This is a genomic window from Jannaschia formosa, from assembly GCF_003340555.1.
In the GTDB taxonomy this organism is placed as follows: Bacteria; Pseudomonadota; Alphaproteobacteria; order Rhodobacterales; family Rhodobacteraceae; genus Jannaschia; species Jannaschia formosa.
The window spans coordinates 217,356-272,243 of sequence record NZ_QPLJ01000001.1 but is presented as its reverse complement, the minus strand read 5'-3'; the positions used below and the strand labels follow the sequence as shown (position 1 = coordinate 272,243).

53 protein-coding genes (1 of these 53 cut by a window edge) are annotated in these 54,888 nt (G+C 70.7%); 29 read left to right on the top strand and 24 right to left on the bottom strand.

Annotation, left to right across the window (positions count from 1 at the left end; translation table 11 throughout):
• Positions 1–159: 159 nt before the first annotated feature.
• On the bottom strand, positions 160–2,355 hold the full coding sequence (locus DR046_RS01390) for a primosomal protein N' (RefSeq protein WP_370815459.1): 2,196 nt from the start codon (positions 2,353–2,355) through the stop codon (positions 160–162).
• 79 nt (positions 2,356–2,434) lie between these two features.
• The gene (locus DR046_RS01385) at positions 2,435–3,061 is read right to left on the bottom strand and encodes a LysE family translocator (protein WP_115379193.1); all 627 of its coding nucleotides are present in this window, start codon (positions 3,059–3,061) and stop codon (positions 2,435–2,437) included.
• Positions 3,062–3,127: 66 nt separating this feature from the next.
• Here DR046_RS01385 and fsa point away from each other — a divergent pair, with 66 nt between their 5' ends.
• From fsa to DR046_RS01375, 3 genes are all read left to right on the top strand, one after another.
• Entirely contained in the window at positions 3,128–3,781 is a 654-nt protein-coding gene (gene fsa / locus DR046_RS01380) for a fructose-6-phosphate aldolase (protein WP_115379191.1), read from the top strand.
• Positions 3,782–3,908: 127 nt separating this feature from the next.
• The gene (locus tag DR046_RS24075; RefSeq protein ID WP_245190751.1) at positions 3,909–4,610 is read left to right on the top strand and encodes a DUF484 family protein; all 702 of its coding nucleotides are present in this window, start codon (positions 3,909–3,911) and stop codon (positions 4,608–4,610) included.
• Positions 4,607–5,533, top strand: coding sequence for a tyrosine recombinase XerC (locus tag DR046_RS01375; protein WP_245190750.1), 927 nt, complete (start codon positions 4,607–4,609; stop codon positions 5,531–5,533). The genes DR046_RS24075 and DR046_RS01375 overlap by 4 nt, the downstream gene beginning before the upstream one ends.
• A gap of 136 nt (positions 5,534–5,669) precedes the next feature.
• Here the strand turns inward: DR046_RS01375 and DR046_RS01370 are convergent, their stop codons facing one another.
• Positions 5,670–7,139 (bottom strand): DUF2125 domain-containing protein, encoded by a 1,470-nt coding sequence (locus tag DR046_RS01370; protein ID WP_115379189.1) that lies wholly within the window; start codon positions 7,137–7,139, stop codon positions 5,670–5,672.
• 73 nt (positions 7,140–7,212) lie between these two features.
• On the opposite strand from DR046_RS01370, the gene DR046_RS01365 reads away from it, so the two are divergent.
• Both DR046_RS01365 and DR046_RS01360 read left to right on the top strand, forming a co-directional pair.
• Entirely contained in the window at positions 7,213–7,965 is a 753-nt protein-coding gene (locus tag DR046_RS01365; RefSeq protein ID WP_115379187.1) for an SDR family oxidoreductase, read from the top strand.
• Positions 7,962–8,558: an enoyl-CoA hydratase/isomerase family protein gene (locus DR046_RS01360; RefSeq protein WP_115379185.1), complete on the top strand. Its 597-nt coding sequence runs from the start codon at positions 7,962–7,964 to the stop codon at positions 8,556–8,558. The genes DR046_RS01365 and DR046_RS01360 overlap by 4 nt, the downstream gene beginning before the upstream one ends.
• Before the next feature lie 121 nt (positions 8,559–8,679).
• Here the strand turns inward: DR046_RS01360 and DR046_RS01355 are convergent, their stop codons facing one another.
• Positions 8,680–9,276: a LolA family protein gene (locus tag DR046_RS01355; protein WP_115379183.1), complete on the bottom strand. Its 597-nt coding sequence runs from the start codon at positions 9,274–9,276 to the stop codon at positions 8,680–8,682.
• A 305-nt stretch (positions 9,277–9,581) separates the two neighbouring features.
• Between DR046_RS01355 and DR046_RS01350 the strand changes: the two genes are divergently transcribed.
• From DR046_RS01350 to DR046_RS01330, 5 genes are all read left to right on the top strand, one after another.
• On the top strand, positions 9,582–10,370 hold the full coding sequence (locus DR046_RS01350) for an exodeoxyribonuclease III (RefSeq protein ID WP_115379181.1): 789 nt from the start codon (positions 9,582–9,584) through the stop codon (positions 10,368–10,370).
• Between the two features lie 134 nt (positions 10,371–10,504).
• Positions 10,505–12,535 carry a hypothetical protein gene (locus tag DR046_RS01345; RefSeq protein WP_135227237.1) on the top strand — a complete coding sequence of 677 codons (2,031 nt, stop codon included), beginning with the start codon at positions 10,505–10,507 and terminating at the stop codon, positions 12,533–12,535.
• A 106-nt stretch (positions 12,536–12,641) separates the two neighbouring features.
• The gene (locus DR046_RS01340) at positions 12,642–13,550 is read left to right on the top strand and encodes a tetratricopeptide repeat protein (protein WP_115379177.1); all 909 of its coding nucleotides are present in this window, start codon (positions 12,642–12,644) and stop codon (positions 13,548–13,550) included.
• A gap of 64 nt (positions 13,551–13,614) precedes the next feature.
• Entirely contained in the window at positions 13,615–14,259 is a 645-nt protein-coding gene (locus DR046_RS01335; RefSeq protein ID WP_115379176.1) for an LON peptidase substrate-binding domain-containing protein, read from the top strand.
• Entirely contained in the window at positions 14,256–14,438 is a 183-nt protein-coding gene (locus tag DR046_RS01330; RefSeq protein ID WP_115379174.1) for a Trm112 family protein, read from the top strand. The genes DR046_RS01335 and DR046_RS01330 overlap by 4 nt, the downstream gene beginning before the upstream one ends.
• 311 nt (positions 14,439–14,749) lie before the next feature.
• Here DR046_RS01330 and DR046_RS01325 read toward each other — a convergent pair whose 3' ends face one another.
• A complete protein-coding gene (locus DR046_RS01325) occupies positions 14,750–15,958 on the bottom strand; it encodes an FAD-dependent monooxygenase (protein WP_115379172.1) in 1,209 nt (402 codons plus the stop codon).
• 80 nt (positions 15,959–16,038) lie between these two features.
• Between DR046_RS01325 and DR046_RS01320 the strand changes: the two genes are divergently transcribed.
• The 4 genes from DR046_RS01320 (at position 16,039) to DR046_RS01305 (ending at position 23,420) form a co-directional block, all read left to right on the top strand.
• A complete protein-coding gene (locus DR046_RS01320) occupies positions 16,039–17,364 on the top strand; it encodes an amidase (RefSeq protein WP_115379170.1) in 1,326 nt (441 codons plus the stop codon).
• 146 nt (positions 17,365–17,510) lie between these two features.
• Complete coding sequence (locus DR046_RS01315) at positions 17,511–18,701, top strand: aminotransferase class I/II-fold pyridoxal phosphate-dependent enzyme (RefSeq protein WP_115379168.1); 1,191 nt, start codon at positions 17,511–17,513, stop codon at positions 18,699–18,701.
• A 10-nt stretch (positions 18,702–18,711) separates the two neighbouring features.
• Positions 18,712–21,495, top strand: a complete 2,784-nt coding sequence (locus DR046_RS01310; RefSeq protein WP_115379166.1) for a DNA translocase FtsK — start codon at positions 18,712–18,714, stop codon at positions 21,493–21,495.
• Between the two features lie 125 nt (positions 21,496–21,620).
• Positions 21,621–23,420 (top strand): NAD(P)/FAD-dependent oxidoreductase, encoded by a 1,800-nt coding sequence (locus DR046_RS01305; RefSeq protein WP_115379164.1) that lies wholly within the window; start codon positions 21,621–21,623, stop codon positions 23,418–23,420.
• Here DR046_RS01305 and DR046_RS01300 read toward each other — a convergent pair.
• A complete protein-coding gene (locus tag DR046_RS01300) occupies positions 23,408–24,676 on the bottom strand; it encodes an MFS transporter (protein ID WP_167766833.1) in 1,269 nt (422 codons plus the stop codon). The two genes, DR046_RS01305 and DR046_RS01300, sit on opposite strands and share 13 nt — an antisense overlap.
• A 199-nt stretch (positions 24,677–24,875) precedes the next feature.
• Here DR046_RS01300 and DR046_RS01295 point away from each other — a divergent pair, with 199 nt between their 5' ends.
• Entirely contained in the window at positions 24,876–25,364 is a 489-nt protein-coding gene (locus DR046_RS01295) for a peptidase associated/transthyretin-like domain-containing protein (protein ID WP_115379160.1), read from the top strand.
• 26 nt (positions 25,365–25,390) lie between these two features.
• Complete coding sequence (locus DR046_RS01290) at positions 25,391–25,978, top strand: ferric reductase-like transmembrane domain-containing protein (protein ID WP_245190749.1); 588 nt, start codon at positions 25,391–25,393, stop codon at positions 25,976–25,978.
• Here DR046_RS01290 and DR046_RS01285 read toward each other — a convergent pair.
• Both DR046_RS01285 and DR046_RS01280 read right to left on the bottom strand, forming a co-directional pair.
• On the bottom strand, positions 25,943–27,133 hold the full coding sequence (locus tag DR046_RS01285) for an MFS transporter (RefSeq protein ID WP_245190748.1): 1,191 nt from the start codon (positions 27,131–27,133) through the stop codon (positions 25,943–25,945). The genes DR046_RS01290 and DR046_RS01285 overlap by 36 nt on opposite strands.
• Entirely contained in the window at positions 27,130–27,789 is a 660-nt protein-coding gene (locus DR046_RS01280) for a DUF2461 domain-containing protein (RefSeq protein ID WP_167766831.1), read from the bottom strand. The genes DR046_RS01285 and DR046_RS01280 overlap by 4 nt, the downstream gene beginning before the upstream one ends.
• A gap of 217 nt (positions 27,790–28,006) precedes the next feature.
• On the opposite strand from DR046_RS01280, the gene DR046_RS01275 reads away from it, so the two are divergent.
• Positions 28,007–29,233: an MFS transporter gene (locus DR046_RS01275; RefSeq protein ID WP_245190747.1), complete on the top strand. Its 1,227-nt coding sequence runs from the start codon at positions 28,007–28,009 to the stop codon at positions 29,231–29,233.
• 252 nt (positions 29,234–29,485) lie between these two features.
• On the opposite strand, the gene DR046_RS01270 is transcribed toward DR046_RS01275, so the two are convergent.
• Positions 29,486–30,172: a response regulator transcription factor gene (locus tag DR046_RS01270; RefSeq protein WP_115379152.1), complete on the bottom strand. Its 687-nt coding sequence runs from the start codon at positions 30,170–30,172 to the stop codon at positions 29,486–29,488.
• A gap of 186 nt (positions 30,173–30,358) precedes the next feature.
• On the opposite strand from DR046_RS01270, the gene ribA reads away from it, so the two are divergent.
• Positions 30,359–31,396, top strand: a complete 1,038-nt coding sequence (ribA, locus tag DR046_RS01265) for a GTP cyclohydrolase II (RefSeq protein WP_115379150.1) — start codon at positions 30,359–30,361, stop codon at positions 31,394–31,396.
• Positions 31,397–31,482: 86 nt separating this feature from the next.
• The gene (locus DR046_RS01260; protein WP_115379148.1) at positions 31,483–31,983 is read left to right on the top strand and encodes a L,D-transpeptidase family protein; all 501 of its coding nucleotides are present in this window, start codon (positions 31,483–31,485) and stop codon (positions 31,981–31,983) included.
• A 7-nt stretch (positions 31,984–31,990) separates the two neighbouring features.
• Here the strand turns inward: DR046_RS01260 and DR046_RS01255 are convergent, their stop codons facing one another.
• Positions 31,991–32,647 carry a YggS family pyridoxal phosphate-dependent enzyme gene (locus tag DR046_RS01255; RefSeq protein WP_115379146.1) on the bottom strand — a complete coding sequence of 219 codons (657 nt, stop codon included), beginning with the start codon at positions 32,645–32,647 and terminating at the stop codon, positions 31,991–31,993.
• An 89-nt stretch (positions 32,648–32,736) separates the two neighbouring features.
• Positions 32,737–33,702 (bottom strand): porin, encoded by a 966-nt coding sequence (locus DR046_RS01250; protein ID WP_115379144.1) that lies wholly within the window; start codon positions 33,700–33,702, stop codon positions 32,737–32,739.
• Positions 33,703–34,001: 299 nt separating this feature from the next.
• Between DR046_RS01250 and DR046_RS01245 the strand changes: the two genes are divergently transcribed.
• Genes DR046_RS01245 through holA form a run of 4 tightly spaced genes read left to right on the top strand, consistent with a single transcriptional unit; the run spans position 34,002 to position 38,609 of the window.
• The gene (locus tag DR046_RS01245; protein WP_115379142.1) at positions 34,002–34,535 is read left to right on the top strand and encodes a DUF3576 domain-containing protein; all 534 of its coding nucleotides are present in this window, start codon (positions 34,002–34,004) and stop codon (positions 34,533–34,535) included.
• A 58-nt stretch (positions 34,536–34,593) separates the two neighbouring features.
• Positions 34,594–37,137, top strand: a complete 2,544-nt coding sequence (leuS, locus tag DR046_RS01240) for a leucine--tRNA ligase (RefSeq protein WP_115379140.1) — start codon at positions 34,594–34,596, stop codon at positions 37,135–37,137.
• Complete coding sequence (locus tag DR046_RS01235) at positions 37,124–37,600, top strand: hypothetical protein (RefSeq protein ID WP_115379138.1); 477 nt, start codon at positions 37,124–37,126, stop codon at positions 37,598–37,600. The genes leuS and DR046_RS01235 overlap by 14 nt, the downstream gene beginning before the upstream one ends.
• A gap of 10 nt (positions 37,601–37,610) precedes the next feature.
• Entirely contained in the window at positions 37,611–38,609 is a 999-nt protein-coding gene (holA, locus tag DR046_RS01230) for a DNA polymerase III subunit delta (RefSeq protein WP_115379136.1), read from the top strand.
• A gap of 132 nt (positions 38,610–38,741) precedes the next feature.
• On the opposite strand, the gene DR046_RS01225 is transcribed toward holA, so the two are convergent.
• The 6 genes from DR046_RS01225 to DR046_RS01200 all read right to left on the bottom strand — a co-directional run bounded on the left by DR046_RS01225 (position 38,742) and on the right by DR046_RS01200 (position 43,748).
• On the bottom strand, positions 38,742–39,680 hold the full coding sequence (locus DR046_RS01225) for a 2-hydroxyacid dehydrogenase (protein WP_115379134.1): 939 nt from the start codon (positions 39,678–39,680) through the stop codon (positions 38,742–38,744).
• Between the two features lie 40 nt (positions 39,681–39,720).
• On the bottom strand, positions 39,721–40,194 hold the full coding sequence (locus DR046_RS01220) for a methylated-DNA--[protein]-cysteine S-methyltransferase (protein ID WP_115379132.1): 474 nt from the start codon (positions 40,192–40,194) through the stop codon (positions 39,721–39,723).
• Positions 40,191–41,132, bottom strand: a complete 942-nt coding sequence (locus DR046_RS01215) for a 2-hydroxyacid dehydrogenase (RefSeq protein WP_115379130.1) — start codon at positions 41,130–41,132, stop codon at positions 40,191–40,193. Before DR046_RS01215 ends, DR046_RS01220 begins: the two co-directional genes overlap by 4 nt.
• Positions 41,129–41,461, bottom strand: a complete 333-nt coding sequence (locus DR046_RS01210; protein WP_115379128.1) for a tRNA-binding protein — start codon at positions 41,459–41,461, stop codon at positions 41,129–41,131. Before DR046_RS01210 ends, DR046_RS01215 begins: the two co-directional genes overlap by 4 nt.
• Positions 41,458–42,249, bottom strand: coding sequence for a pyrroline-5-carboxylate reductase (gene proC / locus DR046_RS01205; RefSeq protein ID WP_115379126.1), 792 nt, complete (start codon positions 42,247–42,249; stop codon positions 41,458–41,460). Before proC ends, DR046_RS01210 begins: the two co-directional genes overlap by 4 nt.
• Before the next feature lie 329 nt (positions 42,250–42,578).
• Positions 42,579–43,748, bottom strand: a complete 1,170-nt coding sequence (locus DR046_RS01200; protein WP_115379124.1) for a TIGR03862 family flavoprotein — start codon at positions 43,746–43,748, stop codon at positions 42,579–42,581.
• 10 nt (positions 43,749–43,758) lie between these two features.
• Between DR046_RS01200 and DR046_RS01195 the strand changes: the two genes are divergently transcribed.
• Positions 43,759–44,079 (top strand): HNH endonuclease, encoded by a 321-nt coding sequence (locus DR046_RS01195; protein WP_115379122.1) that lies wholly within the window; start codon positions 43,759–43,761, stop codon positions 44,077–44,079.
• 6 nt (positions 44,080–44,085) lie between these two features.
• Here DR046_RS01195 and msrA read toward each other — a convergent pair whose 3' ends face one another.
• Positions 44,086–44,715, bottom strand: coding sequence for a peptide-methionine (S)-S-oxide reductase MsrA (gene msrA / locus DR046_RS01190; RefSeq protein WP_115379120.1), 630 nt, complete (start codon positions 44,713–44,715; stop codon positions 44,086–44,088).
• Between the two features lie 202 nt (positions 44,716–44,917).
• On the opposite strand from msrA, the gene DR046_RS01185 reads away from it, so the two are divergent.
• Complete coding sequence (locus tag DR046_RS01185; protein WP_115379118.1) at positions 44,918–45,424, top strand: fasciclin domain-containing protein; 507 nt, start codon at positions 44,918–44,920, stop codon at positions 45,422–45,424.
• Between the two features lie 31 nt (positions 45,425–45,455).
• On the opposite strand, the gene DR046_RS01180 is transcribed toward DR046_RS01185, so the two are convergent.
• The 3 genes from DR046_RS01180 to DR046_RS23465 form a co-directional block, all read right to left on the bottom strand.
• Positions 45,456–46,475: an AbrB family transcriptional regulator gene (locus tag DR046_RS01180; protein WP_115379116.1), complete on the bottom strand. Its 1,020-nt coding sequence runs from the start codon at positions 46,473–46,475 to the stop codon at positions 45,456–45,458.
• 73 nt (positions 46,476–46,548) lie between these two features.
• Positions 46,549–47,772: an argininosuccinate synthase gene (locus DR046_RS01175; RefSeq protein ID WP_115379114.1), complete on the bottom strand. Its 1,224-nt coding sequence runs from the start codon at positions 47,770–47,772 to the stop codon at positions 46,549–46,551.
• A gap of 74 nt (positions 47,773–47,846) precedes the next feature.
• Positions 47,847–48,311 (bottom strand): PRC-barrel domain-containing protein, encoded by a 465-nt coding sequence (locus DR046_RS23465; protein ID WP_167766830.1) that lies wholly within the window; start codon positions 48,309–48,311, stop codon positions 47,847–47,849.
• 165 nt (positions 48,312–48,476) lie between these two features.
• Here DR046_RS23465 and DR046_RS23460 point away from each other — a divergent pair, with 165 nt between their 5' ends.
• Together DR046_RS23460 and ilvA are read left to right on the top strand one after the other, a co-directional pair.
• A complete protein-coding gene (locus DR046_RS23460; RefSeq protein WP_167766828.1) occupies positions 48,477–49,232 on the top strand; it encodes a hypothetical protein in 756 nt (251 codons plus the stop codon).
• A complete protein-coding gene (gene ilvA / locus DR046_RS01160) occupies positions 49,225–50,457 on the top strand; it encodes a threonine ammonia-lyase IlvA (RefSeq protein ID WP_280652817.1) in 1,233 nt (410 codons plus the stop codon). Before DR046_RS23460 ends, ilvA begins: the two co-directional genes overlap by 8 nt.
• Positions 50,458–50,472: 15 nt before the next feature.
• Here ilvA and DR046_RS01155 read toward each other — a convergent pair whose 3' ends face one another.
• The gene (locus DR046_RS01155; RefSeq protein WP_167766826.1) at positions 50,473–50,739 is read right to left on the bottom strand and encodes a hypothetical protein; all 267 of its coding nucleotides are present in this window, start codon (positions 50,737–50,739) and stop codon (positions 50,473–50,475) included.
• Positions 50,740–50,964: 225 nt separating this feature from the next.
• Here DR046_RS01155 and DR046_RS01150 point away from each other — a divergent pair, with 225 nt between their 5' ends.
• The gene (locus DR046_RS01150; RefSeq protein WP_167766824.1) at positions 50,965–52,254 is read left to right on the top strand and encodes a PP2C family protein-serine/threonine phosphatase; all 1,290 of its coding nucleotides are present in this window, start codon (positions 50,965–50,967) and stop codon (positions 52,252–52,254) included.
• Between the two features lie 406 nt (positions 52,255–52,660).
• Here DR046_RS01150 and DR046_RS01145 read toward each other — a convergent pair whose 3' ends face one another.
• Together DR046_RS01145 and DR046_RS01140 are read right to left on the bottom strand one after the other, a co-directional pair.
• On the bottom strand, positions 52,661–53,059 hold the full coding sequence (locus tag DR046_RS01145; protein ID WP_115379103.1) for a DUF4864 domain-containing protein: 399 nt from the start codon (positions 53,057–53,059) through the stop codon (positions 52,661–52,663).
• 56 nt (positions 53,060–53,115) lie between these two features.
• A complete protein-coding gene (locus tag DR046_RS01140; RefSeq protein ID WP_115379101.1) occupies positions 53,116–54,696 on the bottom strand; it encodes a lysine--tRNA ligase in 1,581 nt (526 codons plus the stop codon).
• Positions 54,697–54,784: 88 nt separating this feature from the next.
• Between DR046_RS01140 and DR046_RS01135 the strand changes: the two genes are divergently transcribed.
• A protein-coding gene (locus DR046_RS01135) for a tellurite resistance TerB family protein (protein WP_115379099.1) crosses the window boundary here: on the top strand, positions 54,785–54,888 show its 5' end (the start). Its footprint extends 313 nt past the window's final position; the window shows 104 of its 417 coding nt (coding positions 1–104); its start codon is at positions 54,785–54,787; its stop codon lies off the right edge, out of view.

The following is a 54,888-nucleotide window of genomic DNA, read 5'->3' as shown; positions in this document are numbered from 1 at the left end:
TGTGGCCGAGGCCAATGGCGCGCGATGCCCCGGCCGCCGCCCCGGCGGAAAGGCCAGGGTCCAGGTCCCGGAGAACCCGCGCGGACAGCCGCCCGGTCCCTCCTTCCTGTGGCCGGAAATACTCCGGGGGGTCCGGGGGGCTGGCCCCCCGGCCCGCCCTCAGAGGAAGCTCTGCGGGTCGATGTCGATGCTCAGCCGCGACGACCGTGGCACCTCCACCGACGCCACCCAGCGCGCCAGCGCCGCCTGGATGGGCGACTGGCGCGGCGCCTTGACCAGCAGCCGGACGCGGTGGCGGCCGCGGATGCGCGCGATCGGGGCGGGGGCGGGGCCGTAGACCTCGGCGCCCGCGCTCTCCATCACCTCGGCCCGGCGCGCCAGCGCCTCGCCCAGGCCGAAGGCGGTCCGCTGGTCGGGGTCGGAAATCACGATCCCCGCCATCCGCCCGTAGGGCGGCACGCCCGCGGCGCGGCGCTGCGCCGCCTCCTCGGCCCAGAAGCCTTCCTCGTCGCCCGACAGGATCGCGCGGATCACCGGATGCTCCGGCTGGTAGGTCTGCAGCAGCGCGACCCCCGGCCGGTCCGCCCGCCCCGCGCGGCCCGAGACCTGCCGCATCAGCTGGAACGTCCGTTCCGCCGCCCTCAGGTCCGAGCCCTGAAGCCCCAGATCCGCGTCGATCACGCCGACCAGCGTCAGCTTCGGGAAGTTGTGGCCCTTCGCCACCAGCTGCGTGCCCACGACGATGTCGGCCCCGCCGGCGGCGATCTCCTCCACCCGGGCCTTCAGCGCGCGGGCGGAGCCGAAGAGGTCCGAGGACAGGATCGCCATGCGCGCCTCGGGGAAGAGCGCGGCGACCTCCTCGCCCATCCGCTCCACCCCCGGCCCGGCGGCGGCCATCTTGCCCTCGACCCCGCAGGAGGGGCAGGCCTCGGGGATCGGCGCCGTCTCGCCGCACTGGTGGCACATCAGCCGCTTCTGGAACCGGTGCTCGACCATGCGCGCGTCGCATTGGTGACAGCCGACCTGTTGCCCGCAGGCCCGGCACAGCGTCACCGGCGCATAGCCCCGGCGGTTGAGGAAGATCAGCGACTGTTCGCCGTCGATCAGCCGCTGCTCCATCGCGGCCTTCAGCGTGGGCGAGATCCAGCGCCCGCCGGGAACCTCCTCGCCGCGCATGTCGATGGCCCGCAGCGCAGGCATCCGCGCTTCGCCGAAGCGCGAGACGAGGTCGAGCCGCGCGTATTTCCCCGATTCCGCATTGGCCCAGCTTTCGAGCGACGGCGTGGCTGAGGCCAGCACCACCTGCGCCCCCTCGCAGGAGGCGCGCAGCACCGCCATGTCGCGCGCGGAATAGAGCACCCCGTCCTCCTGCTTGTAGGAAGTGTCGTGCTCCTCGTCGACGACGATGAGGCCGAGGTCGCGGAAGGGCAGGTAGAGCGACGACCGCGCGCCGACGACCAGCCGCGCCTGCCCCTCGGCAGCCTTGCGCCAGGTCCGCCGCCGCTCGGCCTGGGTGACGCCGGAATGCCACTCGGCCGGGCGCGCGCCGAAGCGCGCCTCGACCCGGGTCAGGAACTCGGCCGTCAGCGCGATCTCGGGCAGCAGCACCAGCGCCTGCCGCCCCCGGGCGAGGCATTCGGCGACGGCCTCCAGATAGACCTCGGTCTTGCCCGATCCCGTCACGCCCTTCAGCAGCGTCGTACCGTATCCGCCCTTGTGGACCGCGTCGCGCAAGATCCCGGCCGCCTCCGCCTGGTCGGGGGCCAATGCCTTGCCCGGCCGCGACGGGTCGAGCGGCGGGAAGTCGGCATCGCGCGCCTGCGCCTGTTCCAGCACAGCGCCCGAGGCGACCAGCCCCTTGACCACCCCCGCCGAGACGCCCGCCGCCTCGGCCAGCTCGGTCGCGCCGAACACGTCCGTCGGGCGGTCGCGCAGCACGGCCAGCACCTTGTCGCGCGCCTCGGTCCGCCGGTCGGCCTCTCCGGTCCCCAGCGCATAGACCTTGCGCTTGCCCGGCGGCTCGCCCAGCCCCGGCGCGCGCATGGCCAGCCGCAGCATCGCGACCATGGGAGTCAGCGTGTAGGCGCCCGCCCGCTCCAGGAAGTCGCGAAAGGCCGGGGCCATCGGCGGCACGTCCAGCACGGCCTGGATCGGCCGCAGCTTCTCGATCGGCCAGCCGCCCTCGGCCGGGCCCCAGACCACGCCCAGCACGGTGCGGGGGCCCAGCGGCACGCGCACGAAATCCCCCTCCGCCACGCCGCCCTCGGGCGCGCGGTAATCCAGCGCGCGGTCCAGCGGCTGCGTGGTCAGGACGGCGACGGGAGCGCCTGCGGGATAATGGGCCATCCGTCCCATATCGGCGTTCCGTCGGCGGCAGGAAAGGCCTCCGGTCGACCGGAGGCCAGCCGCGGGTCGGCCCGCGGCGTCCCCGGCCTCAGGCGCTGCGCCGGGTGAACGCCGTCAGGACGCCCATCCCCATCAGCGCCGCGCCCCCCGCGCGTCCCATCGCCCGCAGGACCGAGGGCCGCCGCAGCCCGTCGCGCAACCGCGACGCCAGCAGCGCGTAGATCAGCACGTTGACCACCGCCAGCGTCACGAAGGTCACGATCAGAACCGCGAACTGCGGCCCGAGCGGCGCGCCCGCATCCACGAACTGCGGCACGAAGGCGATGAAGAACACGATGCTCTTGGGGTTGAGCGCCGTGACGACAGCGGCGTGCCAGAACACCGCGCGCCCGCCGACCTGCGCCGGGTCCACGTCGCCCAGGGCCAGCCCCCCGGCGGAGCGCCAGAGCTTCCACCCCATCCAGATCAGATACCCCGCGCCGACCCATTTCAGCACCGTGAACAGCGTGGCCGAGGCCAGCACCAGCGCCCCCAGCCCGGCGAGCGAGGCGGTCATCGCCACCGCATCGCCCAGTGCCACCCCGGCGGCCGAGGCGACCGCGACCCGGCGGCCCTGGCTCAGCGCATAGCTCATCACCAGCAGGATCGTCGGACCCGGGATGGCGAGCAGGGCGGCCGAGGCGGCGACGAAGGCGAGCCAGAGGGGAAGGTCCATATCGGTTTGTCCTGCGGGTCCGTTAGCGCTAGACAGCGAGCAGATCGCATCAGCCCCGAGGACGCCATGAAATTCTTCGTAGACACCGCCGATATCGACGCCATCCGCGAGTTGAACGACCTCGGCATGGTCGATGGCGTGACCACGAATCCTTCGCTCATCCTGAAGTCGGGTCGCGACATCCTCGAGGCCACGAAGGAGATCTGCGATCTCGTCGACGGGCCGGTCAGCGCCGAGGTCGTCGCCATCGACTTCGACCAGATGCTCAAGGAAGGCGAGCACCTCGCCAGCATCGCCGACAATGTCTGCGTCAAGGTCCCGATGACCTGGGCCGGGCTGCGCGTGTGCAAGCTTCTGTCGGACGCGGGCACGGCGGTGAACGTGACGCTGTGCTTTTCCGCCAACCAGGCGCTGCTCGCGGCGAAGGCCGGGGCGAGCTATGTCTCGCCCTTCATCGGGCGGCTCGACGACATCAATGTCGACGGCATGGACCTGATCCGCGACATCCGCGAGATCTACGACAACTACGACATCCAGACCGAGATCCTGGCCGCCTCGATCCGCTCGGCCAACCACATGAAGGAAGCCGCGCTGATCGGCGCCGACGTGGCCACCGCCCCGCCGAAGGTCATCCAGGACATGATCAAGCACCCGCTGACGCAGGCGGGGCTGGACCAGTTCGTCAAGGACGCCCAGCAGGCCGGCATCAGGATCGTCTGAGGCCGGCGGGCGGATCGCTTCGCCACACCCGCCCGACAATCTCCGCCCGCGCCCCGGTTTTCGCCTTCCGGGGGCGGGCGGTCATGCTACCCCGCTTTCAATCGGCAAAAGACCGGAAGGGGCAGCGATGACACAGACCACCGCACGCGCGGAGGTGCAGGATTGGCGTGACCGGATCCTGACCGACCCGGAGATGATCCTCGACGACCGCGACCTGATGCGGGCCCTGATCGCCGCCAACGAACGCGCGATGGGCAAGAACATCGTCGATCTGCGCGGCATCGCGATGGAGCGGCTGGAGGCGCGGCTCGACCGGCTGGAGGACACCCACCGCTCGGTCATCGCCGCCGCCTACGAGAACCTGGCCGGCACCAACCAGATCAACCGCTGCGTGCTGCTGCTGCTGGAATGCGACACCTTCGCCGAGATCCTCGACCTGCTCGATGGCCAGCTGCGCGACATCCTGCGGGTCGCCTGCATCCGCCTCGTGCTCGAGGCGGACGACGAAGCCGACCCGGCGCCGCACGCGGCCGTCTCGGTCGCGCCGCGCGGCTTCGTGAAGGGCTACGTCGCCCATGGCCGCGACGTGCCGCTGCGCACCGTGACGCTGCGCCAGTGCCACGACGCCGCGCCCGAGGTCTTCGGCGAGGCCGCCGACTGGATCCGCTCCGAGGCGCTGCTCCGGCTCGACCTCGGCACCGGGGGCCTCGGCGCGATGCTCGCCTTCGGCTCCGAGGACCCGCACCAGTTCCGCGCCAACCAGGGCACCGAGCTCACCGCCTTCCTCTGCGGCGTGTTCGAGCGGCTGGCCCGCCGCCACCTGGCGTGACCGTCGAGATCAGCCCCGGCGCCCGCGACGCGCTGCAGGCCTGGCTCGACCACCTGCGCGCGCTCGACGGGGCGGCCCCGGCCACCTGCACCGCCTACGGGCATGACGTGACCGCCTTCCTCGCCTTCCAGGCCGGCCATCGCGGCGGCCCGATGGGCCTGGCCGAGATCGGACGGATCGGCACGCCCGAGATGCGGTCGTGGATGGCCGCCGAGCGGATGCGCGGCACCGGCGCCCGCTCGGTCGCGCGCCGCCTCTCGGCGGTGAAAAGCTTCATCCGCTGGCTCTGCGAGCGCGAGGGCTTCGATCCGACGGCCATCCTCTCCGCCCGCCCGCCGCGGTTCCGCAAGCCGCTGCCGCGCCCGCTGGCCGCGCCTGCCGCCAAGGACCTGATCGAGACCGTCGCGCTGCAGCATCAGACCCCCTGGGTCGCCGCGCGCGACGTCGCCGTCGTCACGGTTCTCTACGGCTGCGGGCTGCGCATTTCCGAGGGGCTGGGGCTGACGGGGCGCGAGGCGCCCCTGCCCGAGATGCTGCGCATCCGCGGCAAGGGCGGGAAGGAGCGGCTGGTCCCCGTGCTGCCCGCCGCCCGGAAGGCGGTGGACCGCTACGTCGCGCTCTGTCCCTTCGACCTGTCGCCCGAGGCGCCGCTCTTCCGCGGCGTGCGCGGCGGCGCGCTCAACCCCGGCATCGTGGCAGAGACGGTGGCGCGGGCGCGAATGCAGCTGGGCCTGCCCTCGACGGCCACGCCCCACGCCCTGCGGCACAGCTTCGCCACCCATCTGCTGGAAGCCGGCGGCGACCTCCGCGCCATCCAGGAGCTTCTGGGCCATGCCTCGCTGTCCACGACCCAGGCCTACACGGCGGTCGACGCGGTCCACCTTATGGAGGCCTATGCCAAGGCGCACCCGCACGGGCGCTGAAGCCGCCGGCTCCTCCTCTCGCCGCACCCGCCCCGGTGGGGGGAAGCGGCGTCTCGGGACCGGTCCTGCAGACCGATCCCGCCTGAAGCGGGCGAAGCCCCGCGACCCGAGCGGGGGGCAGAGCGCCCCCCAACGCCTATTGCAGCGGCACGCCGTTCGCGGTGATCCCGCCGCCCTCGGTGAACTCGATGACCGAGCGCAGCTGGTCCTCGCCGACGGTCTCGGCCACCATGCCGACCATGCCCTTGGCCATCGCCGCCTGCTGCGGCGGCACGAAGCCCAGCGCCACCAGCCGGTCGATCAGCGCGAGCCCGCCGCTCAGCGCCAGCGTGACCTGGCCCACCGGCTGCGGCACGACGCCCGGATTGGGGAAGGTCACTGCGCCCTCGCCGGTCAGCTCCGCCCCCGCCAGCGCGACGCGCAGGGTCGTCAGGTCGAGGCTCCGCAGCTCTCCCGGGGGGCCGGACAGCGTCGCCATCGCCTCAGGGTCGCCGAAGATGTCGGCCCGCATCAGCGCCGTGCCGGACAGGTCCAGCAGCAGCGTCGCCGGATCGCGCGGCAACTGACCCGTCGGGTCGAACAGCGACCAGAGCGCGTCGTCCAGCACGAGGTCGCGCAGCGACAGCGTCAGGCCGAAGGGCTTCGGCTCCTCCGAGGCGCCGACGGGCAGGCGGAAGCCCGCTCCGAACTCCTCCAGCGATCCGGTGATCGGGACCGGGAAGGCCGCCAGCTGCACCGCCATCTTCGCCGCGGTCGAGGACAGGTCGTAGGTCAGGCTGTCGGCGCCGAGCGCGAAGCCGATGCGCCCGCTCTCGGAGCTGCCGGTCAGCGAGAAGGGCCCCGACTCCGAGGAGGAGACGGTCAGCGTCGTCGCGCTGCCCCCATGGGTCGCACTGCCGTCGAACATGAGCCCCATCTGCGACAGCGACGCCGTCTCGGGCGCGGCCGTCAGGTCGACGGTGCCCGAGGATTCCGACTGCACGTCCGTCAGCGCATAGGTCATGTCGAACGGGTCCGGCCCGGCGCCCGCGATCGACAGGAGCACCGTCGCCGCCGAGAGATCCTGGTCGAGCTGCACGGTCTGGCCCTCGCCGGTGCTGTTCAGGGTGCTGTCGAAGCCGGTGATCGTCGCGCTGCCGGTGACCGGCACCTCCTCGCTGTCGTCCGAGAAGCTGTAGACGACCTCCTCGGCGTCGAAATCGTAGACCCGGCCCGCGCCTTCCTCGCGCGCGATGACCTCCAGCCCCTCGGACTCCATGACGATGGTCTGGGTCTGGGGCAACGGCTCGCCCGCAGCCGTGGTCTCGGTCACGATCTCCAGCCGGGCGGGGATCTCGATGGCGAGGGTTCCGTCCTCCCGCTCGACCAGGGCGATGTCGCCGTAGCGCGTGCTGGTCTCGATCCCGCCAAAGGACGCGGCGGTCGAGAGCCCGGTCAGCGTCAGCCGCCCGTCCGCATAGGTCTCGCTCGCCGCCGTGAGCGTGCTGCCCATCGCGGCATAGACCTCCTGCCAGTCGGCCCAGACCTGCTCGGCCGACAAATCGGCCGCTGCGGGTCCGGCGGCGAGGGCAAGCGCCGCCCCGGCCGCAATCGCATGTTTCGGCATGGTGAACCTTTCTGTATCGAATGCTTGAACCCACCATCCCCGGCCCCGCATCCGGGGTCAACCGGAGGCAATCATGACCGACCTCACGTCCAAGACCGTGCTCGTCACCGGCGCCTCGCGCGGCATCGGCGCCGCCGCCGCCCGCGCCTTCGCCGGGGCGGGCGCGAATGTCGTGCTGCTGGCCCGCTCCACACTGGAAATCGCCGACATCGCCGGCGAGATCGGCAAGCGGGCGCTGGCCATCCCCTGCGACGTCGCCGGCTGGACCGAGATGTCCCGGGCCGTGCAGGTCACGCTCGACACCTATGGCTCGCTCGACGTGCTCATCAACAATGCCGGGATGATCGACCCGATCGGCGGCCTGGCCGAGACCGATCCCGCCGCCTGGACGCGGCTGATCGACGTGAACCTGAAGGGGGTCTACCACGGCATGCGCGCTGCGATCCCGGTGATGGCGGAGCAGGGCGGCGGGACGATCATCACCATCTCGTCGGGCGCCGCGCATCGGGCGCTGGCGGGCTGGTCGGCCTATTGCACCTCGAAGGCGGGCGCGAAGATGCTGACCGAGGCGGCCCATGCCGAATACGGCGAGACGCTGCGCATAATGGGCCTCTCGCCCGGCACGGTCGCCACCCAGATGCAGCGCGAGATCAAGGCCTCCGGCGTCGGCCCCGTCGCCCAGCTGGAGTGGGAGGATCACATCCCCGCCGACTGGCCCGCGAAGGCGCTGGTCTGGATGTGCTCGCCCGAGGCCGACGACCTGCGCGGCACCGAGCTCAGCCTGCGCGACGAGGCGCTGCGCGCCCGGATCGGGCTCGCCGCGTGATCCGGGCCGAGCGGGACGGCGCCACCCTGGTCCTGACCATCGACCGCCCGGACAAGGCCAACTCGCTGACCGCCGCCATGCTGGAGACCCTGGGCGACCACGTCCTGGGCCTTGGCCCAGAGACGGGCCTGCTGATCCTGACCGGCGCCGGCGGGAAGGTGTTCAGCGCCGGCGCCGACCTCGCGGAGGCGAAGGCCGGCCTCGCCACCTCCCCTCTCTGGGAACGGCTGTCCGGCGCCATCGCGGCGCGGCCCTGCCTGACCGTCGCGGCGCTCAACGGGACGCTCGCGGGCGGGGCCTTCGGCATGGCGCTGGCCTGCGACCTGCGCCTGTCGGTCCCCCAGGCCCATTTCTTCTACCCGGTCGCGAAGCTCGGCTACCTGCCGCAGCCCTCGGACCCGGCCCGCCTCGCCGCGCTGGTCGGCCCGGCCCGCGCCAAGCTGATCCTCGCCGCGGGCGCCCGGCTCGATGCCTCCGAGGCGCTGGCCTTCGGCCTCGTCGACCGCATCGTCCCCGATCCGCTGGAGGCAGCGCGCCAGCTGGCAGTCGGGCAGCCCGATCAAGTCGCGGCGATCAAGGCGATGGTGCCCTGACAGGGCGGGCGGTCCGGCCGGCCCGGCGGCCTGCCCTTCGATGCTCCGCAAATATGCCGGGGGGGCGAGCGAAGCGAGCGGGGGCAGAGCCCCCTCCGCCCCCGCCCAAAGGCGCCGTGCGTCAGTTCGACAGACCGCGCCGCTGCATCTCCAGCGGGATGTTGAACAGCCCGCTGCCCAGCGAGGCACCGGCCTGCATGTCGCCGAGGATGACGGTCGTCTGCGACCCGGTGTCGTCGGTGATCACCCATTGCCGCAGGGTCGTGGGCGAGGGGGTGAAGACCAGCTGGATGTTGCCGTATTGCGGGTTCTGCGGGTCCTGCAGCGTGATCGAGGTCTGCGTCGCATCCCCGCCATGGCCCACGACCATGCCGGAGTTCAGGTTGACACTGTCCGCGAGGATCAGCGACAGCGGCGTCTGCGACAGCGGGTACTGCTCGGGCGGGGTGTTCGACACAGGATCGAACACCGCGACCTGTCCGCCGCCGGCGATGACGAGCGACTTGTTGGGCGCGTCGTAGTCGAACCGCGCCCGCCCGGGACGGCGCAGCGACAGGTCCCCGGTCGAGATCGTGCCGTCCGGGTTCACCTGCGTGAACTCCGCCTTGGCGGTCCGGAAGCTGTTGAGGTAGCGGCCGATCTCGCTGATGGAGATCTCGGCCTGCGCGGGCAGGGCCAGCGTGGTGAGGGCGAAGGCGAGAATGGCGAAGGTGCGCATGGAAGCTCCTGACGTCGTGTCCGGGGGATATAAGGGCCGGGATGCGCGAAGTCTCGTCGTCATGCGATGACGTGCCGTCGTCAGGCGGCGACAGCCGTAGGACCTCGGACCCGCCCGCGGCGGGGAGGGGGCTCCGCCCCCGTCGCCTGCGGCGACTCCCCCGGAGTATTTTCGGCCACAGGAAGGCCGGGACAATTTTATGCGAATGCCGTCCATCGCGGCCCGTTCACGAGCAGACCCGACGGCGAGGGTGGTCCCCGCGCCCCCGGCCTGCCAGAAGCGGGACAGTCAAGCCGGAGCCGCCGATGCCCTTCACTCTCGCCACATGGAACATCAACTCCGTCCGCCTGCGCGAGGCGCTGGTCCATCGCCTGCTGACCGACGAGGGGCCGGACGTGCTCTGCCTTCAGGAATGCAAGGCCCCGGTCGAGCTGATCCCCCGCGCGGCCTTCGAGGCGCTGGGCTACCGCCACATGGTCGCGCGCGGGCAGAAGGGCTACAACGGCGTCGCCATCCTGTCGAAGCTGCCCCTGCGCGAGGTCGGGGCCCATGACCACGCCGCGCTCGGCCATGCCCGCCACGTCGCGGCGCAGCTCGAGGACGGGACCGTGATCCACAACTTCTACGTCCCCGCCGGCGGCGACGTGCCCGACCGGGAGGTCAACGAGAAGTTCGGGCAGAAGCTCGACTACCTCGCCTCGATGCGCGACGGCTTCCGGGCCGAGGCCCCGCGCCGCGCGATCCTCGTCGGCGACCTCAACATCGCGCCGCGCGAGGACGACGTCTGGTCGCACAAGCAGATGCTGAAGGTCGTCTCCCATACGCCGGTCGAGGTCGCGGCCCTGGGCGAGACGCAGGAGGCCGGCGCCTGGGTCGACGTGACCCGGCAGGACCTCCCGGAGGGCAACCTGTATTCCTGGTGGTCCTACCGCGCCAGGGACTGGTCCGCCGCTGACAGGGGCCGCCGGCTGGACCATATCTGGGCCACGCCCGACATCGCGAACGCGGCCCATTCCTCGCGCATCCTCCGCGACGCGCGCGGCTGGGACAGGCCGTCGGACCACGTCCCGGTGATGGCGACGTTCGACCTCTGACCGCGAAGCCCGGGAAGGGCGCCGCCGCGGTCGCTGTCTCGACGTCCGGGGTGGACACGTACTCAGCCGGGTCTCATAACCTCCTAACTTTGATGGGTTAATCTCTTGTAACCTATTTAGAGAAAGGACCTGCGATGACATCTCCCACCGTGGCGAACGCCCCCAATCCCCGTGACGACGGCAACCCGTCCCTGACCGCGCTGTCGGACGGGCGCATCGCCATCGGCTACCAGTCCCGCCGTCCGGACGGCGCGTTCGACGTGGTCCTGCGCATTCGCGAGGCCGACGGATCCCTTGGGCCGGAATATCGCCCGGAGGGAGACTGGAGCCGGGCTCGCGATACCGAAGCGGCGGAGCTGAGCGACGGGTCGCTGATGATGACCTGGCTCGCCGAGACGCGCGATGCGAATGGTCGCCGGATCGACAACATCATGGGGCAGCGCCTCTCCGATTCGGGGACTGCACTTTCCCCCGTGGTGGCGCTGGATTCGCGTCCAGCCTCGCAGGGCCGATACGAGGATAACTCGATCGGGACTTCCTCTAGCGGCTTCAGCGTGACTGCGGTCGCGAGCGGCCAGAAATTCCATACACGCTTCGACACGAACGATGTCCTGGTCCCGGGGGGGAACTCGTCATTCGAGACATCGGCAGTGGTCCAGTTCGGATTTCTGCCCCCCGACTACGCGACGCGGTACTATGGCGCGGAATACCCTCTCGATATCCGTCTCCGCGATTACGAAATCACGCGGCTTGCGGATGGGGACATGATCGCGACGGTGCTGCAGGCCCCTTCGGGGGCTCCTTACGGAGGAGGCGTGAAAAGGTACTGGAACCCGCCCGAGTACGCGCCGCTCCACCTCAGCTTCGCCAGCGACCCCGATGCCGTAGCCATCCCGGTGGTGGAGGACAGCCGCACGATGGGTATCGGTGACTTCGCGGTTGTCGCCCTGCCGGACGGCGGCTTCGTCGTGACCTGGGCTGTGGGTGGCGGCGTTCACGCGCAGCTCTTCGACGAGGACGGCGGGCATCGCGGCGACAATTTCAGGGTCGCCACGACCGATCTTCCAGCACCGCGCGTCGCCGTCGTCGCTGTCTCCGAAGACGAGATCATGTTTGCCTGGCCAGACAGCCCCGCGGGGAACAGGGACGTCTTCTTCCGCACCGTCCCCGTCGAGACATTGGACGAAGGCATCTTCACCCAGCAGGAGCTTCCGTTCCTGGAGGCCAAGGGCGAGATCACTGGAGATCCGCTCGAAGGGGCTACCCTGCGTCTATCCGGCAGCGTCGAGTCGAACTACGCCATCGAGAGCACGAGCCTGCAGTGGTTCCGCAGCAAAGAGGGAGGCGGGTCCGAGGCGATCGAGGGCGCCACGGGCCTGCGCTTCACCCCGGGCGCCGAGGAAGTCGGCAAGAGGATCTCCGTCGCTGCGACCATCGAGATCGCGACCGGGCAAACCCGCACCGAGTGGGTCTCCCTGCGCGACCAGGACGACCCGTGGGGCTCGGCCGCGACGATCGAGAACGTGCCTGATCCCGCCGAAGGCAGTATTCTGATCGCTGGTCTGCCCTATGTCGGTCGCGCCCTGACGGCCCGCCCCGAGATCACCGACAAGGACGGCATCCCCGAAGACGCGTTCCTCTACCAGTGGTTCCGCGGAGAGCAGCCGATCGCGGGCGCGTTCATGCCCCGCTACCGCGCCACGGCGGAGGATCTCGGCAACGAACTTTCGGTGCGGGTCAGCTTCGTCGACGCCCAGGGCGCGCTGGAGCGCATAGGGTCGCAGCCCATCTCCGTCGTTACCGGTCCAACCGAGGGCGACGACGTCCTGATCGGTGGCGCCGGGGATGGCCGGATCACCGGGCTTGGCGGCGACGACCGGCTCGATGGTGGCATTGGGAACGACGTGCTCACCGGGGGCGAGGGGGCGGATATCTTCGTTTTCACCAAGGGCCACGAGATGGACAGGATCGCCGACTTCACGCCGGGCCAGGACCGCGTCGAGTTCGGCTTCGACGGGATCGGCGGCGCCGGCCAACTGCTGCGCGAGGCGCAGGTCCGTCAGGCCGGCCCGGACGTCGTGATCGACTTCGGCGAGGGCGACGTGCTGACCCTGATCGATATCCAGCGCGGTGACCTTTCGGCCTCCGACGCGATCTTCGCTTGATATCCCGGGGCGCGGCTCGCTTGCGGCGAGCGCGCGTCCCCCCTAGATCACCCGTGGATCACCCATCGATCATACGTCCTTTCCTACCGACCGCGGAGCCCGCCCCATGCTCGAACTCGGACAGCCCCAAGCCCAAGCCTCCGACCTCGTCTTCGACGTCGAGGAGAGGACCTTCATGCAGGACGTCGTCGAGACCTCCCGCACGGTCCCGGTCATCGTCGACTTCTGGGCGCCCTGGTGCGGGCCCTGCAAGACGCTCGGGCCGCAACTCGAGGCGGCCGTGCAGGCGCAGGGCGGCAAGGTGAAGATGGCCAAGGTCGATGTCGACAGGAATCAGCAGATCGCGGCGCAGCTGCGCATCCAGTCGATCCCGACGGTCTATGCCTTCTGGCAGGGCCAGCCTGTCGATGGCTTCCAGGGCGCGATCAGCCAGGCCGAGGTGAAGGAATTCGTCGGCCGGGTCGCCGCGCTCAACACCTCCGAGGCGGACGCGCTCGCCGAGGCGGTCGCCGCCGCCGACGAGATGCTGGAGCAGGGCGCCGCCGTCGATGCCGCCCAGACCTTCGCCGCCATCCTTGACGAGGCGCCCGACAACGCCGCCGCCCTGGGCGGGTTGGCTCGCGCCCATGTCGCGCTGGGCGAGCTGGACGAGGCGCAGGCCCTTCTCGACGGCGCGCCCGCCGGGCTTGCCTCTGCGCCCGAGCTGGAGGCGGCGCGCGCCCAGCTCGCGCTCGCCCGCCAGGCCGCGAGCGCGGGACCGGTGGCCGAGCTGACCGCCGCGGTCGAGGCGGATCCCGACGACCACCAGGCGCGCTTCGACCTCGCGCTGGCCCTTCAGGCGACGGGCGACACCAAGGGCGCCATCGACATGCTGCTGGAGCTCTTCCGCCGCGACCGGGAGTGGAACGAGGGTGCGGCGCGGACGCAGCTCTTCACCATCTTCGACGCGGCCGGCCCGAAGGACCCGGCGGTGCTCGCCGGACGGCGGCGCCTGTCCTCGATGATCTTCGCCTGAGGGCGCGACGGAACTTCGCGGGGGGCGGCCTGTTCGCCCGCGCGTTCTGCCCTACCTGCACGGCATGATGCGAACGACCGACCTTCCCCCGACGATTCCCGTCTTTCCCTTGCCCGGCGCCCTGCTGCTGCCGCGGGCGCGGTTGCCGCTGCACATCTTCGAGCCGCGCTACCTGCAGATGATCGACGACTGCCTCAAGACAGAGCATCGCCTGATCGGCATGGTCCAGCCCCGCGCCCAGCCCGCCCGCGACGGGCGGGCGCTGCAGACGATCGGCTGCGCCGGGCGGCTGACGCAGCTGTCGGAGACCGAGGACGGGCGCTACATGATCACCCTCGCGGGGGTGTCGCGCTACCGGATCACGCGCGAGATCAGCGGCTTCGCGCCCTATCTGAAGGCCGACATCTCCTGGGACGGATTCGAGCGCGACCTGGGCAAGCCCGAGGTCGACACGGGCTTCGACCGCTCCGCCTTCCTCGACCTGCTCGGCCGCTATTTCGAGAGCCAGCATCTCTCAACCGACTGGGACTCCCTGCGCGACGCCGAGGAGGAACTGCTGCTCAACTCGCTCTCGATGCTCTGCCCCTTCGAGCAGGAAGAGAAGCAGGCCCTGCTCGAGGCGCCCAGCCTCGCCACCCGCCGCGAGACGGTGGTCACGCTGATGGAGATCGCCCTGCGCGGCGGCGCTGCCGAGGGCAAGCCGCAATGACCGAGGAGCCCGAGCACGACCGCCGCATGCTGGAGGCCCTGGTCTGCCCCCGGACCCAGGGCCCCCTCACCTGGGACGCGGAGCGCAACGAACTGGTGTCGAAATCCGCCGGACTGGCCTATCCGATCCGCGGCGGCATCCCGATCATGCTGATCGACGAGGCCCGCCGGCTGGAGTGAGGGGCCGCTTGGCGCCGTTCGAAGGTTTACGGGGCGACGCGGGCGGCCTCGGCCGCCGGTGGGCGCGAAGATGCTCGAACTCGGCGGGGTCTACCGGAGTCCCGTCCGCGCTGCGGCATCAAGCGATTTCATCGCGAAGATCCGGCCCCAAGCAAGAGATCCCGAGAGGGTGACGCCCCGCAGGGCCCTTGGGTTTGATCCTGTGGTCCGGCGCCGTGTCGTCCTGTCGCTGCTGCGGGTTGCGAGGAGCGGTGGAAATCATCGCCTGCGTCGGACAGTCCGACGGTCGGCCCTGTCCGCGAGGCGAGTCTCTACCCCTGCATGAGTCGCGGCACTTCCCCTGCGAGCCCGGCCGCCTGACGGATGAACGCTCTCCGGGCGATCGGCGTGGCCGAGATCAGCCCCATGCCGAGGTCGCGCCCCAGCCGCAGCAGCGGATTGTCGTTCGAGAACAGACGGTTCACCGCATCTGTCGCGACTCCCATCGCCGCCGTGTCGAAGCGGCGCCAGCGCTGGTAGCGGGCCAGCACGTCCGGCGCGCCGATATCCTCGCCGCGCCGCCGGGCCTCGCGCACAACGTCCGAAAGCGCGGCGATGTCCTTGAAGCCGAGGTTCAGGCCCTGGCCCGCGATCGGGTGGATGCCGTGCGCCGCGTCGCCCACCAGCGCCACGCGCGGGGCGACGAAATCCTGCGCGAGGCTTAAGGACAGCGGATAGGAGTAGCGCGTGCCGGTCAAGGCGATCTCGCCCAGGAAGTCGCCCACGCGGGGGCGCAGGATGTCGAGATAGGCGTCCTCGGGCAGGGCGTTGAGCTTCGCGGCGGTCCCGGCGGCCTCGGTCCAGACGATGCTGGAGCGATTGCCGCGAAGCGGCAGGATCGCCAGCGGGCCGGCGGGCATGAAGAACTGGTGTGCCACGCCCTCGTGCGGGCGGTCGTGCGAGATCGCGCAGACCAGCGCCGCCTGGTCGTAGCGCGCGCCGACCCGCCCGATCCGCGCCCGCTCCGCCACGCCCGAGCCTCGCCCGTCGCAGCCGAGCAGCAGCCGTCCGGTGAGCCGCGTGCCGTCGCCGAGCGTCACGGTCGCCGATGCGGCCTCCGTCTCCTGCGCGATCACGGTCGTGCCGAAGCGCATCTCGATGCGGGGCTCGGCGGCACAGGCGTCCAGCAGGGCGGGGCGCAGGTGCCGGTCCTCGATCATCTGGCCCATGAAGGGCTCGCCGATCTCTGCGGCGTCGAAGGCGAGGTGCAGGGCCGCCGCGCCCTCGCCCGCGCGCCCGTCCGAGGCGCGGATGCCGGTGATCGGCTGCGCATCCGGCGCCAGCCTGTCCCACAGATCGAGCGCGCGGAGCATCCGCACCGAGCCAAGCGCCACCGCATAGCTGCGCCCGTCGAAGGCCCCGTCGAAGTCTTCCCGGGGGCGGGCGTCGATGACGATGCTGCGAAGCCCCTCGCGGGCGAGGGCGAGCGCGGCGAGGGGGCCGTTCAGCCCGCCGCCGACGATGAGAAGATCGGTATCCATGGGGCACATATGCCTTCGTTCCTGCCATTGTCCAACGCGGTCAAGGCCCCTAGCGTTGCGCCAGATTCACGGAGGCGAAGATGGACGACTGGCTGGCCCTGAGCGGCGCCGAACTGGGGCGCGGCATCGCGCGGGGCGAGATCGATGCGGAGGCGCTGTGCGAGACGTTTCTGTCCGCCATCGCGGCCCATCCGCATCGCGACGCGATCTTCACCACTGTCACCGAAGGCCGCGCCCGCGCCGAGGCCTCCGCCGCTGCCCGCCGGGCCCGGCTGGGCCTGCGCCGGGGGCCGCTCGACGGGGTGCCGGTCAGCTGGAAGGACCTGTTCGACTGCGCGGGCGAGGTGACCGCCTCGGGCTCGGCCCTGCTGGCGGAGCGGGTGGCGTCGCGCGACGCGGCCGTGCTGGCCAACGCGACCCTCGGTGGCAGCGTCTGCCTTGGCAAGACCCACATGTCGGAGCTGGCCTTCAGCGGGCTGGGGCTGAACCCGATCACCGCGACGCCGCCCAACGTCAACGACGCGGACCTCGTCCCGGGCGGCTCGTCCTCGGGGGCGGCGGCCTCGGTGGCCTTCGGGCTGGCGCCCATCGCCATAGGGTCGGACACCGGGGGCTCGGTCCGCAACCCGGCGGCCTGGAACGATCTGGTCGGGCTGAAGACGACGCTGCACCGGGTCGACGTCACCGGCGCCGTGCCCCTGGTCGAGAGCATGGACACGATCGGCCCGCTCTGCCGCACGGTCGAGGACGCTGCGCTGGCGCTGGCGCTGATCGAGGGCGGCCGGGCCGCCGACCTGCGCGGCGCGACGCTGGCGGGGCGGCGGTTCCTCGTGCTGCAGGACTATGCCGAAACCAGCCGCGACGCACCGCGCGAGGCGTTCGAGACGGCGCTCGCCCGACTCTCCGACGCGGGCGCCCGAATCGAGCGCGGCGTCTCGGAGCCCGCGAACCGCGCGATGGCGCTGACGCCGCTCCTGTTCTCGCCGGAAGCCTATGCGATCTGGCGCGAGACGATCGAGGCCGCGCCGGGCAAGATGTATCCGCGCATCCTCGAACGTTTCCGCACCGGCCGGGACGCCAGGGCCTCGGACGTGCTGGCGGCCTATCGCGCCCGCGCGGCGGCCCAGGACGAGTATCTGGCCGAGACCGCCGGATACGACGCCGTCCTGCTGCCGACCTCGGCGATCCTGCCGCCGGACCGGCGCCGGCTGGAGGAGGACGACGATTACTACGTCAGCGAGAACCTGATGGCGTTGCGCAACACGCGGGTCGGCAACGTGCTGGGGCTCTGCGGACTGACGCTGCCGACCGGCGTGCCGTCCTGCGGGCTGATGGCGCTGGCGCCGCCCATGGCGGAAGAGCGGCTGCTGAGGATCGGCGCGGCAATGGAGCGCGCGCTGACGTGACGGGCAGGGCGCGTGCTGCGCCAGACACTTGACCCGAAAGACACACACGTGGCGCGGTCGCGTCAGACCATTGGACCCGCCGCGCCCGAAGAGGCTATCATCGCCCCCGAACGGGGCCGACAGAGTTCCCGCACGAGGCATCAGGCATGAAACTACCGAAGCGGTTCTCCGAACTGCCCGAATACGCGTTCCCCCGGCTGCGCAGGCTTCTGGGCGACCGGGCGCCGGGCTCGAACGCGCCCGTAGAGATGACGATCGGCGATCCGCGCCACGACCCGCCGGGATTCGTGGCCGAGGTCATCGCCGAGCACGCGGCCGGCTTCCGTGGCTACCCGCCGAACGACGGCGCGCCCGAACTGCTGGAGGCCTGCGCCCGCTGGCTCGACCGGCGCTACGGCTACGCCGCCGACCCCGCGACCGACATCCTTGTGCTGAACGGCACGCGCGAGGGGCTCTACAACACGACGATGGCGCTGTGTCCCGAGCGGAAGGCGGGGCAGGTGCCCGCCATCCTGACGCCCAACCCGTTCTACCAGGTCTATGCCGTCGCCGCGCTCTCGGTCGGGGCGGAGCCGGTCTATGTCGACGCGACCGCCGAGACCGGGCACCTGCCGGACTTCTCCGCGCTGGACCCGGCGCTGCTGGACCGTACGGCCGAGGTCTATGTCTGCTCGCCCGCCAACCCGCAGGGCGCGGTGGCCTCGCTCGACTACTGGTCGCGGCTGCTGGAGCTGGCCGAGCGGCACGACTTCAAGATCCTCGCCGACGAATGCTATGCAGAGATCTATGTCGGCGCGCCTCCGACCGGCGTGCTGGAGGCCGTGCGCGTCACCGGCGCCGACCCGGAGCGGGTTGTGGCCTTCCATTCGCTGTCCAAGCGGTCGAATCTCGCCGGGCTCCGCTCCGGCTTCGCGGTGTCGGGGCCGGGAAACATCCGGCAGATGAAGCAGCTGCGCAACTATTCCGGCGCGCCGCTGCCGCTGCCGCTGCAGATGGCCGCCGCCGCCGCCTGGGACGACGAGGCCCACGTGGTCGAGAACCGCAGGCTCTATGCCGCGAAGTTCGCGGCGGCGGAACGCATCCTGGGCGACATCCCCGGCGTCACGATCCCCGAGGCGGGGTTCTTCCTGTGGTTGCCGGTCCCCACGGGCGACGGCGAGGCGGCGGCGCTGCGGCTCTGGACCGAGGCGGGCGTGAAGGTCCTGCCCGGCGCCTATCTTGCCCGCGACACCGCCGGGGGAAATCCCGGCACCCATTTCGTGCGCGTGGCGTTGGTGGCGCCGCTCGACGACGTCGAGGCGGGGCTGACCCGCCTGCGCGATCACCTCTACATCTGACGGAGACCCTATGGCGTACCAGGTCCGACAGCGCGATCCCCTTCTGGACAGCAACCTTCAGATCACCCTGGCCCGGCGCGGCCGGGAGGGGCTGGGCGTGGTCATGGTCCTGCTGGGGCTGGTCCTGGCGGCGATGCTCTGGTCGTCGCATCCCGACGACCCGAACTGGCTGGCCGCGACCGACGCGCCGGCGCAGAACTGGTTCGGCCTGCTGGGCGCCTCGGTGGCGGCGACGCTCTATTTCGGGCTGGGCTACGGCGCCTATGCGCTGGCCGCCGGGCTGGTCGCCTGGGGCCTGCGGTTCGCCACGCATTGGGGGGCGGAGCGGGCGCTGCCGCGGATGCTGTTCGTCGCGCTCTGGGCGCTGGTGCTGTCTCTCTACTGCACGTCGATGACGCCCTCGCCGGGCTGGAGCTACGATTTCGGCATGGGCGGGCTGTTTGGCGAGACGCTGACCGGGGCGCTCCTGAACATCCTGCCGATCCATGCGGCGGTGGGGCTCCGGCTCTTCACTCTTCTGCTCGCGGCGGCGGTCGTCGGCTTCGGCGCCTGGGTGCTGGGCTTCACCCGGGAGGACATCGCGCAGGGCGTGGTGTTCGTGCTGAACGGCTTCGGGTCGGCCTGGTATCTCGTCCGGCTGATGACCGGCGCCGCGGCACGCGGTGCGGCCACAGGCACGGCGCGGACGGCCGTATCGCTGCGCGACCGGCGCGCCGCCAAGGCCGAGGCCGCCGAGCGCGAGACGGCAGAGCCCGAAGATGACGAGGCGCCGAAGCGCCGGCTTTCCTCCTGGCTGCCGCGCTTCCCCGGACCGCTGGCGCAGGCGTCCGACGAGGCGGAGCCGGGTCTTCCTGCGGACGAGGACGACCGTGTGCGCGCCCGCATCGCCTCGGCCGTCGAATCCCGCGTGCGCCGCAGCCGCGTCCCCGAGGCCCCGGCGCCAGGGACCGGCCGGGCCGAGCCGAAGCTGACCGCCACGAGCGCCCCGGTCGACGCGCGGCCCGAGCCTCGGCTCCACGCGCCGGAGCCGGCGGCCGGTTTCGTGCCGCCCCCACCTGAGGCCGCACCCCGCGCCGAGCCGTCGCTCGGCGCCCGCCGCGTGGCGCCGCGGATCGACGATGAGGACGAGGAGGACGAGGACCTGATCGAGGCGCCAGAGTCCGCGCCCGCCCGCCCCGCCGTGTCGCGCAAGGTCGTGCAGCCCGCCGCCAGGCCCCCCGCGCCGTCGAAGCGCGCGAAGGCCGAGGCGCAGCCGGGCCTGCCCTTCGACGGGTCCTCGGACGATTACGAGATGCCGCCGCTCGCGCTGCTGGCCGATCCCGCGACGGTCGAGCGCCACGTTCTCTCCGACGAAGCGCTGGAGGAGAACGCGCGGATGCTGGAATCCGTGCTCGACGATTATGGCGTCAAGGGTGAGATCACCCAGGTCCGCCCCGGCCCGGTCGTCACCATGTACGAGCTGGAGCCCGCGCCTGGCCTCAAGGCCAGCCGGGTCATCGGGCTGGCCGACGACATCGCGCGGTCGATGTCGGCCCTCTCGGCCCGGGTCTCGACCGTGCCGGGACGCAGCGTCATCGGCATTGAGCTTCCCAACGAGCGGCGCGAGAGGGTCGTCCTGCGCGAGATCCTGTCGGCGCGCGACTACGGCGACGGCACGCAGGCCCTGCCGCTGGCGCTGGGCAAGGACATCGGCGGCGCGCCGATCATCGCCAATCTCGCCAAGATGCCCCACCTGCTGATCGCGGGCACCACGGGCTCGGGCAAGTCGGTGGCCATCAACACCATGATCCTGTCGCTGCTCTACAAGCTGCGGCCCGAGGATTGCCGGATGATCATGATCGACCCGAAGATGCTGGAACTCAGCGTCTACGACGGCATACCGCACCTGCTGAGCCCCGTCGTCACCGACCCGAAGAAGGCGGTCGTCGCGCTCAAATGGGTCGTCGGCGAGATGGAGGAACGCTACCGCAAGATGTCGCGCATGGGCGTGCGTAACATCGACGGCTACAACGGCCGTGTGGCCGATCTGCTGGCCAAGGGCGAGCTGATCACCCGGACGATCCAGACCGGCTTCGACGAGGAGACGGGCGACCCGGTCTTTGAGACCGAGGAGGAGATGCCCGAGAAGATGCCCTACATCGTCGTCATCGTCGACGAGATGGCCGACCTGATGATGGTCGCGGGCAAGGAGATCGAGGCCTGCATCCAGCGCCTCGCCCAGATGGCGCGGGCCTCCGGTATCCATCTGGTGATGGCGACGCAGCGGCCGTCGGTCGACGTCATCACCGGTACGATCAAGGCGAACTTCCCGACCCGGATCAGCTTCCACGTGACGTCGAAGATCGATTCGCGGACCATCCTGGGCGAGATGGGGGCCGAGCAGCTTCTGGGCATGGGCGACATGCTCTACATGGCCGGCGGCTCCAAGATCACGCGCATCCACGGGCCGTTCTGCTCGGACGAGGAGGTCGAGGAGATCGTCAACCACCTGAAGTCCTTCGGCCCGCCGGACTACGCGGCGAGCGTCCTGGACGGTCCCGATGGCGAGGCGGCGGGCGATATCGACGCGGTTCTGGGCCTCACGGGGGGCAACACGGGGGGCGAGGACGCGCTCTACGACCAGGCGGTGGCGATCGTCGCGCGCGACCGAAAGTGCTCCACCTCCTACATCCAGCGCAAGCTGGGCATCGGCTACAACAAGGCCGCCCGCCTCGTGGAGCAGATGGAGGACAACGGCGTGGTCGGTGCCTCCAACCAGGTCGGCAAGCGCGAGATCCTCGTGCCGGAGGCATAGCCCCTGTCGGCGGGCCGGCGGCAAGCGGCCGCCGGCGCGGGCTTTCTGGTGACGCAACGGAAGAATGGTCTTGGCGACAGGGCTCGGGTTCCGGTTAAGCTGGTCTCCTGTACGGGAGGACAGACATGCTAGACACCACGATTGCCGACCAGACCCAGGACTTTCTCGACGGCTTCGGCCGCGCCCTGGAGGAGGGCGACGTGAAGGCCGCGACCGAGATGTTCGCCGAAACCTGCTATTGGCGCGACCTCGTCGCCTTCACCTGGAACATCCGCACGATGGAGGGCCGCGACCAGGTCGCCGACATGCTGCGGAGCCAGCTATCGGCCACCAGGCCCGGCGGCTGGCGGCTGGCCGACGGCGAGGTGCCGACCGAGGACGGCGGCATCGTCACCGCCTGGATCGCCTTCGAGACCGGGGTCGCGCGCGGCTACGGGCTGATGCGCCTGAAGGACGGCAAGATCTGGACCCTGCTCACCACCATGGTCGAGCTGAAGGGCCATGAGGAGCCGCATGGCGAGAACCGGCCGCTCGGCGCCAAGCACGGCGCCGCGAAGAACCGCCCCACCTGGAAGGAGGAGCGGGAGGCCGAGGCCGCGAGCCTCGGCTACGAGACCCAGCCCTATTGCGTGATCGTCGGCGGCGGGCAGGGCGGCATCGCGCTGGGCGCGCGGCTGCGGCAACTGGGCGTGCCCACCATCATCGTCGAGCGCAACGCGCGGCCCGGCGACAGCTGGCGCAACCGCTACAAGTCGCTCTGCCTGCACGACCCGGTCTGGTACGACCATCTGCCCTACCTGAAGTTCCCCGAGAACTGGCCCGTCTTCGCGCCCAAGGACAAGATCGGCGACTGGCTGGAGATGTACACCAAGGTCATGGAGCTGAACTACTGGACCAAGACGACGGCGAAGTCCGCGACCTATGACGAGACCGCGAAGGAATGGACGCTCGTCGTCGATCGCGACGGCGAGGAGGTGACGCTTCGCCCCAAGCAGCTGGTCATGGCGACCGGCATGTCGGGCAAGAAGCGGATGCCCGACTTCCCCGGCATGGACCGCTTCAAGGGCGTGCAGCAGCACAGCTCCGAGCATGACGGGCCCGACAGGTGGGCGGGCAAGAAGGCGGTCGTCATCGGCTCGAACAACTCCGCCCACGACATCTGCGCCGCGCTCTGGGAGAACGACGTGGACGTCACCATGGTCCAGCGCAGCTCGACCCATATCGTGCGGTCGGACACGCTGATGGAGGTCGGGCTGGGGGACCTCTATTCCGAGCGGGCGGTCAAGGCGGGGATGACGACCGAGAAGGCGGATCTGATCTTCGCCTCGCTGCCCTATGCCATCCTGCACGAGTTCCAGATCCCGGCCTATGCCGCGATGAAGGAGAAGGACGCGGAGTTCTACGAGGGGCTGGAGAAGGCGGGCTTCTGGCTCGACTGGGGCGACGACGACAGCGGGCTCTTCATGAAGTACCTGCGCCGCGGATCGGGCTATTACATCGACGTGGGCGCCAGCCAGCTCATCATCGACGGCAAGATCAAGCTGAAGCGCGGGCAGGTCGCCGAGGTGGTCGAGGACGGCGTGGTGCTCGACGACGGCACGAAGCTGGAAGCGGACCTGATCGTCTATGCGACCGGCTACAACTCGATGAACGGCTGGGTCGCCGACCTGATGGGGCAGGAGATGGCTGACCGGATCGGCAAGGTCTGGGGCCTCGGCTCGAACACGACCAAGGACCCGGGTCCATGGGAGGGCGAGCAGCGCAACATGTGGAAGCCGACCCAGCAGGAGGGTCTCTGGATGCATGGCGGCAACCTGCACCAGTCGCGTCACTATTCGCAGTTCCTGGCCCTGCAGCTGAAGGCGCGGATGGAGGGGATTCCGACCCCCGTCTACGGGTTGCAGGAGGTCCATCACCGAAGCTGACGCGACCGGCCGCCGCGCCCGTCTGCGGCGGCCGACAGCGCGAGGGGGAGGGCCGCGCCTGCCAGCAGGGCGGCCGCCCCGAGCGCCGGTCCCGTCCCCGCCCAATCCGCCAGCAGCCCCGCCAGCGGCGGGCCGGCCATCGACCCGACGGACATGGCCAGCACCAGCGCCGTCAGCCCGATCACCGGCAGGGCGGGGAACAGCCGCAGCGCCGTCACCGAGAGCAGGGCGGCGAAGATCATCACGCTCGCCCCCATCGCCCCGGACGCGGCCAGCACCACCGCCCAGGCGCCGGGCCAGAGCGCGGGCCCGAGGCAGCCCAGCCCCGCGAGCGCGACGCAAAGCGCCAGCGCCGCGCGCAGCCCGACCCTTCTTTCCAGCCTGGCGGTGCCGAAGCCCAGCGCACCCCAGATCCCGTAGGACAGGAACACGAGGCCGCCGACGAGGAGCGGACCGCTTTCGGCGCTCGCGGCGACATGGTCGACGGCGAAGGTCGAGAAGACGCCCGTGACCGCGCCGAAGGCCAGGGCCAGCGCGTGGAACGGCCGGACCTGCGGGCGCAGCACGCGGGCGCCGACATGGGCTGCGGTCAGGTGTCTCGCATGCGGCGAGGGCTCCGGGCGCAGACGCCCGGTGGACGGCAGCAGCGCGCAGGCGAGCGCAGTCACCAGCCCCGCCGCCGCGGCCGTCGCCCACCAGGCCAGGCGCCAGCCCGCGCCGGTCCAGGCCAGCGCCAGTGCGCCCAGTCCCATCGCGGCGATCCCGAGCGTCGTGCCGGTCGAGACCACCGACAGCAGCCCGTCCCGCCGGCTGCGCCGCACCAGCCGTCCCGCGAGGGCGTTGAACGGCGTCCAGCAGAACCCCGCGGAAAGCCCCGCGACGATCACGCCGGTGGCGAGCGTCGGGACGCCTCCGGCCATCGCCACCGTGGCGCAGCCGCCCGTGGCGCAGAGCCCGCCGACCAGGATCGGCAGCTTCGCTCCCGCCACGCGGCTCAGCAGCGAGGCCGCCAGCAGGGCCGCGGCGAAGCCAGCGAAGGCGCCGGACGCGATCAGCCCCGCCTGACCGGCGGAGAAGGAGAGATCGCCGCGGATCGAGGGCAGCAGCATGCCGTAGGCCAGCCGCGCGGGACCGAAGGCGAGTGCGGTCGCCCCGATGCCGACCGCCGCCGTTCGGCGCTGCCATCGCAGCAGCGCCGGTGATCGCCGCCCCCCGGTCCGGCGCAGCGGAGAGTCGCCGACGAATGCCGGGCGCATCATGGTCCTCCTCCGCGGTCGGTAGGGTCCAACGCGAGGGGCATCAGGGGCGTTCCGCGGATCGGGTTACGCGTCCCGCGACGCGCCGGCGGATCGCGGCCCGGGCTTCACGATCCCGTGCTATCCGTTTGCCTGGCCACGGCGGCCTTCTATGCTCCGGTCGAAGATCCAACGTCCCGAACCAAGCCGAGAGGTTCCCATGCCGACGTTCCCTCGCCGCACGCTCCTGATCGGGGCCGCCGCCGCTCTGGCCGCGCCCGTCCTCTTCCGTCCTGCCCGCGCCCAGGGGCTTGCGCCCACGCCGACGATGCGGGGCGGGGCCAACAACTATCGCCCCGGCGCGCCCATCGTGGAGCGGATCGGCGGCGGCGGCTTCCTGATGACCGGCTCCGTGCGCCGCGCGGGCGACGGGGCGCCGCTGGCCGGCCGCCGCATCCAGGTCTGGGCGCACACGACCGAGGGGCATGAACGCGACGCCCGCTCTCACGGGGCGACGCTGACCGACGCCGAGGGGCGCTTCGCGCTCGACATGCCGCAGATCGTACCCGCCTTCGGCCAGCCGCACGGGCATCTGGCCTATGATTCGGATTACGACGATGGCGGCTTCCGCACCGTCTTTCTGCGGCCGATCATGGGATCGCCCGGCGACCGGACGCTGGACGTGGCCTTCGTGCTGGAGCCCGCCTGATCCGTCCGCTCCTGATCTGGAGCGCGGTGCTGGCGGCGGTGGGCCTGCCCCTGGCCGTCGCCGCGACCAGCCCCCTCCTCGAATGGCGCGGCCCTGTCTACATCATCGCCGGGCTGGCCGGGGTGGCGGCTCTGGGGGTGCTGCTGGTGCAGCCGCTGCTCGCTTTCGACCGGCTGCCGGGCCTCCGCGGTCGCGTCGCGCATCGCTGGCTCGGGGCGGGCCTCGTGATGCTGATCCTGGTCCATGTCGCCGGACTCTGGATCACCAGCCCGCCCGACGTCATCGACGCGCTGACCTTCACCTCGCCCACGCCTTTCTCGGCCTGGGGCGTCATCGCGATGTGGGCGGCCTTCGGCGCGGCGGGACTGGCGGCGGTGCGGCGCAGGCTTTCGCCCCGCTTCTTCCGGCCCGCCCATACCGCGCTGATCCTCGTCGTCGTGACCGGGACCATCGTCCACGCGCTGCTGATCGTGGGCACGATGGGGGTCGTGACGAAATGGGCGCTGTGCCTTCTGGTCGCCGCGGTGACGCTGTGGGTCGTGGCCGGGCGCCGGGCCTGGGTGCCCTTGCTGCGCCGGTCAGGCCGGGCCGACACGCCGCGCCGCCAGGACTAGCATCAGCAACGCCACCAGCCCCGCGACGGCATAGGCGCCCAGCACCGCCCGCAAGTCGGCCTCGGGCATCAACCCGATCCCGGTGGTCGAGGCCGCCGCGACCCACAGCGATCCCGCAAAGAGCAGCCGCGCGAGGAGGCTCTCGACCGACAGCAGCGTCGCCCGCGCTGCCTCCGGCAGAAGCGGCTGCACCCGCGCCAGCAGATAGGGCCGGGCCAGCGCGTCCGGCACCATGCGCACCAGAAGCAGCAGCACCGCCAGCGGCCCCGCCGCGAGGGCCAGCGCGCCCGGCAGCGCGACCTGCAGCGCGAAGGCCGCCAGCAGCATCGCCGTCAGCCCGATGGCGCGGCGCAGGTGCGGCGCGACCAGCGATACGGCGAGCGACACGCTCATCATCCCCGCCGTGACCGCGCCGGAGACCAGCGGCGTCTCGTCGGCGAAAGCGGTGCCGTCCAGCACCGACAGGATGAAGGGCTGGCCGAAGACGAAGGGCACGTGGCTGAACCCGTACATGAGCATCATCAGCGCCAGCAGCCACAGAAGCAGCGGCTTCCGCAACGCTCCGCCGATCTGCGACAGCGCGGCCAGCTCTCCCTCCTGCCGCGCCGCGCGCGGCGGCTCCCGCAGGGCGAGGGTGACGGCGGTCAGCGCGGTGAAGGCCGCGGCCGTGGCCCAGTAGGCCCAGGTCAGGTCGATCCGCGCCAATGCGCCCCCGGCCAGCGCCGACAGCGCCAGCCCCGCGAAGCCTGCGCGCCAGCCCACGACCTCGTGGCGCTCGATCTCCGCCTCGCGCCCCTCGGCGGCCAGCGTCTCGTAGAGCAGCGCGCTGTCGGTGCCCGAGGCGAAGGCCTGATGCGCGCCGAGCAGGACCTGCGCCAGCGCGAACCACCAGAAAAGGCCGCCCGCGCCCTGCATCGCCGCGGCCGCAAGCGCCGCCGCCGAGGACAGGATCAGCGTCGGCCGCCGGCCCCAGCGGTCCGAGAACCAGCCCGAGGGCACCTCCAGGACAGTGGTCGCGATGTCGTAGATCGCATAGATCGCAATGGCCTCCGCCGCCGACAGCTCCGCCTGGATGTAGAGAAACCAGATCGCCTGCCAGAACAGCAGCGAGCGCAGGAAACGGTACCAGGGCCAGAGCGCGAGGTTGCGCGTCACAGACGCGCGACCAGGAAGTCGCGGAACGGCATCAGCGCCTCGAGACGGTCGAGGAGCGCCGTGACCAGCCCATCGCCTTCGGCCCGCCAGCCCCGGGGGAGCGGCATCCCGAGGGCCAGGGACTTTCGGCGCAGCAGGTCGCGATGGGGGTGGTCCGGCGCGTAAGGCTTCGGCACGCGCCTGAGCGGCTCCGGTCCGATCTCGGCCAGATGGCCGCCCGACGCCTCGATGACCTCGGCCAGCCGGTCGCCCCAGCGGTCGACCATGGCGCGATAGCGCGCCAGCCCCTCCTTGTCGAAGCCGGGCGTGCCGCAGCCGACGAAGGTGCGGTCGGGCTCGATCCCGAAGTAGAAGGCGGGGGCGAGGCTGTCCGCATCGCCCGAGGACCAGAGCATCGCCAGCATCGTCTTGTAGGGCGCCTTGTCCTTCGAGAAGCGCACATCCCGGTTGATGCGGAAGACCTTGCCCGCATGGGGATCGCCGGTCATGCGCGACAGGTCCTCGGCCACGAGCCCGGCGAGCAGCTTCGCGGGCGCCTCGATATCGCGCTTCCAGCCGTCCTTGCGCGGCTCGAACCAGTCCTTCGAGTTGTTCCGCGCCAGCTCTCCGTAGAAGGTCTGCGCCCGATCGAGCATCTCGGTGAAGCCGTCCGCCATCGCATCCCCTCGCGCCGCCCCCTCGGGGACTGTGACGACCCGGCCCGGCAAATCAAGCTTGCGATGTGCCGGGGCGCGAGAGAGGGTCGCCCCCGAAGCGTCGGACGGCATCATCGACCCGGATCGCCCCGCGAAGGTCCCGAGGTGGCCGGGTCTCCAAGGGCCCGCGTGGGTCGATCCCGTCGCCCGACGTCCCAGCCTTGCCGGAGCCTGCCCCGTGACCACGAACCTTCGCGCCCTCGTCCCGCTGCTCCTTGCGGCGGCGATGCTGCTGGCCGGGAACGGGTTGCAGGGGACGCTGGTCGCGCTGCGCGCCACCGCCGAGGGCTTCGCGCCGGTCACGATCGGCCTGCTCGGCGCAAGCTACTTCGTCGGCTTCCTTGCCGCCTGCTTCGTCACTGCGCGGATGATCCGCGCGGTCGGCCATGTCCGCGTCTTCGCCGCCCTCGCCTCCATCGCGGGGGCGGGAACGCTGGTGCTGGTGCTGGCGGTGGACCCCTGGGTCTGGGGCCTCGTGCGGGCGGCCATGGGGTTCTGCTTTTCGGGCCTGTTCATGGTCATCGAGTCCTGGCTCAACCAGTCCGCCCATCCGTCAGAGCGGGGGCGGGTGCTGTCGCTCTACCGCCTCGTCGACCTCACCTCGGTGACGGGCGGCCAGTTCCTGCTGCCGGTCTTCGGCGTGGCCGGATTCGAGATCTTCGCGGTCACCGCCATCCTCTTCGCGCTGTCGCTGCTGCCCGTCGCGCTGACCGACACGTCGCGGCCCGAGCCGCCGAAATCGCCCCGTTTCCGGCCCGGGGAGCTTTGGCGCCTCTCGCCCGTGGCGGTGCTGGCCGCGCTCAGCATCGGGCTCACGACCAGCGCCTTCCGGCTGATCGGCCCGCTCTACGCGCAGGAGATCGGCTTCGACACGGCGCAGGTGGCGCTGTTCATGAACGCGGGCATCCTGGGCGGCGTGCTGCTGCAATGGCCGCTCGGCGCCCTCTCGGACCGTCTGGACCGGCGCTGGACCTTGTTCGGCGCGACGTTGGGCGCAGTCGCAGCCGGGCTGTTCCTGAACGCCGCCGCGGCGCCGGTCGCGATCTATGTCGGCGCGCTGGCCTTCGGGGCCTTCGCGATGCCGCTCTATTCGCTGGCGGCGGCGCAGGCCAACGACCGCGCCGGGCCGGAGGGGGACTATGTCGCGATCTCGGCGGCGCTGATCTTCTGGTTCTCGGTCGGCGCCATCGTCGGCCCGCTGACCGCCTCGGCGCTTGTGCAGGGCTTCGGGCCCGCGGCGCTCTTCGCCTATACGAGCGCGGTCCACGGCGCGATGGCGGCGATCACGCTGGTCCAGATCGCCCGCCGCGCCGCCGTCCCGCGAGAGGGGCGCGGGCCCTTCGTCGCGCTGCTGCGGACCTCGCCCGCGATCTTCCGGTTGGCGCGGCGCGGGAACGGGAAGTGACTCGCGGCCTCCGCCGTTCGAGCGGTCGACGACGCAAGTTCCGGGTCGGGTTCTTCCGCACCCTCATCAACGGACGCCTCGGCCCGCACGAAAAAAAAGGCCGGACACGAAGTCCGGCCGAGTCCAACAGGGAGGTTGCGCCCGATAGACCGCAGGCGCCACGGTATGAGATCAACTTAAACCCAGCCGCACCGGTTCCGCTAACGTCAATTGGTCGTAGGCGGGAATGTGCGGCCGCTTGTGGCCGGACCGTCACGCCATGAGGCGATAGCCGCCACTTTCCGTCACAAGAAGGCGCGCATTCGAGGGGTCCGGCTCGATCTTCTGGCGCAGGCGGTAGATATGGGTCTCAAGCGTATGGGTCGTCACGCCCGCGTTATAGCCCCAGACCTCGTGCAGCAGCACGTCGCGGGCCACCGTGCCGTCGCCGGCGCGGTAGAGGAACTTGAGGATGTTCGTCTCCTTCTCGGTCAGGCGGATCTTCTTCTCGTCCTCGGTCAGGAGCGTCTTCATCGAGGGCTTGAACGTGTAGGGCCCGAGCTGGAAGACGGCGTCCTCGGACTGCTCGTGCTGGCGCAGCTGCGCGCGGATGCGGGCCAGAAGGACGGGGAACTTGAAGGGCTTGGAGATGTAGTCGTTCGCCCCGGCATCGAGCCCGAGGATCGTGTCCGCATCGGTGTCGTGGCCGGTCAGCATGACGATCGGGCACTTGACGCCCGACTTGCGCATCAGGCGGCAGAGCTCTCGCCCGTCGGTGTCGGGAAGGCCGACGTCGAGCACGATCAGGTCGTAGATCTGCTCCTTCGACCGGGACATGGCGGTGGCGCCCGAATCGGCTTCGAAGACGTCGAAATCCTCGGTCATCACCAGTTGCTCGGCCAGCGCGTCGCGCAGGTCGTCGTCGTCGTCCACCAGCAGGATCTTCTTGAGGTTGGCCATCTTTGGTCTCCGGGCATGTCTTGCGGCATTGGTGACCCAACGAGAGGCCGTCGCCAAGCGCGTTGCGGCGCTTCTCACGGGCGCTTCACGGCGACGTGTCGCCAAGGGCCGAATTGTTTCATAAGCAGGCCCGGACGGGCCGGGAGCCTGCCGCAATGTTTCAGACCCGATCCTGCCGGAGACGCCATGCTGGGCCCGACCGCCACTGAACTCGCCGCCCGCGCGCGCACCGACCTGCGGCTCGGGCTGCCGGTCGCGGTCGGCCCGCTGGTGCTGGCCGCCGCCGAGACGCTGGGGGCGGAGCGTCTGGCCGCCCTGCGCGCGCTTGGACCGCTGGTCATTGCGCTGACCGGGCGGCGCGCGGCGACGCTGAAGGCGCGCGCCTATGACGGCGACATCGCCCGCGTGCGCGTGCCCGAAGGGGCGGACCTGACCTGGCTCCGCGCGCTGGCCGATCCGGCCTTCGACCTGCGCGTGCCGATGAAGGGACCGCTCGAGACGCTGCGTGGTGGCGACGCCACGGCCTGGCGGACCGGGATCGCGCTGGCCAAGGCGGCGCAGGTCCTGCCAGCCGTCATCGGAGTCGAGGCGGCGCCGCCCGAGGGCCTGACCCGCCTGCCCGCGATGCTGCCCGACGAGGCGAGCGCGCCGCAGGGGGTCGCCACAGCCCGTCTGCCGATGCTGGCCGGGGCAGGCCGGCTGCACGTCTTCCGCGAGGGCGCGGGCGGGGAGGAACATTACGCCGTCGAGATCGGCCAGGTCGACCGTGCCGCGCCGGTGCTGGTGCGGCTGCATTCGGCCTGCTTCACCGGCGACGTGCTGGGCTCGCTCAAATGCGATTGCGGGCCGCAGCTGCACGGCGCGCTCGACGCGATGGGGGCGGGGTCGGGTGTGCTGCTCTATCTCAACCAGGAGGGGCGGGGGATCGGACTGGCCAACAAGATGCGGGCCTACGACCTGCAGGACCAGGGCTTCGACACGGTCGAGGCGAACCACCGGCTCGGCTTCGAGGATGACGAGCGCGACTTCCGCCTCGGCGCCGGGCTGCTGCGCCGGATGGGGATCGGGCGCATCCGGCTTATGACGAACAATCCCCGCAAGATCGCGATGATGACCGGGCAGGGGGTCGAGGTGGTGGAGCGGGTGCCGCTGCATGTCGGGCGCGGCCCCGAGAACGCGGGCTATCTGGACGTGAAGCGGGCCAAGTCCGGCCATCTGGAGTGACGGGGGGAAGCGGCGGGCAGGGGCATCGAGCCCCCGCCCGCCGCTGCCTCCGGCGGGAGTATTTGCGGCCACAGGAAGGAGGGGCGGTGAGACCCGAGGACATCGTTGTGACGCCGGTGGGCGCGCGCTTCCGGGGGCGCCTGTTCCCCTGCACGATCGGGCGCGGCGGCGTGCGGCGCGACAAGCGCGAGGGGGACGGGGCCACGCCCGCAGGCGTGCACCGGATCGCCGGCCTGTTCTGGCGGCCGGACCGGCTGGCGCGGCCGGCGGACTGGGCGGTGCCGATCCGGCCGCGCGACCTCTGGTGCGACGACCCCCGGCACGAGGACTACAACCTGATGGTGCGCGCGCCCTTCCCGGCGTCGGCCGAGCGGCTGGCGCGGGCGGACCCGCTCTACGACCTCGTGATCCTGACGGACTGGAACTGGCCCCGGGCCGAGACCGGGCGCGGCTCGGCGATCTTCCTGCATCGCTGGCGGCGGCCGGGCTTCCCGACCGAAGGCTGCGTCGCCTTCGCGGCGCAGGACCTGCGCTGGATCGCGCGGCGGATCGGCTACGGGACGCGCGTGGTGATTCCCGACCGGTAGCGGGCGGTCAGTGATCCGTATCCCGCGGGCCGAAGATCGCGGAGCCGACGCGGATATGGGTCGCGCCGCGGGCGATGGCGGTTTCGAAATCGGCGCTCATGCCCATCGACAGGCCGGGCAGGCCGTTGCGTGCGGCGAGTTCCGCCAGCAGGTCGAAATGCGGCGCCGGATCCTCGTCGGCAGGGGGGATGCACATCAGCCCCGCCACGGGCAGGTCCATCGCCCGAACGTCCCGGACGAAGCCGTCGATCTCGGAGGGGGGGACGCCGGCCTTCTGCGGCTCCTCCCCGGTATTGACCTGGAGGAACAGGTCGGGGACGCGCCCGACCTCCTGCCCGATATCGGCGATCCGGCGGGCGAGCTTCGGCCGGTCGACGGAGTGGATCGCGTGGAACAGCTCCACCGCCGGGCGGACCTTGTTGGACTGGAGCGGGCCGAGCAGGTGCAGCTCCACCCCGGAAAAGGCCTCCTGCCAGGCGGGCCACTTGCCCTGCGCCTCCTGCACGCGATTCTCGCCGAAGATGCGGTGCCCGGCGGCCAGCACGGCCTCGACCCGGTCCGCGGGCTGGACCTTGGAGACGGCGATCAGCGTCACTTCGGCCGGCGAACGGTCGGCGGCGGCGCAGGCGGCGTCGATGCGGGACTGGATGGCGGCGAGGGACATGGGGCCTCCGGCTGCAGGCGGGCCCCCTATGTCGGACACGAAAAGGGCGGGCACAAGGCCCGCCCTTCCGAGAACGTGATCCGGGTGGATCAGAAGTTCATGCGAACGCCGAAGGACACGGTCTCGCGATCGCCGACACCGCCGTCGAAGTTGCTGTCGCCGTAGCCGAGCTGGACGATGGCACCGCCACCCAGGTCGTAGCCGGCCGACAGACCGAAGCCGTCGCGATCGACGCCGCCGGTCTCGTAGTCGTACTCGCCGTAGTTGGCCGAGACCGAGATCGCGCCGGTGGTGTAGCCCACGCCGACACCGATGTGGTCATAGTCCTGACCGACGATGTCCGAGTCGCGGTTGAGCATCGACAGGCCGAGGGACACGCCCGAGAAGGAACCGGAGACCGAGAAGCCGATCGCATCTGCGTCGTCGCTCTCCTGGTAGCCCAGGCCGAAGTTCACGGTGCTGCCGCCGAGGTCGAGGCCGTACTTGACGCCGAGGCCGAGCACGTCGCCATCCTCGTCGCCGGGAACCAGCGGATCGTCATCTTCGATCTCGGCCGACAGGGCCACGCCGAAATCGCCGAACGAGTAATCGTAGCGCAGAACCTGGTTGTCGTAGGTCGCGTCGAGGCCGCCATTGCCGTTGTAGCCGGCATGCTCGGTCTCGTCGTCGTTGATCGAGCCCGAGTTGAACGCGACTTCGGTCAGGGCCCAGTCGAGGGCGCCGTCGGTGTCACCCATCGTGATGGTGCCGAAGTTGCCCGACAGGAAGATGGTCGCGCCACCGTCTTCGCGGTTGTTGTCGACGGCGTCGGAGCCATCGCCGCCTTCGTCCAGGTCAACGGACGCACCGAAGGTCAGGCCGTTGTCGGTTTCGCCCGCCATCGTGAAAGTGACGTCGATGTCCGTGAAGAACTCGACGTTGTCGTCGGTCGGAGCCACGCCGCCGTTGCCGGAGATGATACCCATTTCGGCGTTACCCGTCAGGGTGACGCCTTGCGCCGCAGCGGCGCCGGCGAAGGCAACCAGAGCGGTCGAGGCGAAGAGGATGGATTTCATGTTGATCCCTCGTGTTTCGAAGTCGTCCCCATCACGTGAATCGCGCTGGGCGTGTCGGTGGTTTGAACCCATCACCGTGCGCCTTCAAGAAAGTGCGGAAGCGGCTTCCGGTTTCGCCCCCTCACCGGTGCAGTCTTGCCACAGTGATGCCGCCGACCCCGAAGCGACCGGGTGCAGGCCGCAAAAGCAGGCCCCGACCGGCGCGCGCGGGCTCTTTCGAAGTGGGCCGGGGAAGCCTTGTGAGCCTGGCCCGGCATGGGATAGGCAGAACGCGGAAGATACGCGGGCGCGAGGGCGACATGACAGGCGAGACCGGGGCGAGGGACGAGCGGCGCACAGGCTGCGTGATCCGCGGGGCGGTGGCCCTGGCGGCGGTCGGGCTGCTGGCCTCCTGCGGGGGGACGTTTCTCGGCCAGACCTCGGAGGAGCGCATCGCCAACCAGTCGAACCCCGCCACCATCGCCCGGGACGCGCGCCGCAACTCCAACACCTCGTCGCTCTTCGACCTGTTCCAGAACACCGACGACGCGAACACCACGATCGAGGTCAACAAGTATCTCTGGGCGGCCTCGCTCGACGTGCTCTCGTTCATGCCTGTGCAGAATGCGGACCCGTTCTCGGGCATCATCCAGTTCGGCTACGGCGCGCCTCCGGGCGGCGGGCAGGCCTATCAGGCGACCGTCTACGTGCGCGACCCGGCGCTCGACGCGCGGTCGCTGAACGTCGCCCTGCGCACCCGCAGCGGGACCGCCCCGCGCGAGACGCAGCGCGCCATCGAGGACGCGATCCTGACCCGCGCCCGCCAGCTCCGCATCCAGGACAGCCGCCTGTAGAAATCCCTTCCTGCCGTCCGGTCCCGAGGCGGCGCAGCCATCCGCCCGAGGAGTCCCGATGGACCGCTACGACGCCACCGCCACCGAACCGAAGTGGCAGGAGAAATGGACCGCCGCCGACCTGTTCCGCGCGGTCCGCGACGATCGCCCCAAGTATTACGTGCTGGAGATGTTCCCCTATCCGTCGGGGCGCATCCATATCGGCCATGTGCGCAACTACACGATGGGCGACGTCATCGCGCGCTACAAGATGTCCTGCGGGTTCAGCGTCCTCCACCCGATGGGCTGGGACGCCTTCGGGATGCCTGCCGAGAACGCCGCGATGGCCTCGGGCGGCCACCCGAAGGACTGGACCTACCAGAACATCGACGTGATGCGCGGGCAGATGAAGCCCCTGGGCCTCAGCATCGACTGGTCCCGGGAATTCGCCACCTGCGATCCCGAATACTATGGCCAGCAGCAGGCCCTGTTCCTCGACATGCTGGAGGCGGGGCTGGTCTATCGCAAGCCGGCGGTCGTGAACTGGGATCCGGTCGACATGACCGTGCTCGCCAACGAGCAGGTGATCGACGGGCGGGGCTGGCGCTCCGGTGCGGAGGTGGAGCGGCGCGAGCTGGTGCAATGGGCCTTCGCGATCAGCAGCATGGCCGAGGACCTGCTCGAGTCGCTCGAGGGGCTGGAGGACTGGCCCGACAAGGTGCGCCTGATGCAGGAGAACTGGATCGGCCGCTCGCGCGGGCTTGAGATGACCTTCCCGCTGTCGGCGCCCGCCCATGGGGTCGACGGGATCGAGGTCTACACGACCCGCCCCGACACGCTGCGCGGCGCCTCCTTCATCGCCATCGCGCCGGAGCATCCGCTGGCAAAGGCGCTGGCCGCCGAGGACGCCGACCTTGCTGCCTTCGCAACCGATGTCCGCAAGGGCGGCACGACCGAGGAGGCCCTGGAGAAGGCCGAGAAGCGCGGCTACGACACCGGGCTGACCGTCGACAACCCGCTCGGCGGCACGCTGCCCGTCTGGGTCGCGAATTTCGTGCTTATGGATTACGGCACCGGGGCGATCTTCGGCTGCCCGGCGCATGACCAGCGCGACCTCGACTTCGCGCGCAAGTACGACCTGCCGGTGATCGACACCTTCGTGGCGATGGACGACGACACCCGCGTCGCGGACGAGGCCTTCGTTCCGCCCAAGACCGAGAAAGTGCGCTGGATCGACCAGCCCGCGGGCGTCGAGACCGCCACCGGGCAGGAGGCGATCGACGCCACCATCGACTGGGCCGAGCGCGAGGGGCTGGGCCGCGGCCGCACGCAGTACCGCCTGCGCGACTGGGGCCTCTCCCGCCAGCGCTACTGGGGCTGCCCGATCCCGGTGGTGCATTGCGACGCCTGCGGCGTGGTGCCGGAGAGGAAGGAGAACCTGCCCGTCCGCCTGCCCGACGACGTGAGCTTCGACGTGCCGGGCAACCCGCTCGACCGGCACCCGACCTGGCGCGACGTGGCCTGCCCGTCCTGCGGCAAGCCCGCCAGGCGCGAGACGGACACGATGGATACCTTCGTCGATTCGTCCTGGTACTTCGCCCGCTTCACCGCGCCCCATGCCGAGACGCCGACGAATCTGGACGACGCCGCCTACTGGATGAATGTCGACCAGTATATCGGAGGCGTGGAGCATGCGATCCTTCACTTGCTCTACAGCCGCTTCTTCGCCCGCGCGATGGTCCGCACCGGCCATCTGCCCGAAGGCACGGAGGAGCCGTTCGACGCGCTCTTCACCCAGGGCATGGTCACCCATCCGGCCTATGTGACGAAGGACGAGAAGGGCAGGACGGTCTATCATCTGCCCGAGGAGGTCGACACGGCGACGAGGACCGTGAAGGCCACCGGCGCGCCGATCGAGATCGTGCCCGCGATCAAGATGTCCAAGTCGAAGAAGAACGTCGTCGATCCGATGGACATCATCGCGCAATACGGCGCCGACACGGCGCGCTGGTTCGTGATCTCCGATTCCCCGCCGGAACGGGACTTCGAATGGACGCCCGAGGGGGCGGAAGCGGTGGCGAGGCACCTCGCCCGCGTCCACCGGCTCGCCACTGACATCGCGCGGGCGGACCGCCCCGCGAACGAGGCCGACGCGGAGCTGGCGAAGCAGACGGCGCGCGCGATCCACGAGGTCACGCAGGGCATCGAGGGCTTCGCCTTCAACAAGGCCGTCGCAAAGCTCTACGAGTTCACCAATGCGCTGCACCGCTCGGATGCGGGGGCGGAGGCGCGGCGCGCGGCGATGAAGACGCTCGCGCAGCTGATGGCGCCGATGGTGCCGCATCTCGCCGAGGAAGTCTGGGCGATGCTGGGCGGCGAGGGCTTCGTCGTGCAGGCGCCCTGGCCCGTGGCCGATCCCGCGCTGCTGGTCGACGACACCGTGACGCTGCCGATCCAGATCAACGGCAAGCGGAGGTCCGAGATCGCCGTGGCGAAGGACGCGCCCAAGACCGAGATCGAGGCGCTGGCGCTGGCCGACCCGGCGGTGGTGAAGGCGCTGGACGGCGCGGCGCCGAAGAAGCTGATCGTCGTTCCGGGGCGGATCGTGAATGTGGTGGTCTAGGCGCGGCCTGATCCTGTCGGCGCTGGCGCTGGCCGGCTGCGGCTTCACGCCGGCCTACGGGCCGGGCGGCGCCGCAGATGGCCTGCGCGGCGCGATCCGCGTGGCAGACCCGGACACGGAGTTCGGCTTCGACTTCGTCACCCGGTTCGAGGAACGGCTCGGCCTGCCGGACGCGCCCCGCTACGCCCTCAACTGGGTGCTGACCACGCAGGAGCGGGAGCTGGCCATCGACGACGAGAATACGATCACGCGGTTCAACATTGAGGGAAGGCTGGCCTGGTCGCTGATCCCCATGGGCGCCGACGAGCCGGTCCTGACGGGCGTGGAGACGAGCTTCACCAGCTATTCGGCGACCGGCTCGACCATCTCGACGCTCGAGTCGGAGCAGGACGCAGAGCAGCGTCTTGCCGTGATCCTGGCCGATGCGGTCGTCGCGCGGCTGCTGGCCTCGGACGTGCCATGAAGGTCGGGTCGTGAACCTGCGCGGCGCGCAGGCCGCGCGATTCTTTGCAAAGCCCGATCCCCGGACGGCCGGGGCGCTGATCCACGGGGCCGACGCGATGCGCGTGGCGCTGAAGCGGCAGGAGCTGATCGCCGCGCTGGCCGGCCCCGAGGCCGAATCCGAGATGCGGCTGAGCCGGATGACGGGGGCAGAGGCGAAGTCCGACCCGGCCTCGGTGCTGGACGCGCTGAAGGCGGTCGGCTTCTTCCCGGGGCCCCGGGTGGTCTTCGTCGATGGCGTGACCGATCAGCAGGCCCCCCCGGTCCTCTCGGCGCTGAGCGAATGGGCGGAGGGCGACGCCGCGCTGGTTGTCACGGCGGGGGCGCTGAAGAAGACCTCGGCGCTGCGCAAGGCCTTCGAGGCGCATGGCTCGGCGGTGGCGATCGGGCTCTATGACGACCCGATGGGCCCCGAGGAGATCGAGGCCGCCATCGCCGCCGAGAACCTCTCGCTCAGTCCCGAGGGCCGCCGCGGGGTCGAGGCGCTTGCGGCGCAGCTCGACCCCGGCGATTTCCGGCAGGTGCTGACCAAGATCGCGCTCTATGCCGGGGGGGCGGAGGTGGGGCCGGAGGAGGTGCGCCTGATGGCGCCCGCGACCGTGGACGCCGATGCCGACGAGGTGATCGCCGCCGCCGCCGAGGGCCGCGCCCCCACCATCGGCCCGCTGATCGCGCGGCTCTCCGGGCAGGGGGTGACGCCGGTGACGCTGGTGATTCAGGCGACGCGGCATTTCCAGCAGCTCCACATGGCGGCGGTCTCGGGCGGGGTCGGCGGGTTGCGCCCGCCGGTCTACGGCCCCCGTCGCGATGCCATGGAGCGTCAGGTCCGCGCCTGGGGCGCGCGCCGGCTGGAGGCGGCGCTGGCGCTGCTGATGGAGACGGACCTGACGCTGCGCTCCGCCTCGCGGGCCCCGGGGATGGCGGTGATGGAGCGGGCGCTCATCAAGCTGGCGATGATGGGCCGCGGCTGAGGGGGCGCAGGCGACGCTCCGGCGTGGGGTCGGGAGGTGCAGGCACTGAAATGTCGGCGCGCCGGGTCGATCCGGCGCGCCGGCCTCCGGCGGGCATATTTCCGGAGCATCGAAGGGCAGGGCGCCGCGCGCCTACTCGGCTGCCAGCGCCTCGCTGCGGTCGACGAGATGCAGGAGCGGCTCGCCCCGTTCGCCCCGGGCGATGTTCTCGGCGATGGTGCGGGCCGCGCTGCCCGGACGGGTGGTCGAGGCGATATGCGGCGTCACCGTGACCTTCGGATGGGACCAGTAGGGATCGTCCTGCGGCAGCGGCTCCCGCCGGAAGGCGTCGAGCGTGGCGTGGCCCAGCCGGGGCAGGGCCTCGAGCAGCGCCGCGTCGTCGATCAGCGCCCCGCGCCCCGGGTTCAGCAGGACCGCGCCGTCGCGCATCCAGGCGAGCCGTTCCGCGTTCAGCAGGTTTTCGGTCGAGCGGGTGTGCGGCGTCAGCAGCACCACGATCTCGGCGCCCGACAGCGCCTCGCGCAGGCCGTCCTCGCCGGTGAGCGAGCGGACACCTGCGATATGCTTCTTGCTTCGCGACCAGCCGGTCACCGGGAATCCGAGACCCGCCAGCGTCCCGGCGCAGGCGGCGCCAAGCACGCCCAGCCCCAGCATCGCGACCGGGCGGTCGCGGGCGAGCGGCGGCGGCGTCGCGTCCCAGGCGGCGCCGTGGATATGCTTGTCCATCTCGAGGTGATGGCGCAGCACATGGCCCGTCACCCATTCGACCATGCCCTGCGTCAGGTCCGGATCGACCATGCGGGCCAAGGGCGCCGTCAGCGTCCGGTTCCCCTCCACGTCCTCGACCCCGGCCCAGAGGTTCAGCACGCCCTTGAGTCGGGTGTAGGGCGTGAAGTCCTGGAGCGGCGAGGAGGGGGCGTAGACCACCCAGTCGATGGTTGCCGGGTCCGGCGCGTCGTGGAGCGTGACGATCTCGTGCGGGACGCCCTCGGCGTCGAGCGCGGCGGGAAGAACGGAGCGGTAGGCGGCCCAGCTCTCGGAAGAGGCGGCGAAGAGGATGCGGGTTGTCATGGCCCGGGTGTAGCGCGGGCCCGCGGGGGAGGGAAAGCCGTCAGAGCAGGCGCGGCTGGCGCTCCGCTCCTTCCAGCGCCAGCAGGGCGTGCTTGATCTCGGGCGGGCCGGAGAAGCCGCCGATGCCGTCCGCGGCGACGACGCGGTGGCAGGGGATGAGGATCGGGATCGGGTTCGCGCCGTTGGCGCGGCCGACGGCCTGGGTGGCGCCGGGCTGGCCGATGGCGGCGGCGATCTCGCCGTAGGTCGCGGTTCGCCCCTGCGGGATGGCGCGCAGAGCCTTCCAGACGCGGCGCTGGAAGGGGGTGCCCTCGGGCGCGAGGTCGAGGGTGAAGGTTGTCAGCTCGCCGGCGAAATAGGCGGCGAGTTGGCGCCGGGCCTCGGGGAAGGCGCCGGGTTCCGGGCGCCAGAGGGGATCGGGGCCGTGACCGGGGAAGCGGAGATGGGTGAGCGCCTCGCCGCCCGCCAGCAGGATCGCGCCGATCGGCGCGTCGATCGTGGTCGCCCGGATCACACCGGGTTGGGCGGCTCTCGCCCCTCGGCGATGGCGATGGCGTTGTCGAGCGCCATGCGGCCCATCGCCTCCCGCACCTCCAGCGCGGCGGTGCCGAGATGGGGGAGGAGGGTGACGTTCTGGAGCGCGCGCAGGGCGTCGGGGACATGCGGTTCCCGCTCGTACACGTCGAGCCCGGCGCCGGCGATGCGCCCGGCCTCCAGCGCGTCGATCAGGGCCGCCTCGTCGACGAGATCGCCGCGGGCGATGTTGACGAGGATCGCGTGGGGCCGCATGGCGGCGAGCGCGGCAGCGTCGATCAGGTGATAGGTCTCCGGCGTGGCCGGGGCGGCGACGACGACGATATCGGCGGCGGCGCAGACCTCCGCCACGCTGGCGAGCTGGCGCGCGCCCTCGACATGCTTCTCGGACCGGTTGTGAAACACGACCTCCATCCCGAAACCGGCATGGCAGCGCCGGGCGATGGCCTGGCCGATCCGGCCCATGCCGATCACGCCCAGCGTCCTGCCGGTGACGTGCATCCCGAGCATCTGCGTCGGGTGCCAGCCGTGCCAGTCGCCGGCACGCAGGAGGCGTTCCCCCTCGCCGGCCCGGCGGGCGGTCATCAGGATCAGGGTCATCGCGATGTCGGCGGTGGCGTCGGTCACCGCGCCGGGCGTGTTGGTGACGACGAGGCCCGCCGCGCGGGCGGCGGCGACGTCGATATGGTTGTAGCCCACGCCGAAATTCGCGAGTCCCTTCGCCCGGATCTCGCCGGTATAGGCATCGGCGCCGAGCGCGTCGGCGAGCGTCGGCAGCAGCACGTCATGGGTCGCGAGGGCATCGCGGACCTCGTCGAGATCCATCGGCTGCGTGGTGTCGCGGGTCGTGACCTCGAAGCGGGCGCGGGCCGCCTCCATGACGCTGTCGGGCAGGGCGCGAGAGACGTGGAGCTTCAATGCATCCGCCCTCCATCGGGCACCGGCTGGTCGGGAGAGAGGAGGACGATCTCGCCCTCGGCGTCGGGCAGGCCGAGGACCAGCACCTCGGACATGAAGGGGCCGATCTGGCGGGGCGGGAAGTTGACCACGGCCAGGACCTGCCGGCCGACCAGCGCCTCGGGCGTGTAATGCGCCGTGACCTGGGCGGAAGTCTTGCGCTCGCCCAACTCGCCACCGAAATCGATCCACATCTTGATCGCGGGCTTGCGCGCCTCGGGGAAGGGCTCGGCGCGGGTGACGGTGCCCACGCGGATGTCGACCTTCAGGAAGTCATCAAAGGAGATCATCCCCGAAGCTCCCGCGAGCGGTCGGCGGCGGCGGCGACGGTGCGCGCCATCAGGTCCGGCAGCTCGGGCATCAGCACCTCTAGCCCCGCCTGGGTCGTCCCGTTCGGCGAGGTGACGTTGCGGCGCAGCTGGGCCGGGTCCTCGCCGGTCATCGCAAGTTGTCCGGCCCCGGCCACGGTCGCGCGGGCGAGCCGCAGGGCCAGATCCGGCGCGAGGCCCTGGGCGATGCCGGCTTCGGTCATCGCCTCGATCATGTGAAAGACATAGGCCGGGCCGGACCCAGAAAGGCCGGTGACGGCATCCATCTGGTCCTCGGACGAGAGGCGCACGACCTCGCCCACGGCCGAAAGGAAGGCCTCGGCCATGGCGAGATCGGCCTCGGTCGCCGCCCCGTTGCCGACGATCGCCGTGATGCCCTGACCGATGGCGGCGGGGGTGTTGGGCATGGCGCGGATCAGGCGGATGTCGCCCAGGGCCGCCTCGTAGGCCGCGACCGGCGTGCCCGCCGCGACGGTCAGGAACAGCGTATCGGTGAGGCCGCGCAGGGCCGGCAGGGCCTCGGCCATCATCTGCGGCTTGACCGCGACGACAGTGATCGCCGGGGAGGCGGGAAGCGGGCCGTCGAGCCGCACGCCTGTGCCGCGCAGCCACTCGGAGGGCGCGGGGTCGATGACCGTCACGGCGCCGGGATCGAGGCCCCGGTCCAGCCATCCCGCCAGCATCGCGGAGCCCATCTTGCCGCAGCCCAGCAGCACGACGCCGCGCGCGTTTGTCTCGGTGAAGTCCATGCGTCCCCCCTGTCGCGCCCGGTTCCAAGGCGTCGGACGATCTGATCGAGCGAGGCTGTCCCGGAACAGTCCCGGGAGTGCGACGCCCGGCAGGGTCCTTTCGGGCCGGCCTTGTCGTCCGGCGCTATAGGCCGGCGGGCGCGCGGCGTGCAAGCGGGGGCCCGGCCGGGGCGGGGTATCGAGCCTCGCCCGGCCGGGCCTCCGGCCGCGCCTTCGATGGCAGGACGAAGCCCCGGAGAGGGCGGCCCTGCCTATCGCTGCGGGGTCGGGCCCACCGCGTCGTGCGAGGGGGTCACTGTCGGAAGGCGAGCGCCAAGCCCGATCCCCGGTCACTTCGGAGCGCGCAGAGCCCAGGCGGCCGCGGCCTCGCCTGCGTGGCGTCCGGTCGCGAGGCAGGCCGTCAGGAGCCAGCCGCCGGTCGGTGCCTCCCAGTCGAGCATTTCTCCCGCGGCGAAGGTGCCGGGGCGCTCTCGCAGCATCAGCGACTCGTCGAGCGCGTCCCAGCGCAGGCCGCCCGCCGTCGAGATCGCCTCGTCCATCGGGCGCAGGCCCGTGTGCGGGATCGGCAGATGCTTGACCAGCGGGGCCAGGTCGGCGGGCAGGGGGCGCGCGACCTCCTGCATCAGGGCGATCTGGGCGTCCGTGAGGCGCAGCGCGCGGCGGAGCCGGTCCTTGGCGCTGCGCTTGCCCTGCCGCTCCAGGCGGTCGCGGATCTGCGCCTCCGTCAGGTCCGGCTTGAGGTCGAGCGCGAGCCGGGCGCCTGCGCGGAAGGCGGGGGTGTGGGGGTAGAGGCCGCCGCCCTCCAGCCCTTTGGCGGAGAGCGTGATCTCGCCGCGATGGGTGCGGTCGCCGACGATCAGCGCGACGTTCTTCAACGGCGCGCCGAAATGGAGGGTCATGTGCGCGGACCACGCCACGGCCAGCCCGACATTCGACGGCGCGAAGGGGGCGGTGAGCGGGGCGAGTTCGGACAGGGCCGCCCAGGCGCCGTCGGAGCCGAGGCGCCGCCAGGACGCGCCGCCCAGCGCGAGAACCGTCGCGTCCGGCGCGGCGCGCGTGCCGTCTGCGAAGGTGAGCGCGGTGCCCTCCCAGCCGGTCCAGCGGGACCGGCGGCGGAGCGTCACGCCGAACCCGTCGAGCCGCGCGAGCCAGGCGCGAAGAAGGGGCGAGGCCTTCATGGCGTGCGGAAAGACGCGGCCGGTGGAGCCTGCGAAGCTGGACTGGCCAAGCCCGTCCATCCAGGCGCGGACGTCCTCCGGGCCGAACGCCTCGACCAGGCGTGCCAGCGGCCGGCAGCCGTAGCGCGCCGCGAAGCCGGGGCCGGCATGGGTCACGTTCAGCCCGGACTTCCCCGCCATCAGCAGCTTGCGCGCGGGGCTGGGCATGTGGTCGTGGATCGTGACCTCCGCCCCCGCCGCGGCGGCCGCCTCGGCAGCCATAAGCCCCGCGGGGCCGGCGCCGATGACGGCGACGCTTGGCTTCGGGGTCTCGGGCTCCATCCTTCGGGGCATGTCAGATGCCGACGCTTCGGACCATCCCCTTTGCGCGCTCTGCGAGCGCCCGGTCCTGCCGGGGACGCCGCAGAGCCTCCATCACCTCGTCCCGAAGCTGCGCGGCGGGAAGGGCGGGCCGACGGTGCTGGTCCACCAGATCTGCCACAACGAGATCCACGCCAGCGCCTCGGAGGCGGAGCTGGCGCGGCTGTGGAACACGCCCGAGGCGCTCCGGACGCATCCGCGGCTCGAGAAGTTCATCCGCTGGGTGCGCAAGCGGCCCGCCGACTTCCATTCCAGAACGCCGGGCGCGCGCCGGGGGTGGAAGCGGCGGTAGGGGCCGTCAGCTTCCGGTGTCGCCGACGAAGGGCGCGTCGTCGCCCCAGACCTGCCGCACGCGCTCGTCTCGACCGCAGCCGGCGCGGTAACGCTTGTAGGCATCGGCCTTGGTGACGAAGAGGCCGACAGAGGTGACGCCCAGGCGGTCGTCGGACTTGTAATAGTCCTGGTGGTAGGCATCGACGGGATAGAACTCGGACGCTTCGTAGACGGGGGTCACGATCTCCTGCCCCAGTTCCGCCTCGGCGGCGGCGATGGCGGCCTCGGCAGCCTCTCGCTGCTCGGGCGTCTCGACCCAGATGGCGGTGGTGTATTCGAGGCCCCGGTCGCAGAACTGGCCGCCCGCGTCGAGCGGGTCAATGGAGCGCAGGAACAGGTCGTAGATCTGGCGGTAGGAGACGACCTCGTCGTCGAAGGGAATCCGCACCGCCTCGATATGATCGCCGGAGCGGCGGTAGACGGGATCGGGCGTCGTGCCCCCGGTGAAGCCGGAGACGACGTCGCCGACGCCCTCGACCGATTCGAAGTCGGCCTCGACGCACCAGAAGCAGCCGCCGGCGACGTAGGCGGTCTGCATCTCGGCGGCGGCGGGCAGCGGCGCGAGGGCGAGGGTGGCGAGGATGAGCTGTTTCATGGGATCTCCTTTGCGATGCGAACGCGCGGCGCGCCAATGACGTTTCATCGCGTCCGCGTGAGCGGCGGGGCCGGATCACGGGTCTGGCGCCCGACCCGGAGGACAACCTGAAGAATAGTGTGACCCTACGGAACACCGTTCTACGTGTCAGCCCGGCCGCCCTTCGGCGGTGGGACCGACATCGACGGAAAGGACTCCGACCATGACGCGACATGCCCTGATTTCCCTGCTCTCTGCCGGAACCCTGGCCCTGACCGCCCCTGCCTTCGCTCAGGACGCCCCGCCCGCCGAGATCAGCAGGGCCGTCGAGGCCGCCGAGACGGCCGGCGTGCTGGAGACGATCCTGGCCGGCGGCGAGGTGACCGTCTTCGTGCCAACGAACGAAGCGCTGGCCAGCGCGCCGCAGGAGGTTCTGGGCGAGGTTCTCGGCGATCCGGAGAGGCTGGCCGCGGTCATTCAGGGCTATGCGGTCGAAGGCACCGTGATGGCGGCCGATGCCGAACAGGCGATCCTGGCTGGCGAAGGGGTCTTCGAGGTCGAGAGCCTCGGCGGCACGATGCTGGCGCTGACGATGGACGGCGACGTCATCTCGGTCGCCGGCGCCGGCGAGACGGTCGCGCTGGTCGTGACGCCGGATATCCAGTTCGGCAACGTGACGATCCACACGATCGGCAGCGCGATCCTGCCTGGCACGCCGGAGGACATGTAACCGGGGCCGGTCGCGCACGTCCCGCCGGTGCTCAGCGCAGCCAGCGGAAGACGAAGGGCGCGCAGGTGATGACCAGCACGATCCGCGTGACATGATGCAGGATGACGTAGGCCACGTCCGCCCCCGCAACGAGAGCCATCAGCGCCATCTCGGCCTGTCCCCCGGGCGAGAAGGAGAGGATAGCGTCGATCTGCGGGGCGAGGCCGAACAGGACGACGGTCTCGGCGAAGAGCGCGGCGATGGAGGTCAGGATCACCGCGTGGCCGAGGCCCGCGGTCAGGAAGCGACGGACCTCGGCGAAGGTGATGCCGGAGTATTTCACGCCGACGACCATGCCGATGAAGAACTGCGCCGCCTGGATCGCCTCGGCGGGCGGGCGTTGGGTGACGACGCCCCCGAGCGAGAGCGCGGCGGTCAGGATCATCGGCCCGAGGATCGAAGCGCCGAACAGCCCGAGCCATGCCGCCGCCTTCCAGCCGACGAGGCCCGCGGCGGCGAGGATCAGAAGCTCCGCCGGGGTGAAGGCACTGACCGGGGCGCCGGGCGTCTCGGTCAGGTCGATGGACCAGATCAGCGTCAGCAGCATCGGGACGATCACCACGATCAGCAGGACCCGCGTCGCGTGCAGCAGCGACAGCGCGCGGGGGTCGCCGCCGGCCTGCTCGCCGAAGAGGAGCATGTCCTGAAGGCCCCCGGGCATGGCGGCGTAGAAGGCCGTCGCCCGGTCGAAGCCGCAGGTGCGGCGCAGGTAGGGGTAGCCCGCCGCCGCCGCCGCCAGCAGGAAAAGCGGCGAGAGCAGCAGCGACAGCGCCATGCTGGGCAACTCACCCATCAGCGCCGGGGTGATGGAGGCCCCGACCGCGACGCCGAGGATCGTGCGCATCAGGTCGGTCAGGGGCGTGTAGGCGGCGAGCCGAACGCCCCCCAGCGCCGCCAGCAGGCAGGCGAGCAGCGGCCCCAGCAGGAACGGCAGCGGCAGGGAGAGCAGGCGGAACGCGACCACGCCCAGGGCGCAGATCGCGAAGGTCACGGCGAGGCGCGCAACGCTCATGCGGGCGGGGCAGCGTCTTCGAGGACGCTGCGCCGGCTCCTTCCGGGAAACCGGCTGGCGCCGCGCCGCCCGCTCAGCCTTTCGTCACGCGCTTGTTGCGGTTCGCCACCAGCTTCAGCCGCAGCGCGTTGAGGTGGATGAAGCCCTTCGCATCGCGCTGGTCGTAGGCGCCCGCGTCCTCTTCGAAGGTGACATGCGCCTCGGAATAGAGGCTGTGGTCGGACCAGCGTGCCACCGTCCGGGCGGAGCCCTTGTAGAGCTTCAGGCGCACGGTGCCGGTGACGTGCTCCTGGCTCTTGTCGATCAGGGCCTGAAGCATCTCGCGCTCCGGCGAGAACCAGAAGCCGTTGTAGATCAGCTCCGCGTAGCGGGGCATCAGGCTGTCCTTCAGGTGGCCCGCGCCGGAATCGAGCGTGATCTGCTCGATCCCGCGATGCGCCTCCAGCAGGAGCGTGCCGCCAGGCGTTTCGTAGATGCCGCGGGACTTCATGCCGACGAAGCGGTTCTCGACCAGGTCGAGGATGCCGACGCCGTGCTTGCCGCCGAGTTCGTTCAGCCGGGTCAGGATCGCGGCGGGGGACATCGCCTCACCGTCGATGGCCACGGCGTCGCCCTTCTCGAAGGTGATCTCGGCCATCTCGGGCTGGTCAGGGGCGTCCTCGGGCCGGGTGACGCGGCTCAGGACGTAGTCGGGCGCCTCTTCGGCGGGATTCTCCAGCACCTTGCCCTCGGACGAGGTGTGCAGGAGGTTCGCGTCCACCGAGAAAGGCGCCTCGCCGCGCTTGTCCTTCGCGATGGGGATCTGGTTCTTCTCGGCGAAGTCGATGAGCTTCGTGCGCGAGGTCAGGTCCCAGAGCCGCCAGGGCGCGATGACCTTGATGTCGGGGTTCAGCGCATAAGCCGCCAGCTCGAACCGGACCTGGTCGTTGCCTTTGCCGGTCGCGCCGTGAGCCACCGCGTCGGCCCCCTCGGCAGCGGCGATCTCCACGAGGCGCTTGGAGATGAGCGGCCGCGCGATGGAGGTGCCGAGCAGGTAGAGCCCTTCATAGAGCGCGTTGGCGCGGAACATCGGGAAGACGAAGTCGCGGACGAACTCCTCGCGCAGATCCTCGATATGGACGGCACTCGCGCCCATCATCTCGGCCTTCTTGCGGGCGGGCTCCAGCTCCTCTCCCTGGCCGAGATCGGCGGTGAAGGTGACGACCTCGCAGCCGTATTCGGTCTGCAGCCATTTGAGGATGATCGAGGTGTCGAGCCCGCCGGAATAGGCGAGCACGACCTTCTTGGGCGCGTCCATGGGGGCCTCCGTCTGTCCGGGGGACGGGGTAGGCCCAATCGCGCGCGCCCGCAAGCGGGGCGCGGCGCGCGCGGTCACTCGGCGGGGACGCGTTCCAGCTCGGGAGCGGCCTCGAGCGCGTCCTGGGTGATCGTGACGACGAGGAACCACTCCGACGGGTCGTCCTCCTCTCGCACGCCCTCGAGCGCGGCCCAGTCGACCGCGACCTCCTTCGCGCCGATGCCGAGAAAGCCGCCGACATCGATGACGACCGCTTCTAGGGTGCCGTCGACCCCGATGATCATGTCGCCGATCTCGCCGATCTCGTCCCACTCCGCCACGGTGCCGGCGGCGAGCGGGGTCATGGCGTCGAACTCAACCTCGGTGGCGTGGACGGTGGTGCCGATCAGGGTCGTCGCGAGGTATTTCTCGCCGTACTGGATCGTGGTCGTCGAGAAGGGCGGGGTGCCCGTCGTTGCCACATCGGCGTCGAATGTCCGGGTCGCGTCGCCGGTTTCAGATCCGTCGGTGTGGCTGGCGGCGAAGGCGGCGGCGGACATGAGCGCGAACGCGCTTCCGGCGAGAATGGGGGCAATGCGCATGGAATGATCTCCGACTTGTGTGCAGGATTGGGGGCAACGTCCGGTTCCACCCCGGGGTTCCCTGCCGTTGACGTGCATCGGGACGGGCCTTACGGCTGGCCGGGGCGCTGGACGGAGGTCAAGATGCTGGGCTGGAAGCTGTTCCTGCGAGCGGTCACGCTGCTGATCGAGAACCTGGGCGACGCGCTGCGTGTCTCGGCGGTGCCGTATCTGGTGCTGATCGCGGCGACGGTGATCGTCGGACCGCCCGAGGTCGACCCGACGCTCCCGGAGACGGGAGGGGAGGAGGCGGCGATCGCCGCGATGGCGGGCGGCGTCTGGGCGCTGCCGCTGCTTGTGCTGAACCTCGTCGTCACGCTCTGGGTGACGGTGGCCTGGCACCGCTACGTCCTGCTGGGCGAGACGCCGACCGGCTGGCTGCCGCCGATGCGCGGGCCGGAGATGCTGGGCTATCTCTGGCGGTCGATCCTGATCGGGCTGCTGGTCGGGCTGGCCATCATCGGCATCACGATCCCGCTGGGCGCCCTGGCCGTCGCGATTCCGGTCCTCGTCCCCCTTGTCCCGGTCGTCGGGCTGTTCCTCGGCGCGCTGGTCTTCTACCGGCTCGCCGTGTCGCTGCCCGCCCGCGCCATCGGGCGCCAGATGGGCTTCGGCGAGGCGATGGAGGCGACGCGCGGCCATACCGGGACCGTGGCGGCGCTGGCAGTCATAACGGTCGGCTTCTTCCTGCTGCTGCAGCTGCCCACCGCGATCGAGGGCAGCCTCGGCCTCATCACCATCGTCTACCAGGGTGTGGTCGGCTGGATCGGCCTGCTGGTCGGGGTCTCGACGCTGACTGCGCTCTATGGCGTGGTGGTCGAGGGCCGATCCGTTGAATGAGGTCGTGCGCGCCGCCGAAGCCGCTACCGAGGCGATGCGCGCCGTCTTCCCGGCCACGCCGCTTCTTCGCAACGACTATCTCTCGGACCGCTTCGGAGCCGATGTCTGGCTCAAGCGCGAGGACCTGACGCCCGTCCGCTCCTACAAGCTGCGCGGGGCGTTCAACGCGATGCGCAAGCTGGATGGCGGGCGTGTGGCCTGCGCGAGCGCGGGCAACCACGCCCAGGGCGTCGCCTGGATGTGCCGGCACCTGGGCGTTGACGGCACGATCTTCATGCCGGTCACGACGCCGGGTCAGAAGGTCGACAAGACCCGGCTCTTCGGCGGCGACAGGGTCGAGATCCGGCTGGTCGGCGACTTCTTCGACGACACGCTGGCCGCCGCGCGCGACTGGTGCGACGAGGCGGGCGCGGCCTTCCTGTCGCCTTTCGACGACTGGGACGTGATCGAGGGCCAGGCTTCGGTCGCGGTCGAGATGGTGGAGCAGATGGACGGACTGCCCGACCTTCTGGTCCTGCCCGTGGGCGGTGGCGGGCTGTCGGCGGGGATGCTGTCCTACCTGCGGGCGCGGGGAACCGTGCCCGAGATCCGCTATGTCGAGCCGCTGGGCGGCGCGTCCCTCGCCGCGGCGCTGGCCGCCGGAGAGCCGGTGACGCTGGACCGGCTCGACAACTTCGTCGACGGCGCCGCCGTGGCCCGCATCGGCGCGCGGCCCTTCGACATCCTGCGCCAGGTGCCGCCGCAGCACGTGCTGCGCGTGCCCGAGAATCGGGTCTGCATCACCATGCAGGAACTGCTCAACGTGGAGGGGATCGTACTGGAGCCCGCCGGCGCGCTGTCGGTCGACGCGCTGCGCGACCTGGGCCCCGAGATCGCGGGGCGGCGCGTCGTCTGCGTGACGACGGGGGGCAATTTCGACTTCGAGCGGCTGCCCGACGTGAAGGAGCGGGGGATGCGATTCGCGGGGACGAAGAAGTATTTCGTCCTTCGCCTGCCGCAGCGGCCCGGCGCGCTGCGCGACTTCCTCGACCTGCTCGGCCCCGAAGACGACATCGCCCGGTTCGAATACCTGAAGAAGTCGGCGCGCAACTTCGGCTCGGTCCTGATCGGGATCGAGAGCAGCTCTCCGCAGGCGTTCACCGCGCTGGAGGCGCGGATGGAGGCAGGGGGCTTCACCTGGCGGGACCTCAGCGACGACCCGATGCTGGGCGAGCTGGTAATCTGACGGGACGGCCACGGCTCAGGCTGCGGTGATGAAGAACGGGTTAAGCTTGTCGAACGAGGCATCCAGCGTCCGCTTCAGGTTCTGCGCCGCGGCCGCGCGACGCGGCTTCGGGATGTGCCGCATGCTCTCGGCCTCGGAGGCGAGGCTCAGCAGGCCGAGGTTCAGAGCCCCGCTGCGCAGGAAGTGGATCGCCTTCTCGTAGGCGTTGTCGTCCGTGAGCAGGTCGAGGGAGAGGATGACCTGCTCGGCCTCGGCCTGAAAGATGTCGAGGACGGCACGCATGTCATCGTCCCCGATCTCTTCGCGCAATTCCTGGATTCGGCTGATCTGGACCATGGGACCGTGATGACAGCCAGAACTTAATCCCGGGTAAACGGTCGGATCGAAACCTCGGCAATCGAAGCGTTCACGTTGCGTTAATTCCTGGCGTGCAAGACGGGGACCAGAAAGCGGTCGAGGCCAATGAACGATATCGAGACGTCCCAACCGTCGCCGTCGATCCGAACGGTGCCGTACCGTGTCCTGGTCGTCGACGACAGCGGGGCGCAGCGACGGTTGCTGTTCGCGGTGCTGGAACGGGCTGGTTTCGACGTCCTCACCGCCGCCTCGGCCGAGGAGGCGCTCGAGATCTGCCAGGGACCGGAGGGCGACCGCATCCGCATCGTCATCAGCGACTGGCAGATGCCGGGCCTCGACGGGCCGGAATTCTGCGCCGCCTTCCGTCGGCTGCGGGGCGACACCTTCGCCTATTTCATCCTCGTCACTTCTCACTCGGAACTGGGGACCAAGACCAAGGGCCTGCGCGCGGGCGCAGACGACTTCCTGACCCGCCCGATCGACCTGGCGGAGCTGCATGCCCGCATCGCGGCGGGGCGCCGGGTCCTGCACATGCAGGAGGTGCTGGAGCATCGCAATCACGAGATCCAGAAAAGCCTGGCCGACCTCCAGGCGATGAAGGATGCGGTCGACCGCGACCTGCTGGAGGCCCGCAAGCTGCAGCGCGCCTTCCTGCCCGACGACAGCCACCGCGTCGGCGACACGCGGCTGTCGCTGCGCCTGCTGCCCTGCCAGCAGATCGGCGGAGACCTCGTCGGCTGGTTCGACATCTCCGCGACCGAGGTGGCGCTCTATTCCGTGGACGTGTCGGGCCACGGGATCGCCTCGGCGCTGATGACGGGACGGCTCGCCGGGCTGTTCCGTGACACCGAGGTCGGACGCAACATCGCCTTCACCTCCCCTGACGGCCGGCCCGACCCGCCGGAGCGGGTGATGCAGCGGCTCAACGACCTGATGCTGGCGCATTTCGACACCGATATCTATTTCACCGCCGTACTCGCCTATGTCGATCTCGTCACCGGCGAGATGCGGGTCTGTCGCGCCGGCCATCCCCATTTGCTGATCCGCCGCGCCGACGGGACGGTCCAGAAGGACGGGAAGGGCGGGCTGCCGGTCGGCATGTTCCCGGGCGTCACCTTCGAGGCGGAGACGCTGTGGCTGCAGCCGGGCGACCTCGTCTTCGCCTATTCCGACGGGCTGACCGAAAGCACCGATACCTGGGGCGACATGCTGGAGGAGGAGGGGTTGATCGACCTTCTGGCCACCGTCCGATCCGACGCGACGCAGGCGATCGACGATGTCGAGCACGGGCTGCGACGCCATGCCGGAATCCAGGGTTTCGACGACGACGTCTCTATGGTGGCGATGCTCTATCAGCCGATGGAGCCGTCGGCCGGGGTGGTCGGGATGGCCCACGGCCTCGCCGCCGGACAGGAGGCAGAACATCGGCGGGCGCTCTGAGCGGCAAGAGGAAAGGCCGGGATATGGGTGGCGGCGGACCCGATCAGGGCTCGCCCTGTCCAGTGACGCGGAACATGCTGTTTGCTTCGGGGCGCCGTTTCCGGCCCTGTCTTCTTCCCCAGCCGCCGCTCGACGATTCTTGCCCACCAGCGCTCAGTTCGGGTTCGGCACGAAGCGCGAAGGGTCAATCGCGTGGGAACGCCATTGCAGGCCAATCCCGCGCTGGAACGTGACCGGTCCGCCGTTGTCCCCGGGACTGCCCCAGCGATCCCCGGCATGTCTCGTGCGAAAGGTCGGGACGGGGTTTGCCAGCACGCGACCGGCGACGGCGGTCGCTGGGAAACGGCCTTGGGGACGAAGTCGAGGCTTTCCTGCGCGGGAGTAGCCCAGCTCAAATCGCGTCCTTTCAGACGCCAATCTCCGGTGCGCGCAGCAATTGGACACCCGCGATCTTCCAGCCTTCGGCGGTCTCGACCATTGTGTAGGCCAGCTTGTGCAGTCGCCCGTCGCCATCCCTGACCAGCACCTCCTGCCGCCAGCCGGGGCCCTCGGGGCGGGCCGAGAGGAATTCGACGCTCTCGGGGCGCCAGACCATGGGATAGCCCTGCCGAACCATCCTGCCAAAATTCTCGGGCGTGCGGAACATGCCCTGGATGCCGGGCGAGGCGAAGGTGAAGGCTGTGGCGAAGTCGTCGGCGCGGAACGCCTCGATCTGTCTGCCGATCACGCCTTCGAAGGCGTCCTCTTGGGCGAGGGCCGGGGTGCAGAGCGCGGCGAAGGCCGCGGCGAACAGGATCCGTCTCATCGGGCAGCATCTCCTCGGCGTGGATACCGAGGAGAGTAGCGGGCGGGCGCCTACGATCAAGCGGCCGCGCTGTCGCGCACCAGATCGCCCGCCAGCGCGCGATCGATCAGGTCGGCCGTCTCCTCGGCGCCGTAAAGCGCGATGAAGCCGCCGAAGCGCGGGCCCTGATCGGCGCCGAGCAACACCTGGTAGAGCGCCTGGAACCAGGCCCGCATCGGGTCGAAGCGGTCGCGCCCGACATCGTAGACGAGGGACTGGAACGCCTCGTCCGTGGTCTCTCCGGTCCAGCCCCGCAGCCCGTTGCGCAGCGCCTCCAGCGCCTCGCGCTCGGGCTGGGTGGGCAGGCGGTAGGTCTTCGCAGGCTTCACGAAGTCGTTGTAGTAGCGCACGGCGCCCTCGGCGGCCGCGTGCAGCTGCGGGTTCCCCTCGGGCGAGGCGCCGGGCGCGTAGCGGCGGATGAAGCCCCAGAGCCTCTCGACATCCTCGGCCCCCGCGACCGAGGCGAGGTTCAGCAGCATCGAGAACGGCACGACCATGTCCGAGGCGGGCACGTCGCCGCCATGGATGTGGAAGACCGGGTTGTTCGCCTGCCCGGCGGTATCCTGATCGGGATAGGCGCGCAGCTGCTGGTGGTATTCGTCCACGGCCTTGGGGATCACGTCGAAATGCATCCGCTTGGCCGTCTTGGGCTTGAGATACATGAAATACGACAGCGATTCGGTCGCGGCATAGGTCAGCCATTCGTCGATCGACAGCCCGTTGCCCTTCGACTTTGAGATCTTCTCGCCATTGGCGTCGAGGAAAAGCTCATAGGTGAAATGCTCGGGCGGACGACCGCCCAGCGTGCGGCAGATCGCGTCGTAGACAGGCGTGTTGGCGGCGTGGTCCTTGCCGTACATCTCGAAATCGACGCCCAGCGCGGCCCAGCGCGCCCCGAAATCGGGCTTCCATTGCAGCTTCACGTTGCCGCCGGTGACGGGCAGGCGCCATTCGCGACCCTCCTCGTCGTCGAAGGTGACGTGGCCATCCGAGACGTCCTTCATCGGGACATAGAGCACGCGGCCCGTCTCGGGATGGATCGGCAGGAAGATGGAATAGGTCTGACGCCGCTCGTCCCGCAGGGTCTTGAGCATGATCGCCATCAGCTCGTCATAGCGTTCGGCGGCGCGCAGCAGGATCTCGTCGAACTGGCCGGCGCGATAGAACGCGGTGGCCGAGATGAACTCGTACTCGAAGCCGAACGTGTCGAGGAACCGGCGCAGCATCGCGTTGTTGTGCGCGCCGAAGCTGTCATGGGTGCCGAACGGATCGGGCACGTCCGTCAGCGGAAGCTGCAGATGGGCACGTAGCGCAGCCGGGTCGGGCACGTTGTCGGGCACCTTGCGCATCCCGTCGAGGTCGTCGCTGAAGCAGATCAGGCGGGTGGGGATGTCCGAGATCACCTCGAAGGCGCGGCGGATCATGGTGGTGCGGGCCACCTCGCCGAAGGTGCCGATATGCGGCAGACCCGAGGGGCCGTATCCCGTCTCGAACAGGACGTGGTCCTTCCCGGCCTGTTCGACGCGCTTGAGCAGGCGGCGCGCCTCTTCGAAGGGCCAGGCCTTAGAGGTCATCGCGGCGTCGCGGAGCGCGGTCATGGGGGCGTCCTTTCCGTCGGGGGGCAGGCTTGGTCCCCTATTGCGGCGGGGCGGCGCCGTCAATAAATCCGAGCGAAAGGAGCTTCCCATGACCGATCCCGCCTTCTCCGCCCAGGATGCCCTGGTCGCCCTGATGATCACGGTCTCGGCCTCGGATGCGACGATCCGGACCTCGGAGCTGCTGACGATCCA

What these genes read in the sequence shown, in the direction of transcription:
- DR046_RS01390 (WP_370815459.1), bottom strand. Translation starts at nt 2,355, where the DNA reads ATGGGACGGATGGCCCATTATCCCGCAGGCGCTCCCGTCGCCGTCCTG.
- DR046_RS01385 (WP_115379193.1), bottom strand. Translation starts at nt 3,061, where the DNA reads ATGGACCTTCCCCTCTGGCTCGCCTTCGTCGCCGCCTCGGCCGCCCTG.
- fsa (WP_115379191.1), top strand. Translation starts at nt 3,128, where the DNA reads ATGAAATTCTTCGTAGACACCGCCGATATCGACGCCATCCGCGAGTTG.
- DR046_RS24075 (WP_245190751.1), top strand. Translation starts at nt 3,909, where the DNA reads ATGACACAGACCACCGCACGCGCGGAGGTGCAGGATTGGCGTGACCGG.
- DR046_RS01370 (WP_115379189.1), bottom strand. Translation starts at nt 7,139, where the DNA reads ATGCCGAAACATGCGATTGCGGCCGGGGCGGCGCTTGCCCTCGCCGCC.
- DR046_RS01365 (WP_115379187.1), top strand. Translation starts at nt 7,213, where the DNA reads ATGACCGACCTCACGTCCAAGACCGTGCTCGTCACCGGCGCCTCGCGC.
- DR046_RS01355 (WP_115379183.1), bottom strand. Translation starts at nt 9,276, where the DNA reads ATGCGCACCTTCGCCATTCTCGCCTTCGCCCTCACCACGCTGGCCCTG.
- DR046_RS01350 (WP_115379181.1), top strand. Translation starts at nt 9,582, where the DNA reads ATGCCCTTCACTCTCGCCACATGGAACATCAACTCCGTCCGCCTGCGC.
- DR046_RS01345 (WP_135227237.1), top strand. Translation starts at nt 10,505, where the DNA reads ATGACATCTCCCACCGTGGCGAACGCCCCCAATCCCCGTGACGACGGC.
- DR046_RS01340 (WP_115379177.1), top strand. Translation starts at nt 12,642, where the DNA reads ATGCTCGAACTCGGACAGCCCCAAGCCCAAGCCTCCGACCTCGTCTTC.
- DR046_RS01335 (WP_115379176.1), top strand. Translation starts at nt 13,615, where the DNA reads ATGATGCGAACGACCGACCTTCCCCCGACGATTCCCGTCTTTCCCTTG.
- DR046_RS01330 (WP_115379174.1), top strand. Translation starts at nt 14,256, where the DNA reads ATGACCGAGGAGCCCGAGCACGACCGCCGCATGCTGGAGGCCCTGGTC.
- DR046_RS01325 (WP_115379172.1), bottom strand. Translation starts at nt 15,958, where the DNA reads ATGGATACCGATCTTCTCATCGTCGGCGGCGGGCTGAACGGCCCCCTC.
- DR046_RS01320 (WP_115379170.1), top strand. Translation starts at nt 16,039, where the DNA reads ATGGACGACTGGCTGGCCCTGAGCGGCGCCGAACTGGGGCGCGGCATC.
- DR046_RS01315 (WP_115379168.1), top strand. Translation starts at nt 17,511, where the DNA reads ATGAAACTACCGAAGCGGTTCTCCGAACTGCCCGAATACGCGTTCCCC.
- DR046_RS01310 (WP_115379166.1), top strand. Translation starts at nt 18,712, where the DNA reads ATGGCGTACCAGGTCCGACAGCGCGATCCCCTTCTGGACAGCAACCTT.
- DR046_RS01305 (WP_115379164.1), top strand. Translation starts at nt 21,621, where the DNA reads ATGCTAGACACCACGATTGCCGACCAGACCCAGGACTTTCTCGACGGC.
- DR046_RS01300 (WP_167766833.1), bottom strand. Translation starts at nt 24,676, where the DNA reads ATGCGCCCGGCATTCGTCGGCGACTCTCCGCTGCGCCGGACCGGGGGG.
- DR046_RS01295 (WP_115379160.1), top strand. Translation starts at nt 24,876, where the DNA reads ATGCCGACGTTCCCTCGCCGCACGCTCCTGATCGGGGCCGCCGCCGCT.
- DR046_RS01280 (WP_167766831.1), bottom strand. Translation starts at nt 27,789, where the DNA reads ATGGCGGACGGCTTCACCGAGATGCTCGATCGGGCGCAGACCTTCTAC.
- DR046_RS01270 (WP_115379152.1), bottom strand. Translation starts at nt 30,172, where the DNA reads ATGGCCAACCTCAAGAAGATCCTGCTGGTGGACGACGACGACGACCTG.
- ribA (WP_115379150.1), top strand. Translation starts at nt 30,359, where the DNA reads ATGCTGGGCCCGACCGCCACTGAACTCGCCGCCCGCGCGCGCACCGAC.
- DR046_RS01255 (WP_115379146.1), bottom strand. Translation starts at nt 32,647, where the DNA reads ATGTCCCTCGCCGCCATCCAGTCCCGCATCGACGCCGCCTGCGCCGCC.
- DR046_RS01250 (WP_115379144.1), bottom strand. Translation starts at nt 33,702, where the DNA reads ATGAAATCCATCCTCTTCGCCTCGACCGCTCTGGTTGCCTTCGCCGGC.
- DR046_RS01245 (WP_115379142.1), top strand. Translation starts at nt 34,002, where the DNA reads ATGACAGGCGAGACCGGGGCGAGGGACGAGCGGCGCACAGGCTGCGTG.
- leuS (WP_115379140.1), top strand. Translation starts at nt 34,594, where the DNA reads ATGGACCGCTACGACGCCACCGCCACCGAACCGAAGTGGCAGGAGAAA.
- DR046_RS01235 (WP_115379138.1), top strand. Translation starts at nt 37,124, where the DNA reads ATGTGGTGGTCTAGGCGCGGCCTGATCCTGTCGGCGCTGGCGCTGGCC.
- DR046_RS01225 (WP_115379134.1), bottom strand. Translation starts at nt 39,680, where the DNA reads ATGACAACCCGCATCCTCTTCGCCGCCTCTTCCGAGAGCTGGGCCGCC.
- DR046_RS01210 (WP_115379128.1), bottom strand. Translation starts at nt 41,461, where the DNA reads ATGATCTCCTTTGATGACTTCCTGAAGGTCGACATCCGCGTGGGCACC.
- proC (WP_115379126.1), bottom strand. Translation starts at nt 42,249, where the DNA reads ATGGACTTCACCGAGACAAACGCGCGCGGCGTCGTGCTGCTGGGCTGC.
- DR046_RS01200 (WP_115379124.1), bottom strand. Translation starts at nt 43,748, where the DNA reads ATGGAGCCCGAGACCCCGAAGCCAAGCGTCGCCGTCATCGGCGCCGGC.
- DR046_RS01195 (WP_115379122.1), top strand. Translation starts at nt 43,759, where the DNA reads ATGTCAGATGCCGACGCTTCGGACCATCCCCTTTGCGCGCTCTGCGAG.
- msrA (WP_115379120.1), bottom strand. Translation starts at nt 44,715, where the DNA reads ATGAAACAGCTCATCCTCGCCACCCTCGCCCTCGCGCCGCTGCCCGCC.
- DR046_RS01185 (WP_115379118.1), top strand. Translation starts at nt 44,918, where the DNA reads ATGACGCGACATGCCCTGATTTCCCTGCTCTCTGCCGGAACCCTGGCC.
- DR046_RS01180 (WP_115379116.1), bottom strand. Translation starts at nt 46,475, where the DNA reads ATGAGCGTTGCGCGCCTCGCCGTGACCTTCGCGATCTGCGCCCTGGGC.
- DR046_RS01175 (WP_115379114.1), bottom strand. Translation starts at nt 47,772, where the DNA reads ATGGACGCGCCCAAGAAGGTCGTGCTCGCCTATTCCGGCGGGCTCGAC.
- DR046_RS23465 (WP_167766830.1), bottom strand. Translation starts at nt 48,311, where the DNA reads ATGTCCGCCGCCGCCTTCGCCGCCAGCCACACCGACGGATCTGAAACC.
- DR046_RS23460 (WP_167766828.1), top strand. Translation starts at nt 48,477, where the DNA reads ATGCTGGGCTGGAAGCTGTTCCTGCGAGCGGTCACGCTGCTGATCGAG.
- DR046_RS01155 (WP_167766826.1), bottom strand. Translation starts at nt 50,739, where the DNA reads ATGCGTGCCGTCCTCGACATCTTTCAGGCCGAGGCCGAGCAGGTCATC.
- DR046_RS01145 (WP_115379103.1), bottom strand. Translation starts at nt 53,059, where the DNA reads ATGAGACGGATCCTGTTCGCCGCGGCCTTCGCCGCGCTCTGCACCCCG.
- DR046_RS01140 (WP_115379101.1), bottom strand. Translation starts at nt 54,696, where the DNA reads ATGACCGCGCTCCGCGACGCCGCGATGACCTCTAAGGCCTGGCCCTTC.